The 57,671-nt window shown below is 59.6% G+C and carries 33 protein-coding genes (1 of these 33 cut by a window edge); 13 read left to right on the plus strand and 20 right to left on the minus strand.

Annotated elements, in window-relative coordinates:
* Positions 1-39: 39 nt before the first annotated feature.
* From Pan189_RS01335 to lysA, 4 genes are all read left to right on the plus strand, one after another.
* Positions 40-14,901: a cadherin-like domain-containing protein gene (locus Pan189_RS01335; RefSeq protein ID WP_145362174.1), complete on the plus strand. Its 14,862-nt coding sequence runs from the start codon at positions 40-42 to the stop codon at positions 14,899-14,901.
* Positions 14,898-17,312 (plus strand): diguanylate cyclase, encoded by a 2,415-nt coding sequence (locus tag Pan189_RS01340; protein ID WP_145362175.1) that lies wholly within the window; start codon positions 14,898-14,900, stop codon positions 17,310-17,312. Before Pan189_RS01335 ends, Pan189_RS01340 begins: the two co-directional genes overlap by 4 nt.
* A 259-nt stretch (positions 17,313-17,571) precedes the next feature.
* Entirely contained in the window at positions 17,572-19,191 is a 1,620-nt protein-coding gene (locus Pan189_RS01345) for an acyl-CoA ligase (AMP-forming), exosortase A system-associated (protein WP_145362176.1), read from the plus strand.
* Positions 19,191-20,549, plus strand: coding sequence for a diaminopimelate decarboxylase (gene lysA, locus Pan189_RS01350; protein ID WP_145362177.1), 1,359 nt, complete (start codon positions 19,191-19,193; stop codon positions 20,547-20,549). The genes Pan189_RS01345 and lysA overlap by 1 nt, the downstream gene beginning before the upstream one ends.
* Before the next feature lie 174 nt (positions 20,550-20,723).
* Here lysA and Pan189_RS01355 read toward each other — a convergent pair whose 3' ends face one another.
* From Pan189_RS01355 to Pan189_RS01365, 3 genes are all read right to left on the minus strand, one after another.
* Positions 20,724-21,683, minus strand: coding sequence for a GNAT family N-acetyltransferase (locus Pan189_RS01355; RefSeq protein ID WP_145362178.1), 960 nt, complete (start codon positions 21,681-21,683; stop codon positions 20,724-20,726).
* A gap of 58 nt (positions 21,684-21,741) precedes the next feature.
* Positions 21,742-22,002 (minus strand): acyl carrier protein, encoded by a 261-nt coding sequence (locus Pan189_RS01360; protein ID WP_310820922.1) that lies wholly within the window; start codon positions 22,000-22,002, stop codon positions 21,742-21,744.
* A 238-nt stretch (positions 22,003-22,240) separates the two neighbouring features.
* Entirely contained in the window at positions 22,241-23,647 is a 1,407-nt protein-coding gene (locus Pan189_RS01365) for a sulfatase family protein (RefSeq protein WP_310820923.1), read from the minus strand.
* Positions 23,648-23,843: 196 nt separating this feature from the next.
* Here Pan189_RS01365 and Pan189_RS01370 point away from each other — a divergent pair, with 196 nt between their 5' ends.
* The gene (locus Pan189_RS01370; protein WP_145362180.1) at positions 23,844-24,206 is read left to right on the plus strand and encodes a hypothetical protein; all 363 of its coding nucleotides are present in this window, start codon (positions 23,844-23,846) and stop codon (positions 24,204-24,206) included.
* Between the two features lie 143 nt (positions 24,207-24,349).
* Here Pan189_RS01370 and odhB read toward each other — a convergent pair whose 3' ends face one another.
* From odhB to gad, 5 genes are all read right to left on the minus strand, one after another.
* Positions 24,350-25,630, minus strand: a complete 1,281-nt coding sequence (gene odhB, locus Pan189_RS01375; RefSeq protein WP_145362181.1) for a 2-oxoglutarate dehydrogenase complex dihydrolipoyllysine-residue succinyltransferase — start codon at positions 25,628-25,630, stop codon at positions 24,350-24,352.
* Positions 25,631-25,744: 114 nt separating this feature from the next.
* A complete protein-coding gene (locus Pan189_RS01380; protein WP_145362182.1) occupies positions 25,745-27,565 on the minus strand; it encodes a TolC family protein in 1,821 nt (606 codons plus the stop codon).
* A gap of 177 nt (positions 27,566-27,742) precedes the next feature.
* The gene (locus tag Pan189_RS01385) at positions 27,743-29,227 is read right to left on the minus strand and encodes an HlyD family secretion protein (RefSeq protein ID WP_310820924.1); all 1,485 of its coding nucleotides are present in this window, start codon (positions 29,225-29,227) and stop codon (positions 27,743-27,745) included.
* Positions 29,193-31,388 carry a peptidase domain-containing ABC transporter gene (locus tag Pan189_RS01390; RefSeq protein WP_145362183.1) on the minus strand — a complete coding sequence of 732 codons (2,196 nt, stop codon included), beginning with the start codon at positions 31,386-31,388 and terminating at the stop codon, positions 29,193-29,195. The genes Pan189_RS01385 and Pan189_RS01390 overlap by 35 nt, the downstream gene beginning before the upstream one ends.
* 437 nt (positions 31,389-31,825) lie before the next feature.
* Positions 31,826-33,217: a glutamate decarboxylase gene (gene gad, locus Pan189_RS01395; protein ID WP_145362184.1), complete on the minus strand. Its 1,392-nt coding sequence runs from the start codon at positions 33,215-33,217 to the stop codon at positions 31,826-31,828.
* Between the two features lie 477 nt (positions 33,218-33,694).
* Here gad and Pan189_RS01400 point away from each other — a divergent pair, with 477 nt between their 5' ends.
* Positions 33,695-34,375, plus strand: coding sequence for a hypothetical protein (locus Pan189_RS01400; protein ID WP_145362185.1), 681 nt, complete (start codon positions 33,695-33,697; stop codon positions 34,373-34,375).
* Between the two features lie 18 nt (positions 34,376-34,393).
* Here the strand turns inward: Pan189_RS01400 and Pan189_RS01405 are convergent, their stop codons facing one another.
* The 7 genes from Pan189_RS01405 to Pan189_RS01435 all read right to left on the minus strand — a co-directional run bounded on the left by Pan189_RS01405 (position 34,394) and on the right by Pan189_RS01435 (position 43,176).
* The gene (locus Pan189_RS01405; protein ID WP_310820925.1) at positions 34,394-35,197 is read right to left on the minus strand and encodes an H-X9-DG-CTERM domain-containing protein; all 804 of its coding nucleotides are present in this window, start codon (positions 35,195-35,197) and stop codon (positions 34,394-34,396) included.
* A gap of 243 nt (positions 35,198-35,440) precedes the next feature.
* Positions 35,441-36,433: a DUF1559 family PulG-like putative transporter gene (locus tag Pan189_RS01410; RefSeq protein WP_310820926.1), complete on the minus strand. Its 993-nt coding sequence runs from the start codon at positions 36,431-36,433 to the stop codon at positions 35,441-35,443.
* A 62-nt stretch (positions 36,434-36,495) separates the two neighbouring features.
* Positions 36,496-37,110: a hypothetical protein gene (locus Pan189_RS01415; RefSeq protein ID WP_310820927.1), complete on the minus strand. Its 615-nt coding sequence runs from the start codon at positions 37,108-37,110 to the stop codon at positions 36,496-36,498.
* Between the two features lie 102 nt (positions 37,111-37,212).
* Entirely contained in the window at positions 37,213-38,313 is a 1,101-nt protein-coding gene (locus tag Pan189_RS01420) for an LOG family protein (RefSeq protein WP_310820928.1), read from the minus strand.
* Between the two features lie 98 nt (positions 38,314-38,411).
* Positions 38,412-38,777 carry an STAS domain-containing protein gene (locus tag Pan189_RS01425; RefSeq protein ID WP_145362189.1) on the minus strand — a complete coding sequence of 122 codons (366 nt, stop codon included), beginning with the start codon at positions 38,775-38,777 and terminating at the stop codon, positions 38,412-38,414.
* Positions 38,778-39,051: 274 nt separating this feature from the next.
* The gene (locus tag Pan189_RS01430) at positions 39,052-41,673 is read right to left on the minus strand and encodes a HEAT repeat domain-containing protein (protein ID WP_145362190.1); all 2,622 of its coding nucleotides are present in this window, start codon (positions 41,671-41,673) and stop codon (positions 39,052-39,054) included.
* 165 nt (positions 41,674-41,838) lie between these two features.
* Positions 41,839-43,176 (minus strand): hypothetical protein, encoded by a 1,338-nt coding sequence (locus Pan189_RS01435; protein ID WP_145362191.1) that lies wholly within the window; start codon positions 43,174-43,176, stop codon positions 41,839-41,841.
* A gap of 433 nt (positions 43,177-43,609) precedes the next feature.
* Between Pan189_RS01435 and Pan189_RS01440 the strand changes: the two genes are divergently transcribed.
* The 3 genes from Pan189_RS01440 to Pan189_RS01450 all read left to right on the plus strand — a co-directional run bounded on the left by Pan189_RS01440 (position 43,610) and on the right by Pan189_RS01450 (position 46,205).
* Complete coding sequence (locus tag Pan189_RS01440) at positions 43,610-44,626, plus strand: histone deacetylase family protein (RefSeq protein ID WP_310820929.1); 1,017 nt, start codon at positions 43,610-43,612, stop codon at positions 44,624-44,626.
* Between the two features lie 128 nt (positions 44,627-44,754).
* Positions 44,755-45,885, plus strand: coding sequence for a DUF1559 domain-containing protein (locus Pan189_RS01445; protein ID WP_310820930.1), 1,131 nt, complete (start codon positions 44,755-44,757; stop codon positions 45,883-45,885).
* Positions 45,885-46,205: a hypothetical protein gene (locus tag Pan189_RS01450; protein ID WP_145362193.1), complete on the plus strand. Its 321-nt coding sequence runs from the start codon at positions 45,885-45,887 to the stop codon at positions 46,203-46,205. The genes Pan189_RS01445 and Pan189_RS01450 overlap by 1 nt, the downstream gene beginning before the upstream one ends.
* Positions 46,206-46,344: 139 nt before the next feature.
* Here the strand turns inward: Pan189_RS01450 and Pan189_RS01455 are convergent, their stop codons facing one another.
* Positions 46,345-47,718: a trypsin-like peptidase domain-containing protein gene (locus Pan189_RS01455; RefSeq protein ID WP_145362194.1), complete on the minus strand. Its 1,374-nt coding sequence runs from the start codon at positions 47,716-47,718 to the stop codon at positions 46,345-46,347.
* Between the two features lie 245 nt (positions 47,719-47,963).
* On the opposite strand from Pan189_RS01455, the gene Pan189_RS01460 reads away from it, so the two are divergent.
* From Pan189_RS01460 to Pan189_RS01470, 3 genes are all read left to right on the plus strand, one after another.
* On the plus strand, positions 47,964-48,269 hold the full coding sequence (locus Pan189_RS01460; protein WP_145362195.1) for a tetratricopeptide repeat protein: 306 nt from the start codon (positions 47,964-47,966) through the stop codon (positions 48,267-48,269).
* 93 nt (positions 48,270-48,362) lie between these two features.
* Positions 48,363-49,466 carry an acyl-CoA dehydrogenase family protein gene (locus tag Pan189_RS01465; RefSeq protein ID WP_145362196.1) on the plus strand — a complete coding sequence of 368 codons (1,104 nt, stop codon included), beginning with the start codon at positions 48,363-48,365 and terminating at the stop codon, positions 49,464-49,466.
* A 197-nt stretch (positions 49,467-49,663) separates the two neighbouring features.
* Positions 49,664-50,359, plus strand: a complete 696-nt coding sequence (locus Pan189_RS01470) for a hypothetical protein (protein WP_145362197.1) — start codon at positions 49,664-49,666, stop codon at positions 50,357-50,359.
* A gap of 317 nt (positions 50,360-50,676) precedes the next feature.
* Here Pan189_RS01470 and Pan189_RS01475 read toward each other — a convergent pair whose 3' ends face one another.
* Both Pan189_RS01475 and Pan189_RS01480 read right to left on the minus strand, forming a co-directional pair.
* Entirely contained in the window at positions 50,677-52,098 is a 1,422-nt protein-coding gene (locus Pan189_RS01475; protein WP_145362198.1) for an ammonium transporter, read from the minus strand.
* Positions 52,099-52,620: 522 nt separating this feature from the next.
* Complete coding sequence (locus tag Pan189_RS01480) at positions 52,621-53,898, minus strand: outer membrane beta-barrel protein (RefSeq protein ID WP_145362199.1); 1,278 nt, start codon at positions 53,896-53,898, stop codon at positions 52,621-52,623.
* Between the two features lie 649 nt (positions 53,899-54,547).
* On the opposite strand from Pan189_RS01480, the gene Pan189_RS01485 reads away from it, so the two are divergent.
* On the plus strand, positions 54,548-55,174 hold the full coding sequence (locus Pan189_RS01485) for a 3-keto-disaccharide hydrolase (RefSeq protein ID WP_310820931.1): 627 nt from the start codon (positions 54,548-54,550) through the stop codon (positions 55,172-55,174).
* Here the strand turns inward: Pan189_RS01485 and mdoH are convergent.
* Together mdoH and Pan189_RS01495 are read right to left on the minus strand one after the other, a co-directional pair.
* Positions 55,149-57,281: a glucans biosynthesis glucosyltransferase MdoH gene (gene mdoH / locus Pan189_RS01490; RefSeq protein ID WP_145362201.1), complete on the minus strand. Its 2,133-nt coding sequence runs from the start codon at positions 57,279-57,281 to the stop codon at positions 55,149-55,151. The two genes, Pan189_RS01485 and mdoH, sit on opposite strands and share 26 nt — an antisense overlap.
* Positions 57,282-57,410: 129 nt before the next feature.
* Positions 57,411-57,671, minus strand: partial view of a hypothetical protein gene (locus tag Pan189_RS01495; RefSeq protein WP_145362202.1) — the 3' portion only. The gene runs 339 nt beyond the window's last position; only the last 261 of its 600 coding nucleotides appear in the window; the start codon falls outside the window, past its right edge; its stop codon occupies positions 57,411-57,413.

A 57,671-nucleotide genomic window follows, 5' to 3' on the forward strand; every position in this document is an offset into this window, starting at 1 on the left:
AAGCTCGCCCGCCAAAATGCGGGCACCAAGACGGTCGTGATGGGCTGCTACGCGACCCGCGATCCTGAAGCCGTCGCACAGCTCCCCGGCGTGTTCGAGGTCGTCACCGACAAGCGCGAACTGCCCGACGTCTTCGAACGCCTCGGTATCGGCGACCTGCTCGCCACCTATGCCGAAGGTTCCAACAACGAAGTTCGCTATCGCACTTGGACTTCCGGAGGCGGATGGTCATCCGAGTCACTCGGCCCCAATCCGGGCAGCATGAGTTCGATGACCCTCAGCAGCGATCCGGGTGGCGATCAATTAATGCTCGCCGTCTTGGAGGACAACGGTGATGTCCACTTCGTCGAGTGGGACGGCGGCGCCTGGGGCGACCGAGAGGAATTAGAATCGAACGCCACATCGACTCAATTGCAGCCCTACCTGTTCGTCTATGACCAAGGGGTCGAATTAGACACTGCCGGCAGCAGTTTCTGGTTCTCAACCGATGGAGACGAGAACAATCCCGGTACGGACGGCGTCAATTCAATTTCCAAGGGCGGCGTGCTGCGGTTCGGTGATCCAGATTTAAATCTTGAACCGAATGGCGGCACCACCGACGGCACCTTCTCCCACGTCTTCGATCTTGACGACTTCGCCGACGATGGCGATGCCAATATTAACGGTCTGCACTACGTCTCACGCGATATCACGATCGGCAGCGGCGGCAACACTTTTGATTTGCAGACCGGAGATATCCTCTTTAGTACGAAGGATGACGAAGACGTCACGGGTAACAACACCCTGGCGTTTACGAAAGACGAAATCATCCTCTTCCGGCCTGATACGGTCGGCGACTTTGGCAGCGGTACTTTTACCCTTTTGGTTGACGACCTTTCATTAATTACGGGTGAAAACGAAACCCGCGGCCTCTCGCTTGTCGAGACGGACACGGTCGTCGGTGATGCGACGTTGACAGCCGGAAGCTTCCTGGTCAGCACGAACGGCGGAGCGGCCGAGAAGGATGTCCGGCTCTTAACGCTGACCGGTGTCGGCGCGGGTTCGACCAGCGGGTCGATCGACACCTTAATTGAGGGTGACGATATCGACCAGGGTGAAAAAATTTATGGTATTGAGTTGATCGAGTCCGGTATAACACTGGGTGGGACGACGCTTTCGGGCGGTCAGATTCTTTTGACGATTGAGAAAAGCGATAGCAGTGTTGGCGATAATGCGATTTTAGTTGGTGACCATGATGTGTTCGCCCTCACTGTCTCGAATACAACTCTCGTTTCCGGTGTCGGAAATACCGCTGCTGATGCAACCTTAATTGTTGACGGCGACGACGTCGGTCTCGACAGCGGTTCCGAGAAGTTAGATGCGTTGGCGTTGGTCAGCACAAACCAGCCGCCCGTCATCGATCTACCCGGAGGTTCGCTCGCCTTCTCAGAGGGCGACGGTCCAAGCATTATTGACGCCACTGCCACACTCTCCGACCCGGACAGTGTCGACTTCGACACCGGGACACTCACTGTCGATTTCGCAGCCAATGGCACCTCGAATGATCGGCTTTCGATTAATAATGAGGGCACGGGATTCGGGCAGATCGGCGTCAGTGGCAGCGATGTGACCTATAGTGGCACGGTGATCGGTACGTTTGCCGGCGGGACCGATGGGTCGACGCCGCTGGTGATCACGCTTGATTCCGACGCGGATCAGGCAGCCGCTCAGGCACTCGTCCGCAATATTACTTTCGACAACGTTTCGAACACTCCCGACACGACAGCACGCACCGTTCGCTTCCTGATGGCCGATGGCGACGGCGCGGTCAGCCAGGCAGTCACCACAACGATTAACGTAACACCGGTCAACGATGCCCCGGTAAACACCGTCCCCGGGACGCAGACGGTTTCCGAAGAATTTACCACGATCATCAGTGGCATCTCGGTCAGCGATGTCGATGCCGGTGGCGGGACATTGACGACGCGTCTTCAAGTCAGCAGCGGCGTATTGAACGTCACGTTTTCCGGTTCAGCCACGATCTCTGCGGGAGCCGTTGGCACCGATGACCTGACGATTTCCGGCAGCCTAGCCGATCTTAATAACACGCTGTCAACTCTGACTTACACAGGGAACACGGAAGTTACCGGCACCGCGGCTGACACTTTAACGGTCACCACCAACGACGGCGGCAACACCGGCTCGGGCGGTGCTCAAATCGATGTCGATACCGTCCAGATCGATATTACCGCAGTCAACGACCCGCCGGTACTAACGATGCCGGGCACTCAGACGGTCAATGAAGAGACGTCGACGGCCATCAACGGCATCTCGGTCAGCGATGCCGACGCCGGCAGCTCCGACATCACTGCCCGGCTGCAGGTCAGCAGCGGCGTCTTGAACGTCACCCTTTCCGGCGGGACGACGATCGACTCTGGCGCCGACGGCACCGACGACGTCACGCTTCGCGGCAGCGTCACCGACATCAATGCCACCCTTGCATCGCTGACCTATACCGGCGGCACCGACGTGACGGGCACCGCGGCCGACACGCTGACCGTTACCGTCAACGATCAGGGCAACACCGGCTCGGGCGGTGCGCAGCTGGACATCGAAACCGTTCAGATCGATATCACCGCTAAGAGCTCGGATATCACGACCGGGCTCGTCGGGCATTACGAGTTCGATGAGGGCAGCGGCTCGAACGCCAGCGATTCGACGGGCAATCAGGACGGCACACTGTCGACGAACGATGCGCCTCAGTGGGAAGGGAGTGAAGCCGTCGGAACCGAAGCGATCGAATTCGACGGCGACAGCACGAACCAGAACTCCTATGTCGAAATCGCCGACAACGCCGCCCAGGATTTCGGCAGCGGAGAGTTCAGTGTCGCCTTCTGGTATCAGGCCGATGCGAACCCGACCGAGATCGGGCACGTCATCGGTGATTTCTACACGAGTGGCGATTCCGGATTCGCCGTCTGGGCCTACACCAGCGGCAGTTTTCAGGTGATCGTTTCGGACGGCAGTGCCTTCGCGGGCCCCCTGGATGGTGAGTTCGATGGCGAATGGCACCACGTCGCGATCGTCCAGACCGCCAGCGAAATCGTGGCCTATCACGACGGCGTCGAGCAGAACCGCTGGAACCACTCTCCGGTCGCGGTCGATTCGAGCAACGACCTGCGGATCGGTGCCGTCAGCGAGACCGAACGGGACTTCGACGGCGCCGTCGACGACGTCCGGCTCTACAACCGCGTCCTGTGGGCCGAGGACGTCCAAGAGCTCTACCTGATGAACCCGTCCGAGACGACGGTCACGAACACGAACGATTCCGGGGCCGGGTCGCTGCGGCAGGCGATAATCAACGCGAACGCAAATCCCGGCGCGGACGTGATCGACTTTCACATCCCTGGGAGTGGCTCGCATGTGATCTACCTCGATTCGGCGCTGCCGTTGATTACCGATGAGGTCACGATCGACGCCACGACGGAAGCCGATTTCCTCCCCGGCGGCGTCATCGTCACGATCGACGGAACCTCGGCCGGGGGCTCCGCGGATGGCCTTAACTTCAATACGGGCAGCGACGGAAGCGCGCTCTACGGGCTCGGCATTCAGAATTTCGACAACCCCGCGGTCCGCGTCGCGGACACCTCCGACATCACGATCGGCGGCGTCGACGCCGGCAACCAGATCATCAATAACGAGGACTGGGGCATCCTGATCGCCTGGGGGGCCAGCGACGTCGATGTCATCGGCAATGCCATCGGCACCGATTTCTCAGGCACCGCCGTCCTCGGCAACGGCGAAGGCATCACCGTCGGCAACGCGAATGACATCACGGTCGGCGGGCTCAACGTCGGCGAAGGCAACTTCATCGCTCACAACGCAGACGCCGGCATCGACATCCTCAGCAGTGCCGGCAACGACATTACGATCCTCGGCAACGCGATCTGGGGCAACGCCAACCTCGGGATCGACATCGGCTCGGACGGGGTCAGCTCCAACGATTCCGGAGACGGCGACGGCGGGCCGAACGGTACCCAAAACTTCCCCGTCCTATCGGCAGCGGTGACCAATGACGGTTCCACGATCGAAATCTCCGGTTCGCTGAACTCGAACGCTTCGACCGACTACCGCATCGAATTCTTCGCCAGCGCCGCCGGCGACGGGACGGGCCACGGCGAAGGGCGGACCTACCTCGGCTATACCGACGTGAGCACGGACGGCTCCGGGGACGCGACCTTCAACGTCGGCCTCTCCGCAGACGTCAGCCCGGGCGAGGTGATCACCGCCACCGCGACCGTCGACAACGGCAGCGGCGATTACGGCGACACCTCCGAGTTCGCCTCCAACGTCACGGCCACGATCGCGGGCGTGATCACCGTCACCACCACCAGCGATGTATCGGACGGCGATACATCCAGTATCGCGGCGCTCCTCGGCAACCGCGGGGCCGACGGCCTGATCTCCCTCCGCGAGGCGATTCTCGCGGCTAACAGCACGACCAACGGAGCCACGCCGGACGAGATTCGCTTCGATATCGCCGGGAGCGGGCCGCACACCATCGCGATCGACAACGCCTCGGTCCTTCCCGTCATCACGGACGAGGTGATCATCGACGGTTGGTCCGAGCCCGACTTCGCCGGAACCCCCGTGATCGAGCTCGACGGCTCCGCGACGACGGGCGGCATTATCGGACTCCGCGTCGACGGAGCGGACTCGGTGATCCGCGGACTCGTGATTCACAGCTTCGCCTACACCGGGGTCCGCGTCGACGCCTCGGGGACCACGTGGCATGGTAACTTCATCGGGACCGACGTGACCGGCACGCTCGATCGCGGCAACGGTTATGAAGGGATGGAAGTCACCGCCGCCGCCGACAACACTCAGATCGGCGGGACCGGGGCCAATGAAGGCAACATCATCTCCGGGAACAGCTACACCGGGCTGAGCATCGCCGCGGACAACGTCGTCGTCGAAGGCAACCGCATCGGCGTGAATCTGGCCGGCGATGCTGTCATCAGCAACGACTACAAGGGCATCGACGTCTACGGGAACAGCGTCACGATCGGCGGTGCCGTCGCGGCCGCCGCGAACGTCATCGGTGGCAGCAACCAGAACGCCATCTCACTGGGCGGCGGCAGCGGCCACGTCGTCCAGGGGAACTTCATCGGCACCGATCCGACCGGCACGATCAATCTCGGAAACAACGGGCACGGGATCGGGGTCTCCAACAACACCACCGCGACTTTGATCGGGGGCACCGGGGCGGGCGAGGGCAACACGATCGCGTTCAACGACGACGACGGCATCTATGTCACGAGCAATTTGACGAGCGGCGTCTCGATCCTCGGTAACGCGATCTACGGCAACAACGAACTCGCGATCGACCTGTTTGCGAATGGCGTCAATCCGAACGACCTCGGCGACGGCGACACCGGCCCGAACGGACTGCAGAACTACCCCGTCCTCGCGACCGCGATGACCGATGGGGGATCGACCGTCGACCTCACGGGGTCCCTCAATTCCACCGCCTCGACCGATTTCCGCATCGAGTTCTTCGCCAGCGCCGCCGGCGACGGATCCGGTCACGGCGAGGCCGAACGCTACCTCGGCTTCGTCAACGTAACGACCGATGCTTCCGGGAACGCCAGCTTCAACACCAGCCTGGCGGCATCGGTCGCTGTGGGAGAAGTCCTCACCGCGTCCGCGACCGTCGACCTCGGCAGCGGCAACTACGGCGACACTTCTGAACTCGCCGCCAACGTCACCGCGACCTCGTCGTCCAACGTCGCCCCGACGATCACCGACCTCGCCGGCGACACGCTCAACTTCGCCGAAGATGACGGGCCCTCGCCCGTCGATCAGGGCGGTGATGCCCAGATCACCGACGCCGACTCTTCCGACTTCGGTGGCGGACAATTGAGCGTCAGCATCGTTGCCGGGGCCGTCCCGGGCGAGGACGAACTCGGCATCCTCGATCTGGGGATGGGCGCCGGTCAGGTCGGTGTCTCGGGGTCTAATGTCTACTACGGCGGCACGCTCGTGGGCACGCTCGCCGGCGGGACGGGCGGCACGCCCCTGACGGTCGCCTTCAACAGCATGGCGAGCCCCGCGGCCGCGACCGCCATCCTGCAGAACGTCACCTACAACAATAATGACTCCGCGACGCCCACATCGGGGGCCCGCACCCTGCGGTTCGTCGTCGAAGATGGGGACGGAGGGACCAGCGCCGACTACGACGCCACCGTCAACGTCGCCGCCCACAACGATGCGCCCGTCCTCACGGTCCCGGGCACTCAGAGCGTCGCGGAAGAAACGGCCGCGGGCATCACCGGGATCTCGGTCAGCGATGTCGACGCCAGCGGCGGCCAGATCACGACGCGGCTGCAAGTCGGCTCGGGCGTCCTTAACGTCACGACGTGGGGTGGCGCAACGATTAGCGCCGGTTCGAACGGCACGAATGACCTGACGATCCTCGGAACCATCGCGGACGTGAATCAGACACTGGCCTCGCTCAGCTACACGGGCGGGACCGATGTGACCGGAACCGACGCCGACACGCTGACGGTGACCGTGGACGATCAAGGAAACTTCGGGGCGGGCGGGGCACGGCAGGATGTCGAAACCGTTCAGATCGACATCGTCAATGTGAACGACGCTCCGTCCGGGAGCGATAGCACAGTCACGACCGATGAGGAGACCGACTACGTCTTCTCCGCCAGTGACTTCGGGTTCAGTGACACCGATGGGGATGCGTTGGCCGGTGTTGTCATCAGCACGCTGCCCGCGAACGGGACACTCTATCTGGATGCCGACGCAGACGGGCAGGTCGACGCCGGGGAAGCGGTCGTGGCCACGGATGAGGTCTCGGTCGCCGATCTCACTGCCGGGCAACTGAAGTTCAAGCCGGCCGCCAATGGCAACGGCGTCGGCTATGACGCCTTTACATTTCGAGTCCGGGACGACGGTGGAACGGCTGGTGGGGGGGTCGATATCGCCCCGAGTGCCGCAACGATGACCATCGACGTCAACCCGATCGACGACCCGCCGAACCTGGCGTTCGGTGAAGGGAACAAGACCTACGCCGAAAATGCCGCCCCCACGATCCTCGACGGTTCCCTCACGGTCGCCGATCCCGATGGCCTCGACTTCGACGGCGGAAGACTGGTCGTCTCCGTGAGCTCCGGCGGCTCCGGCGACGACCGCATCGGAATGGTCGCCGGAGGATCGGTCACGATCAATTCGGGCCTTCGAGAGATCTACCACGGTGGAACGCTGGTCGGCACCTGGACCGGCAGCGGTGCCCCGTTTGAGGTAACCTTCAATGCGAACGCGGACGTCGGCATTGTGCAGGACGTCGCCCGCCAAGTCGGTTTCTGGAACAACTCTGACGATCCGTCGACGGCTGTTCGCAACGTGCAGTTCCGCGTCTTCGATGCGGAAGGCAATTCCAGCAACGTCGTGTCGAAGACAGTCTCGGTCGCCGCGAGCAATGACGCTCCAGAGGTCGACCTGGACGCCAATGACAGCAACTCACCCGGACTCGACTACGCGGCCGACTTTACGCATGGGGCCGGGCCGGTCGCGATCACGGATGTCGACGCACTGATCGACGACGTCGACGGGGTGATCCAAACGCTGACCGTGGAAATCTCTAACCTCCAGGACGGCGTCGACGAAGTGCTCGGCTGGACGCTGCCGGGAACGATCTCGTCGTCCTACCAAGCCTCCCTTGGCCGAGTCGTCTTCACCAACGGAGGTTCGGCGACGAACGCCGACTTCGAGGACTTGCTCCGCTCATTGAGCTACGACAACGCCGCGTCGTTGCCGGACGTGACCGCGCGAACGATTACGATCGTTGCCAATGACGGAGTTGCGGATAGTCTCACGGCGACCGCCACCGTCACCTTCGCCGGCGACGCCACGCCACCGTCGGTGGTCGCGAACGGGGGACAGACCGTCACGGAAGGCCAAACTGTCGGCATCGGCTCAGCGGACCTGGAGTACGCCGATACGCAAGGTCCCGCGGCGACCCGCTATTCCGTCACGAGCACGCCGGCCGACGGACGGCTCGAATTCACGGACAACCCGGGCGTTGCGGTGACGTCATTCACCCAAGCCGATATCAATTCCGCCCGCTTGCAGTACGTGCATGACGGGAGCGAGTTCACGTCAGATAGCTTCGCGTTCCAGGTCGACGACGGCCTCGGGAACGTGACTGCTATCCAGGCCTTCAATCTGGTGGTCTCTCCCGTGAACGATGCTCCGGTACTAACGATGTCGGGCACTCAGACGGTCAACGAAGAGATGCCGACGAGTCTGAGCGGGATTTCGGTCAGCGATGCCGACGCCGGCGGCTCCGACATCACCGCCCGATTGCAGGTCAGCAGCGGCGTCTTGAACGTCACCCTCGCTGGCGGGACGACGATCGACTCTGGCGCCGACGGCACCGACGACGTCACGCTTCGCGGCAGTGTCACCGACATCAACGCCACCCTTGCATCGCTGACCTACACCGGCGGCACCGACGTGACGGGCACCGCGGCCGACACGCTGACCGTTACCGTCAACGATCAGGGCAACACCGGCTCGGGCGGGGCACAGTCCGATGTTGACACCGTGCAAATTGACATTACAGCGGTCAATGACGCCCCTGTTAATACCGTGCCGGGCACGCAGTCCGTAGTCGAAGAGACAACCACGGCGATCAGCGGTATCTCCGTTAACGACGTTGATGCGGGGGGCGGATCTGCGAGCACGCGACTTCAAGTCGTCGACGGTGTGTTAAGCGTCACGCTGTCGGGATCAGCGACGATCTCGGCGGGTGGCAATGGATCAAATGATCTTACGATCACGGGCAATCTGACCGACCTTAACTCGACCCTGGCGACTCTGACTTACACCGGCAATACCGATGTCACGGGCACCGCCGCCGATACCTTAACCGTCACCACTAACGACGGCGGCAATACCGGCTCGGGCGGGGCTCAAAGTGACATTGACACCGTGCAGATCGACATCACGGCCGTCAACGACGCTCCGGTTAATGCAGTGCCCGGGACTCAGATCGTCGACGAGGAAACGACGACCGCCATCAGCGGCATCTCGGTCAGCGATGTCGATGCGGGGACCGGGACGGTCTCGACGCGTCTTCAAGTCGGCAGCGGCGTATTAAACGTATCGCTCTCGGGTGGGGCGACGATCTCATCCGGCAGCAATGGTTCGGGCGACCTCACAATCTCCGGCAACCTGACGGACCTTAATGCGGTCCTCGCCAGCTTAACCTATACAGGCAACGCCGATGTCACCGGTACCGCCGCCGATACCTTAACAGTCACCACGAACGACGGCGGCAATACGGGCTCGGGCGGGGCGCTAAGTGACGTCGATGCCGTGCAAATTAATATCAGTGCCGTCAACGATACGCCGGTAAATACGGTGCCGGGGACTCAGACGGTTGTCGAAGAAGCGACAACCCCAATTAGCGGCATCTCGATCGCCGACGTCGATGCCGGTAGCGGCACCCTCATGACGCGTCTTCAAGTCGGCAACGGCATCCTCAACGTAACACTTTCCGGCTCGGCGACAATCACGGCCGGGGCTGATGGGACGGGTGACCTCACCATTTCAGGCAGCTTGACCGATCTTAATAATACCCTCTCCAGCCTGACCTATACCGGAAACGCCGATATCGTCGGCACCGCCGCCGATACGCTCACCGTCACCACGAACGATGGCGGCAACACCGGCTCCGGCGGTGCTCAGTCGGATGTCGACGCGGTCCAAATTAATATCACCGCGGTGAACGACGCTCCGGTGAATACGGTGCCGGGAACGCAGGCCGTTGCCGAAGAGACGGCAACATCGATCAGCGGCATTTCGGTGGCCGATGTCGACGCTGCTTCCGGCACCCTCACGACTCAACTCCAAGTCAGCAACGGCACGTTAAACGTGTCCCTCTCGGGTTCAGCCACGATTTCTGCCGGCAGCAACGGCTCGAATGACCTGACGATTTCCGGCAGTCTAGCCGACCTAAACGCCACGCTCGCCAGTCTCATTTATACCGGCAACGTTGATGTCGTCGGAACAGCGGCGGACACGCTCACGGTGACCACCAATGACGGGGGCAACTCGGGCAGCGGTGGCGCACTCTCCGATGTCGACACCGTGCAAATCGATGTGACCACGGTCAATGATGCCCCGGTCAACACGGTGCCCGGCACACAATCGGTCGCCGAAGAAACGACAACGGCCATCAGCGGAATTTCCGTTAGTGATGTCGACGCCGGAGGGGGCGCTTTATCAACAAGACTTCAAGTCGGCAGCGGTATCTTAAACATTACGCTCTCGGGCGGAGCTACGATCTCGTCCGGCAGCAACGGTTCGAACGATCTGACGATCTCCGGCAACCTGACCGATCTTAATAATACGCTCGCCAGCCTGACCTACACGGGAAATACCGACGTCACCGGCACGGCTGCCGATACGCTGACCGTCACGACCAATGACGGAGGCAACACCGGCTCAGGCGGTGCTCAAAGCGATGTCGATAGCGTCCAGATTAATATTAATGCGATAAATGATGCCCCGGTGAACACAGTTCCGGGCACGCAGGCTGTCGCAGAAGAGACCACAACGACGATCAGCGGAATTTCCGTTAGTGACGTCGATGCGGGAGGCGGGACCCTTAACACACGATTGCAGGTCTCAAATGGTATCTTAAACGTCACGCTCTCTGGCTCAGCGACGATAACGGCAGGGGCTGATGGAACGGGTGATCTGACCATTGCGGGGAACCTGGCCGACCTGAACGCAACCTTGGGGAGTCTGACCTACACCGGCGATATCAATGTCGTGGGAGCAGCGGCTGATTCCCTGACCGTCACTACGACCGACGGGGGAAATACAGGAACGGGCGGCGTACTCAGTGACGCCGACACAGTCCAGATCGATATTACCGCTGTGAACGATGCGCCCGACAACACGGTGCCGGGCACGCAGACGATTGCGGAAGAGACATCGACCGCGATCAGCGGTATTTCCGTCACCGACGTGGATGCGGGCAGCGGCTCTTTGACAACTCGTCTTCAGGTTTCCAGCGGCGTCCTAAATATAACGCTCTCGGGTTCAGCCACGATCTCTGCGGGAGCCAATGGCAGCGGCGACTTGACGATCTCCGGCAGCCTTGCCGATCTCAACGCGACATTGGCGAGCTTGACTTACACCGGCAACACCGATGTCACCGGCACGGCGGCCGATACACTGACCGTTACCACAAATGACGGCGGCAACACCGGCTCGGGAGTCGCTCAGTCCGACGTCGATGCGGTTCAGATTGACATCACGGCCGTGAACGATGCTCCGGTGAACACCGTACCGGGGACGCAGACCGTTACGGAGGAGACAAGCACGGCGATCAGCGGTATCTCTGTCAACGATATTGATGCAGGTAGTGGGACATTAACGACGCGTCTTCAAGTCAGTAATGGCGTCTTAAACGTCACACTCTCAGGTTCCGCGACGATCTCAGCGGGATCCGATGGAAGTGGTGATCTGACGATCTCCGGCGGCTTGGTTGACCTTAATAATACATTGGCGACGCTGACTTACACCGGCAACACCGATGTGGTGGGCACCGCGGCAGACACGCTGACCGTGACCACGAACGACGGCGGCAACACGGGCTCGGGCGGTGCCTTAAGCGACGTCGACACGGTCCAGGTCGATATCACGGCGATTAATGACGCACCAGTGAATACCGTGCCGGGCACACAAACGGTTGCCGAAGAAACGGCAACGGCCATCAGCGGCATCTCGGTCAGCGACGTCGATGCCGGGAGCGGGGCGTTAACGACACGCCTTCAAGTCAGCAGCGGCGTCTTAAACGTGACGCTGTCGGGATCAGCCACGATCTCCGCGGGAGCCGATGGGACCGGTGACCTCACGATATCAGGCAGCTTGGCCGATCTTAATAACACGCTGGCAGCGCTCACATACACCGGCAGCACCGATGTCTATGGGACCGCGGCAGACACGCTGACCATGACCACCAACGATGGCGGCAACACCGGCTCGGGTGGTGCTCAGTCCGATGTCGATACGGTTCAGATCGATATTACGGCGGTGAACGATACGCCGGTCGTCTCCGGGCCGGGTGGCGCATTAAACGCTACCGAGCAGGTCGGGCGGAGCATTCACGGGACTGGCTTTGGCGTTAGCGATGTTGATGCGGCCTCCGGCACGGCGACGGCAACCTTTACGGTCGGTGAAGGCATTTTCTCGATCACCGCGGGAGACTCCGGTGTTTCCGTCGGCGGTGACAACGGGACGGGGACGGTGACTTTCACCGGATCGGTCGCGCAATTAGATGCCCTCTTAACGGGGGCCTCAACCGGTACGATTACCTACACAAACACCAGCGACACGCCGAGCGCCTCCACAACACTTGTCCTAACCGTAAATGACGGCGGCAACACCGGAGCCGATCCCGGCCTAACCGCCGATGCGGCGAGTGAAGAAGATTCCGCAAGCGTCACCTTGAATATCACTGCCGTCAATGACAATCCGATGAATGCCGGTTCTCTTCCGGCAAGCATTGCGGTGACCGAAGATATCTCCAGCGATGTGGACCTATCGCTGATCGACCTATCGGATGTCGATGCCGCCGGTGGCAGTCTCACGTTGACGCTCGGCACATCAACGGGCGGGTTGCTCTCAGCAACTTCGGCTGGCGGCGTTCTTGTTGGTGGAAGCGGGAGTGATTCGCTGACCCTCACCGGAACGCAAGCAAATCTTAATAGCTTTCTAAATGTCGCAAGCAACGTGCGATACCTGCACGGCACGCCCGGCACCAACGGGGTTAATGCGGACACGATTGAAGTCGAGGTGTCCGATAACGGCAATACGGGCGGCGGCGGGGGAGGCACTCTGCTGTTCGGCACCGTTAATGTCAATATCGGTGCTGTGAATGATGCCCCGGTCAACACAATTCCCGGAACTCAGGTCGTCGGAGAGGAGACTCCGACGGCGATCAGCGGCGTTTCCGTTGCGGACGTCGACGCCGGAAGCGGGGCCCTATCAACAAGGCTTCAAGTCAGCAGCGGCGTCTTAAACATCTCACTCTCAGGAAGCGCCACGATCTCGTCCGGCAGCAATGGTTCGAGTGATTTGACGGTCTCCGGAAATCTCACGGATATTAACAATACTCTTTCAAGCCTTACTTATACAGGAAATGCCGACATCACTGGAGCCGCCGCCGATATGCTTACCGTTTCAACCAACGACGGGGGTAACACTGGTAGCGGCGGAGTTATGAGTGACGTCGATTCCGTGCAAATCAACATCACACCCGTCAATGACACGCCGGTCGTGACGGGCCCCGGAAGTGCTCTGAATGCGATCGAACAGGTGGGGCTGTCGCTCGAAGGCAAAGGCTTCGGCGTCAGCGACGTCGACGCTGCTTCCGGTGAGGCGATCGCAACATTCGCCGTGGGTGAAGGGGTAATCTCAATTGAAACGGGCAACTCCGGTGTCGCGGTCATCGGGGGCAACGGGACCGGATCGGTGCTGTTCTCCGGCACGGTTTCGCAATTAAATGCGTTATTGACCGGCGGAACGACGGGCACGATCATCTATACAAACCCGAGCGATACGCCGGGCATTTCGACAACGGTGACTCTAACGGTTAATGATCGCGGCAATACAGGCAGCGACCCCGGACTCACGGGCGGCGCTTCCAGCGAACAGGACTCTGCTTCGGCCGAAATCAATATTACAGCCGTCAATGACGAACCGACGATCACCGGGCCTCTTAGCGTCAGTGTCGGCGAGAGCGAAGCGTTCATGTTCTCGAAGGCACAAGGGAATCAGATCGTCATTTTCGATCCTGATGTTGGAGCGGGAACCCTTAGCGTTACGCTAAGAGCGGTAGATGGGACGCTCACACTGGCAAGCACCTCCGGTCTAACTCTCTTCATCGGTGATGGGGCACAGGATTCGATGATTCGGATGACCGGATCGCTGGCCGCAATCAACAATGCCTTGAACGGGTTGACTTATTATCCATCGAACCTCCTCGGGGGGAGTGACCTTCTCACGATTTCAGTGAGCGATGGTGCGGGAGAAGGGCCGGCAATCAATTCGGCTCAGCTTTCTATTGAAGTTCAAATTCCGAATACGACTGATCCGCTTCTATTTGAAGAGCGTACTCCCGTCGAACTTGAAGACGAGAATATCGCGGAGGATGAAGAAGAACTCGACTTTGAAGCGGTGCCGCAGACTTCGGACGCAAATCAGGACAGCTTAAGTGCGCTGGAAGACCGAGTGCGGGCACGCAATGAGGTCGAGAAGCGGTTCGAAGACCAACGCCGGGACGAACCGAACAATACCCGAGTTCGTGGTCCGGTCTTCACCGAAGTTGAAGTCAATTTGACGTTGGAAGACGGGGTGGCTCCCGAGAAGTTCGATCGCTCTCAAGACGAAGTCCTCAACGAGATCGGTCAGGCTATTCAGCAGCGTCAGACCGCCGAGTTAGACCTCGAAAGCGATCTTCGCGAGTTAGGCCAACAATTGGATCACGTCCATGAGAACCTGCTCACCGAAATTACGTTTCAGTCTCTCATTGTCGGCTCCGTGACGACGGCCAGCATCAGTCTGACCGTCGGTTATGCGATCTGGGCGACCCGGGCCGGAGTTCTCTTCGCGTCGATGCTTTCATCCCTTCCGGCGTGGCAGTCATTTGATCCGTTGCCGGTCCTCGGCGGCGCCGCTGATCCTGGCCGCCGAGAAGGTTCTGAATCTTTGTTGAACATGGTGAATTCTGGTACTTCGGCTCCGCGAGAGATAAAGGCTGACCTGACACCTCCGAATGCTGATCGGGCCGGAAACAGTCCGACCGGACCAGTGACGGGAGGCAACGGATGAAACGCAGTTCAGCAACAATTCGAATTTGCCTCGGCTTAACCGCCATGACAGTGAGCATCGTGATGCTGGCTGTTATCATCGGGCTGGTTCCTGACGGCACGCAGGAGATTTTGCATCGGCGAGCTACTCTCTGCGAGACCATTGCCATTAAGAGCACAATTCTTGTCCGGCACGATGATACGGAAGGCATTAAGGCTGGATTAAAAGCGATTCTCGCCCGCAACCCCGATATGCTGTCGGCCGGTATTCGTCATGCGGACGGGACCCTGCTGGTCGAAGCGGGGCCGCACTCCGCTTACTGGATGGATGCCAAAGCAGATCCGACATCGGGCACCCACATGTCGGTGCCGATTCACTCGGGAGGAGCAGAGTGGGGTGATCTCGAAGCCCGATTCGCCCCCGTCACGAAATCAGGAGGAATCCTCGGCCACGGAGGACGACTCGGTCTGTTCGTTGGTGCGTTGTGCTTTGTGGCGAACTTCTTTTACTTGCGACGCGTGCTGAAACACCTCGACCCGTCAAGGGCAGTCCCTGACCGGGTTCGAGATGCGTTAAATACATTGGCTGAAGGCGTCGTTGTTATCGATTCTGAAGAACGTATCATGTTGGCGAATGAATCATTCAGTCGGGCGTTCGGACTCGGCATTGACAATCTCGTGGGCTGCACGTTGTCAATGCTTTCTTGGACGAAAAAAAACGACCGCCAACCTTTGACGAAATCACCCTGGAGTGATTCCCTTAAGAACGGTACGAAGACCACCGGAGATGTTCTGGAGATGACTTCTCAGGAGGGAGAGGTCCGTACCCTCTTGGTAAATTGCGCGCCGATCTTTAGTGGCAATGGAACAACTCAAGGGGTCTTGGCAAGTTTTGACGACATTACGCCCCTTGAAAAGAAGAAGGCGGAGCTTCGTCAAATGCTCCTGCTTCTGCAGAAATCCAGCGATGAGATTAAGGTGCAGAATGAAGAGTTGGAACGGCTGGCCAATGTCGATCCGTTGACATCATGCCTTAACAGGCGATCTTTCTTTGAGCGATTCGCGAAGCTGTGGAAAATAGCAGAAACGTCCGACGGCTGCATCGCCTGCATTATGCTCGATATCGATCACTTTAAATCGGTGAACGATAACCACGGTCATGCCGTGGGCGACGAGGTCATTAAATCACTCGCAGGGATCGTACATTCAACGATTGGAAAGCACGATCTCGCCTGTCGTTACGGCGGTGAGGAATTCTGTATTGTGATGCCGAATGCGGGAACGGCGGCGGCTGCTGATCTGGCGGAGCGAATCCGCTTTCAGGTGGAGAACACGTCAGTCGAAGGATTAACGATCACATCCAGTTTCGGCGTCGCCTCGCTGGAAATGTCGGTTCCCGATCCCGAGGCACTGGTCGACCTGGCTGATCAAGCTCTATATGCCGCAAAGAAGAGCGGGCGGAATCGAGTTGTCACCGCAGACAATATTGCGACGGTTTCCGTTCAAAGTGAAGATGCTGATCCGCGGTCGGAGGCTGGCGATCAAGCCTCCGCGTCCATTCCATTCGATGCCGTGACCGCGCTATTCTCCGCCCTTGCCTATCGTGATCACGGCACCGCCGAACACAGCCGACGAGTTGCCGATCTCGCTGTCGCTTTAAGTGACGGCCTGATGTCAAGCCGCGAGCGTTATATCCTTGAAGTGGCTGCACTTCTGCATGATATCGGAAAGATCGGGGTTCCCGACGCGATTCTGTTGAAGCCGGGGCCGCTCACGTCTGACGAATGGGAATTAATGCGTGCCCACGATCGGATTGGAACGCAAATTATCGCCACTTCGTTCAAATGTGAGCCGCTCAAAGAGATCGTTCGCACGCACCACGCGTTTTATGGAGATGTCGATCGACAGCCCGGGCTTCCGGTTGGAACAGACATCCCGCTTGGAGCGAGGATCCTTACAATCTGTGATTCCTATGATGCGATCGTTTCCGACCGTGTCTATCGCAAGGCACGCAGCCGCGAAGAGGCGTTTCAAGAGCTTCGGCGTTGTGCCGGGTCTCAATTTGACCCTGTGCTTGTGGAGCGCTTAATTGAAGTGCTGACAGCGGCGTCACCGTCCGGAGAATGTGACGCGCGCACGGCAGCTTCCAGCGAAGCGATTGGCATGGCCAGGCAGGTGGCTCCGTTAATGACCGCCGTGAAAGACAGCGATCTGGAAGGAGTAAGAACGTTTGCCGAGCAGGTCGGATCGTTCGCCAATAAAGAGGGCATGACTGCACTGGCAGATCGAGCGGTGAAGTTGGAGGCGAGCCTCGGGGCCGACTCAGACCTTCTTGAGATGCTCGGCACCGCTCACGAACTTCTGGACCTGTGTAAGACAACCCAACGCAATTGTCTCGACGCGACACGTGAAACGGCGGATGTCGTAGAGTAAGCCGAGAAATTGGTTCCTTAGGAGCAGTTGCCTTAGCCTCGGCGTCATGTTTGTTGGGCGTGTCGTCCGTCCTATCAACGGGAGAACCGTTGTAATTGATACTCTCGCGCCTCCGGCGCTCGCTGCGGCGGAAACGTCTCCGACAGGCCTGTCGATTTCTGTCAACATCCACGCCGTCAGCTATTAATTAACTACAGAACTTCAATTGTCGTCTTTAGGCGACAATTTCCAGCCGGTTTAGACCTCCGCGGAGCAACCTATGGATTTCCTCGTCCATCACATGCTGCGGGCAAGCGCTGCGCGTCACGCGGAGAAGGAAGCGCTGGTCCACGAGTCGCAGCGGCTCTCGTTTGCCGAGTTGAAGACGCGTGTGGACCGCCTTGCCTCATTGCTCGCGGCTGCGTCGCTTCAACCGGGCGATCGAGTCGCGATCGCCTTAGAGCCGTCGGTCGAACAGGTTGTCGCTATTTTTGCGGTTTCTCAGGCACAAGGGGTCTTCGTTCCGATTCACCACAGCCTGAAGGCGGAACAGGTTTCCCATATCATTAATGACTGCGGTGCAACGGCACTCATCACATGTGCAGAGCGCCTTGTCGACCTTGAAGACGTCATCCGCGATGCTTCGTCCTTAAAGTTTGTGGTGAGCGACGATCCGGTTGCGGCTACCGATCTGCCGTGCCCGGTCGTTGATGGTTCGGCGAGTCAGGCATGCTCTGCTCTTGACGTCCCAACGGACCGGGTTAATGAGCGAGACTTGGCAGCCATTCTTTATACTTCCGGATCGACCGGCAAACCCAAGGGGGTCATGCTGAGTCACGCCAACGTCATGGCCGGTGCGAGCATTGTCTCAGAATACCTTTCCATCGAGGCACAAGATCGAATCCTCGCAGTCCTGCCGTTCAGCTTTGATGCCGGACTCAATCAATTGACGACTGCCGTTCAGCAAGGCGCGACGCTCGTATTAAAGTCGTTCCGATTTGCACGCGAGATTGTCAAGACGCTCGAGAGCGAGCAGATCACCGGACTAGCGGGAGTGCCGCCCGTTTGGAATCTGTTAGTTCAACGAAGTTCGCGGCTCGCCGAGACGAGCCTGCCGCGGCTTCGCTATATCACGAATACCGGCGGAGCTCTTTCGCAAACCACTTTGGCTGAACTGCGTCAATCGCTTCCTGACTTGGACATCTTTTTAATGTACGGTCTGACGGAAGCCTTTCGATCCACCTATTTGCCTCCTTCAGAGCTCGACCGGCGTCCCTCTTCAATGGGGCGTGCGATCCCGAACACAACGATCTATGTCCTTCGAGACGACGGTCGCGAGTGCGGTCCCGGCGAGACCGGGGAACTGGTCCATCACGGTCCCACCGTTTCACTCGGCTATTGGGGCCATCCCGAATTGACGGCCCAAGTTCTTCGCCCGCACCCCTTTGCACACCCCGGAATGAGTGACGGAACGAAGGTCTGCTATTCGGGGGACCTTGTGAAGAAAGACGAAGAGGGATTTCTTTACTTTGTCAGCCGACGTGACAATCAAATTAAGACCTCTGGCTTCCGTGTCAGTCCCAGTGAGGTTGAGGAAGCGATCTTTCAATCGGGGTTCGTGACGGAAGCTGCCGTCGTGGGACTTCCGGACGAGATGCTCGGGCAACGGATTGCGGCCTTCGTCGTTCTTAACGGTCAAGACGGATCGGCTGCCGATCAGATTAGATCTTTCTGCGCAGACCGCCTACCCCGGCACATGGTGCCCGCCTCCGTTGAGGTGATGCCGTCGTTACCAAAAACAGCGTCCGGCAAAATTAATTATCCCGCCATCCGGCAAATCGGTCTTGGTTCTGAGGCGACTGATCTTGACCGTTCCAAAAACGCGAAGGCAGGTGTGTGATGAGTTCGATCGCCGAAACGGAATCAGCCGCGACGACATTGCAACCTTCCTTATCTCGAAGATTGATCGCTCGCCACTTCGGTAGTTCTGACGATGCGTTATGCTTGGGCGGTGTGTCCGTTGATAAACTTGCGTCGAAGTACGGCACGCCGCTATTCATCTATGACGAATCGGTGATGCTCGAAGCGCTGCAATCGTTAAGGGCGGCGACGGGCGATTCCGTTGATATCTATTACTCAATGAAAGCGAATCCCACGCAGCGGATTCTTAAGCTTTACTGTTCGCATGGGTGCGGCATTGAGATTGCTTCGATCGGAGAACTGGAACAGGCTTTGGCTGCCGGTGTTGATCCGAAGCGAATTCTGTTCGCAGGGCCCGGCAAGCAGTCGCATGAGCTTCGTCGAGCGGCCGAAGTCGGGATTGGGGAAATTCATCTCGAATCACTTCGGGAGGCGGAAGAACTTAATCGCCTTGCGGCTGAGCAAAATCGGACGATTCGAGTCTCATTAAGGATTAATCCCACCGAGTCGGTGCAAGGCGGAGCCATGCGGATGGGCGGGAAGCCGTCTCCGTTCGGGATTCCGGAGGAGGAGTTGGAGGCAGCGGTGCTGCGGATCGAAGCGCTTCCTCACCTGCTGCTGGACGGACTTCACCTCTTTACAGGAACGCAAATTCTGCAGGCTGAGATACTGCTCAAGCAGTACGCTCGGGCTATTGAACTCGCCGGTCGGATTGTTGAACTGACCGGCCGCGCCTTGGGATCGATCGATTTTGGTGGGGGCCTTGGCATTCCCTATTTCGAGCACGAAGGACATCTCGATCTCGAAGTCTTAAGGGAGGGCTTTAAAGACGTTGCTTCGCAGTTGGCCGATCATCCCCTGCTCTACCGGACGCGGATGATTATCGAGCCCGGTCGATTTCTGGTCGGCCCGGCCGGCATCTATTTAAGTCGCGTCATCGATGTAAAGATCTCACGGGGCAAAGAGTTCGTGATTACCGACGGCGGAATGCATCACCACTTAGCCGCGTCCGGCAATCTGGGTCAAACCATTAAGCGTAATTATCCCATCGTGCTCGCGAATCGACTCGGTGAAGCCGAGTCGCAGCGGTACGATGTCGTCGGGCCGCTATGTACTCCGCTCGATACGCTCGGGCGAAATGTCGCACTTCCTGGTGTCCAGCCCGGAGATTTGATTGCGGTTCTGCAATCGGGGGCTTACGGGCGGTCTTCAAGCCCGATGCAGTTTTTAAGTCACCCGTCGCCTGCTGAGGCCTTGGTGTCAGACGGGACAAGTTCGCTAATTCGACATGCTGGCGGTTGGCAGGATCTGATCGGAGAGCAGGTAGTCGATCGCTAGAAGCGATTTCAATACCAGCCGGAGGCGGAAGCCGATGGTTGATCAACCAGCGATTGTCCCGACGGCTTGCGCCTCGGGCTTGTATGCCGGGCGATTCGAAATCGCTTCCAGGGCAGATTCCTGTGATCCGTGGCGGCTTTCGGATGCGCAACGCCCGTTTTGAAAGCCCGCTCGTTATGCGGGCTGGCCCACCGGTCGGGCAGTCTGCGATGTTTTGGTCGGAAGGAAACGTCGCCCGATCTTCAATAACTCGTGCTTCATTGTCGGAAGCGTTGTCAGCTTCAAGAAGACAATGTCTGAATAAAGATTGTCGATCTGTCCGGGAGACAGGTTGTCGGATTTATAGAGCCCGGCCACAGGCGCCCAGAAGTCGAACCCGCTGCGGAAATTGTGCGCTTCCGCGAGCCTCGTATCGACGGCTACGAAGCGCACACCGTGTCGCCGGATGAGATGCCGGCGAACCTCGGTTTCCCTGGCTTTAAACACGTCCCAGTTGCTGCAATGGTGAATATGGCAGTACGTGACGCGATGGCGAACGACCTGCGTATAGAGGAGGTAGCAATCGATGCCGGAATCGCTGAATAGAAGGTGTTCGCAGTTGTAAGGTTGGTGATCCGTTAATATGCGTCGGTCCATCTCATTAACACGGCCCGCAATCGCATCGGGATCGTGGAGGAAATCTGTCGGACCGATTTTTGATTGATGCCAGAACGAATTGAGTGCGGGGAGTATTCGAAGCTGCGTGCTGATTTCTTCAAACCCGAGGCGTTTCGAGATCGCCCGCACTTTGTCGCAAGGCGTGAAATGCGTGATGGTATAGCCCTGCATCGAGAGCACCGGCCGCAACAGCGACAGGCTGCGACCGCGATAGTCTTCTCGCACCCACCAAGTGTGGAGATTGCAGAACTTGTGGGTGACGCCGTCGATTTCGCGGTCGATAAAGACCATTCCGATCATGCCAACGACGTCGTCCCCCTCCAGCATGGCGTAGCCGCAATGGCCTTCTTCGGTTGGCCAGGCATAGTCAAAGATGTTTCGCCAATCGCGTTCCGTGGAGAGCGGGTCGTCCGATGCGAGAAACGAGCGATAGAGGTTCGGAAAAATATCGGCTGTAATTTTTCTAATGACGGGCATTGCTATGAGTGCTGTAAGGAGGCCGCGAAAATGAAATTCGGGGGCAATCCGGCCTCAATTAGACTCGCTTGGAAATCACGAACTCGACGAGCTTGTCGATCGATTCGAAATTGTCGGAGACGAGGTCCTCATCGTCCAAAATGAGGTCGAATTCGGTCTCGATATAGGCGACGACATCAAGCGTGCCGAGGGAATCGATCAGCCCGTTTTGCAGTAACGATGCATCGTCGGACAACTGCTGCTGCCGCGCGAGCGGAAACTGCTCGTAGACAAAGGCGCGGATCGATTCGCGAACGGTCAGGTCGTCGATGGTTTGCATTGGCCCATTCCGGATATTTCGAGTGAATGACGGGCACGCCGACATGCAGCCGCAAGCCGCCCGTTCTTCGAAACCCTACCGCACGGTTTCCAATGGTGCGGGACGTCTTGCCGCACATCGACCGATTGGGCTTTCGCGGCTACCGAAATCAAGGAATGACACGAGATGTTGCGTTTTCGAAACTTGCGGCCTGAGCCGTGTTCCCTTGATCGCAACAGCGATCAGAGACGCATCGTCGCTATTCCTGCCAGTCTTTCGGCCAGCGCGGGGCGTACCAGTCTTCGATGCGCTCGCGGAGGGCTGCGGCCTTCTCCGGGTGATCGCCAATGAGGTTGGTCGTTTCGTCGGGGTCTTCGGCGAGGTTGTAGAGTTCGGTCTCGCCGGTGAGGGTGGTGCCGGAGGCGGTTTGCTTGTCCCCGGTCGACACGGAGTCTTCGGTCGCGGGGATGATCAGTTTCCAATCGCCCATCCGGCACCATCGGGTGAGCAGGCCCTGCGTCGGGTCTCGGAGCGATCTGAGATCGTGGGTGTAGACGGCTCCGAAGACGGCATCGCGATCGGTCTTGCCCTTATCGTCAATAATCTCGAGCAGGTTTTCGCCCGACATCTCTTCGGGGACGCCAAGGCCGGCGGCGTTCAGCGCGGTGACCGGCAGATCGAGTGAGCTGATCAGGCTGTCGTAGCGGGCCGGCGCGACGTGGCCGGGCCATTTGACCATGATCGGTGTGCGGAGCCCGGCATCGTAGGGGCTGCGTTTCGACTTGGGGGCGAAGTGGTGCCGCCAGTTGGCCGTTTTTTTGTCGGGGGTGGGTTGAATCCAGCCGTTGTCGCAAACGTAAAGAACGATGGTGTTATCGGTCAGGCCGCGTTCATCGAGGGCATCGAGGACTTGGCCGCAAGATTCATCGAACCACTCGCACATCGCGTAGTACTTCGCGACGCCGAGTTCACGGCCGGGCGTCCGATACTTCCTGAGAAGTCGCCCCGGCGGATTGTGAGGCGTGTGGGGAAGAAAGGGCGCATACCAAAGGAAGAACGGTTCACCGGCGGTTTCGTCGAGGAAGTTTTCAATCGGCTCAATGCCCTCGCGGCCAATCTTGAGGCCCTGATCGCCGTGCCGGCCGCCACGCTCGGGATCGCCTTGCGTCATGCCGTGGGTGAAGCCGCCTTCGGAGTGATGACCTTCCCACCACTTTCCCGACTGATGGCAGACATAGCCGGCGTCGGAGAGTAGCTCCGGCAGGCGGGGGCAGTGGCGGACGAAGTCAACCATTTCACCCCGCGAAGTGCCCTTGGGCGGGTCGTTGCCGGTGACGCCGTGCTGGTGCGGGTACTGACCGGTGATCAGCGTGGCGAGGCTCGGTCGGCAGAGACTCGTGGGGACGTACCCGTTCGGGAAGACGGCCGATTCCGAAGCGAGTCGATCGAGCCGAGGAGTTTGGATGACGGTGTGGCCCATGAAGCCGTAGTCGGTCCAGGCTTGGTCATCGGAGAGGATCAAAAGGATGTTGGGCTTTTCTGCCCGCGATTCAGCCCGTGCTTCGCCTGACCCAACGGCGAAGGTTACGCCGAGTGTGAGAATAACGGTCAGGCAGGCTGGGGTATTTCGGAACATGGCGATCGGCAGAGCTTTGAGGAATTTCATCGTGGTCTCAGCAGACCGTTGACACTGGTTGAGCGGCAACCTCTAATAAGGGCCCCGACAGGTGCAGCGATTTTGATGTGACGCTCGCACCGAACACAAGCGACCCCGGAGACTGGTCGGACAAACCTTCTGTCCGCCTCCCCTCCTTGCCGCGGGTCCCCAACTCGTTACAAGCACGGAAACTGGAGAATTTGGGATGAACACGCTGCGTAACATTCTGGCCGGGGGCGTCGCGCTCGCCGCTCTCGTCCTTCTGGCTGCCCCGCAGGCGGAAGCCCGCCCGCAGTACATGAAGCAATTTCCGAAGCAATACCCGGCTCTGCAAGCCGAAGCCAAGATGAACAAGTGCGGCGTTTGCCACTACGGCAAGTCGAAGAAAAATCTGGACGACTACGGCTCGGCCCTGAAGGGGAAGCTGGGCAAAAAGAACGAGAAAGATGTCGAGAAGATCACCGAAGCTCTCGAAGCGATCGAGTCGATGGACAGCTCGGTTGAAGGCAAGACCTTCGGTGACCTGATCGAAGAAGGCAAGCTGCCGGGAACCGATCCGGAAGAGTAAGGCGACTTTCCTGCCGACTCTCGCCGTCACTTTCAGAACTGACTCACAGAGCGGGCACCCAGGCGGTGTCCGCTCTGTTTATTGATAGGCCGTTCGTTGCGCCCCGGTCCCGAAATCGCGAGAGCCGAGAGCTGACAGCTCTCTCACGCTTCAATCAGCATCCGCGTGGGATGCTCGATCGTCTCTTTGATGCGTTTCAGGAAGGTTACCGCTTCCCGGCCGTCGACGACGCGGTGATCGTAAGTCAGCGCGATATACATCATCGGTCGGGCGACGACCTGCCCGTCGACGACCACCGGCCGCTCGACGATGTTGTGCATCCCCAAGACGCCCGATTGGGGCGGATTGACGATCGGCGTCGACAGCAAAGAGCCGTAGATGCCACCGTTCGTGATGGTGAAGGTGCCGCCGGACAGCTCTTCGAGATCGATTTTGTTCTCTTTGGCGCGTCGGCCGAAATCGGAAATTTTCATTTCGATTTCGGCGAAGCCCATCTGTTCGGCATTTCTCAGGACCGGCACGACCAATCCCTTTCCGCCGCCGACCGCGATTCCGATGTCGCAGTAATTCTGATAAACGAGTTCGTTGCCGTCGATCTGAGCACCAACCTGGGGGATCTCACGCAATGCGTCGACGGCTGCTTTCACGAAGAACGACATGAAGCCGAGCTTCACGCCATATCGATTGACGAAGTCGTCCTGAAACTGCTTCCGCAGCGACATCACGAGGGACATGTCGATTTCGTTGAATGTCGTCAGTAATGCCGCGTTCGTTTGGGCTTCGACCAATCGCTCCGCGATTCGGCGGCGGATCGGACTGATTGCTTTTCGACGCTCGGTGCGTTCGCCCGTCGGCTTCGACAACGCGGCGGACGACTGGGCTTGATCCGATTTCGTCGAAGACGGCAGGGTCGGAGTGGTCGACCGCGACGGTGCGTCGGATGTCCGCGCCGGACCCCGTCCGTGTCGCAGCACGTCTTCTTTCAAGAGGCGTCCGCCCGGCCCGGTTGCGGGGACTTCCTCCGCCGACAGGCCGCGCTCGGCGAGTTCGCGCTTCGCCCCCGGCATGACGATCCGTTCTGATTCGCGGGGCGGCGTCGATGCGCCGCTGCCTTTTGAATCGGACGAGGAAGCGGCTTGCGGTGCCGGATCGGACGAACCGCCGCTGTCTGATTCGGCCGGCGCTTCGGCTTCTTCGATCAGCGCGATCACCTCGTCGATCTCGGCCATCTCCCCGGCCTGCTTCAGAAGTTTGACCACATTCCCGCTGATTGGCGAAGGCACCTCGACCGTCGCTTTGTCGGTCTCAAGCTCGGCGACATCGTCATCAACTTCGACGTAGTCCCCCTCGCCGACGTGCCAAGCGCTGATTTGGACTTCCGTAATCGACTCCCCGACTTGCGGGATCTTCACTTCGACGGGCATCACTGACTTTCGGATTTTGCGGACAGAACGCGAAGACCCCCCGATTGTGCCCGAACCGCCCGCGCAACTCCACCGCAGCGGGTGAAGGGCAACCACGTTTTGCAGGTGGTGGGCTTACGGATGGTCGGCGGCGAGGGCGGCTCTGAGATCGGCCGCGGCGAGATAGTAGAGCAGCAACGCATCGACGGCTTTTTCGGCGATTTCGAAGGCGTACTGCTCGCGGAGCGTCACTTTCAACAGGTCGGACAGGCCGAGTTCAAAATTGCGGCGCTCGATTTGGGCGAGCCGTTCCGCGTATTCGACCGCGTCCTGCGCCTGCTCGACCTGTTCGTAGGCCGAGATCAGTCCCGCGTAAGCCGCCCGCACATCGGCGACGACTTTATCGGCGACAAGCTGCTGTTTCGCGGAGAGCTGCGCCATCTTACCTTCGATGGCCGCCATCTTTCCGCGAGCCTTACGGCGCTGCAGCGGCAGATCGAAAAACAGGCCGGCTTCAAGTTCAAAATCTCCCTTGTCATCGATCGACCGGGACGCCTGCAGTCCGACATCCTGCGAACCGACAACCATCGTATCGAGATTCGGCTGGAAATCGTTTTGAGCCTGAGCCATGTCGACATTTAACTGCCGACGGGTCAGCCGCAATATTTCCAGTTCCGGACGTTGCCGCAGCGCGACCTCCTGATCGAGGATCACGTTCTCAGCATCGATCGGCTTCGGCTCGGGAAAGATTGGCGCCGCTTCCGGGCCAAGGACGATCGGCATGCCGATTTCGTCTCTTAAAAAGATCGACAGCTTCACAGCGGCTTGTTGAAGTTTCCGTTCGGCATCGGCCCGCTTGACCTCGCGCTCGGAAACAAGTCTTAAATTGTCAATTAATACAGGGGGGTCGAGTAGGCCTTCTTCAACCTGTCGGCGAAGTTGATCGGTCCGGTCGTCCGCCAACTTAAGGACGTTGACCGCGATTTTATACTTCTCTCCGGTGGCGACCCAGTACCAATATGCGTACGAGGCTTCCTGTACGGACCCGACTAGCTCGGCGTGAATTTCGGGCTCCACGATGAGTTGATCGTATTGCGTTCGCCACAGTTCGGCTCTGCGATCGTCGATCTCTCTGTTTCTTAACAGCGGGGCGGCCAGGCCGGCTTTGAATTCACCGCCGTCGTCTGTCTGTCGCTCTTTATACCAAGGCTGGAAGAACCCTCGTCCGGTTCGATAGCCGGCGAACGCCTCGCCCCCCGTGAAGAGCGGTTGGACCAAACCGATATGCTGCCGGTAGTTTTTATAAAAGCCGAGCGGCATGTTCTCGCTCGCCGCTTTAAGTTTTAGATCGAACTCGCCGGCCGCGGCCAGGTTTGCTCCCGCCGCCACGTTCCGGCCAAACCGGGCCGCCCGTATCATCGGGTACGTGTGATAAACCGAAGCCACGACCTCTTCCAGGTTCAGTGTCGACTCCGATTGCTCTCCGTAAAATTGATCGAGCGCAGCGCCGTCGGTCTTGCCGTCCGATGTATCCGATTGATCCGCGTCGTCTTGCGTTGCAGGATCGCGATCCGAATCATTTTCGGGACTCGGACTCGGCAGCGGCGGAACAGGTTGCAGGGTGAATTGAGCCTGCCGAATTTCTTCACCCGATTCCGATTCGTCCGATTTTTTCATCGCACGGTCGACGATGGCGTCGACATTAAAATCTGATCGCGCCGCCGAATCGGCGGTCTCCGCCGAAGTGATGGTCCTTGAAGCGACTGTCTCAGAAACGCCCGTATTCGAAGCGCCGGTCTTCGAAGCGCCCGTCTTCGAAGCGTCCGGCTCCAAAGCAACTACCGTGGGAGCTTCGGTGACGCGCTGAGACGTTTCGACGCAATGCGATTGCGTCCAGGCACATCCTCCGGCCGAAAGGAGTACCGCGATCGCGCAAAGTCCTTTCATTCGGAACATCCACGATCTCACAGGTTTCAGGCGGGAAGTCGTACGGCGGCGTCTGTATCAATATTGTCGACGCTCCAGCTTGTACGACTCAAACCGCCTTTCACCGGTAGGGGCTTCCCCGCGGACGTGTATCTGTCGGAGCGTATTGCCGACGCGATGCGTAAAGTCTTCCCAAAGTCCGCTTGGCTATTTGGGGATTTTGGGAGGCTTGCTCGGTTTTTCGGTCTTCATGTCCGCGTCATACACGGGCGGGAATCCGTTGAGGCGGCGCCAGACTTCGAACCACAGCGGAACACGGTCGAGTAGCACCCAGGCATTCGCTCGTACGCCCTGCCGCAGGAACCGCTCGTCCGGCCACGGTACATCATCCGGATCGGGTAGGATCAACACGCGGAACTGCCCCCGACCGTTGTCGACGGCGTCGATCGAGATCACTTCGCCGCCGAAGGTTCCAACTGCAACGGAGGGCCAACCAGAGAACTGAACGGCGGGCCAACCTTCGAATTGCAGCCGCGCGTGTCGCCCCGGTTCAACGAGCGGAGCGTCGTTGCCGTCGAGCCAGATTTGGACGGCCCGGTCGGTCGTCTCCGGCACGATGGTGCAGATGGGATCGCCTTGTTTCAGTACGGCGGTCCCCATATTCGGGATGATCTTCACCACAAATCCGTCGAACGGGGCTAACACTTTTCCGTTATCTTGACGCGACACGTCGGTCTGCATCTTAAGAAGCTCTTGCTCCGCCTTATTGACTTCCTGCTCCGCTTTGGCGACGGCGCCCTCCGCTTTGGAGACATCACCCTTGGCTTTTCGCAGTGTCGCGGTTGCGTAGTCGATATCAACTTGGGCTTTTTCAATCTTCGCCGTCCGTTCCCGTTGCTTGCCGATCAATTCCGACTCGGCGGCCCCCACGTAGTTTTCGGCCCGGCTGACTTTGGCCTTGGCTTCACCGACTTTTCGTTTCACCTCTTCGTACTTCAGCACCGAAACGTTGCCCTCTTCCTTAAGGGTCTTGATCCGATCGAGCTGGGCTTCTAATTGCGGGATCGCCGCCTTGTATTCGGCGAGCTGCTGCTCTTCGGCAGACACTTTGCGCTGCGCCATAATGACGTAGGCGTCTTGGGCGGCGATCGTTTGCTCTTTGACGGAGCGATAGGCTCGAATCTGAGCGTCACTCGATTCCACCACCGTCTTCGCGGCTTCGAGCGCGGCCGTGTTGGCCCGCAATTGTGTCTTCGCCGATTCAAGCGAGAGCTTGCTCTGATCAAGCTGGCTCTGCAGCCGATCGGCATACGACTCGTCGAGATCGCGGATTTCGGCGATCAACTGCCCCTTCTTCACTCTCGCATTTTCAAAGATTCCCTCACCTAACCGGGCGATCCGGCCTTTGATTGGCGACTGAATGACCTGCTGACGTTGCCCCGGGGCATAGGCGAAGACGTTGCCGCTGCCATAGACCGATTGCTGCCACGGTGCGACGGCCATGCAAATGATGGCGGCGCTCAACAGAGCGAACAGAACCTTGGCGATCCGGCGAATTCTTGCCGAGGTTTTCGTCAGGCGGAGCGAAGGCATGAGCGCATCGCTATAGGCGACCGGAAGGAGCATCCCGGACCGCGGGGGCGCTTCCCCGTTCACTTCAGTTTCGGTCGAAGGAATTGTGGTCGTGGCCATCGTGTTGTTCCAACTGGAAACGTGATTCGGCTTCGCCGATGGTCAGGCGTCGGGTGCCCTGTGCGGCGATCTGTTCGCGACCGGTCACAACGATCGCCGTCCAAGGATGGTCAGAGTCGAGGATTGCTCCGATGGCCGATTCGATACCGGCGTCGGAGAGCGCGTCCAGAGTTCTGTCGATCAATAATAGGCGCGGATGCCCCGCAATGGCACGGGCCAGCGCGATTAGCGTGACCTGCCGGTTACTCAAAGGAGCGCCTTCTTCGTGCAAATCGGTCTTTAGTCCGTCCGGCAGGCTCAGTACCTCATCGAGCATTCCGACGGCGTGCAAGGCTGCTTTGACGTCGCCGACCGAGACATCAGGTCGACCGATCCGGACATTTTCTTCGATGGAGCCGTGGAAGATTTCTGGTTTGCGGACCAGTGCCACGCTGCGGCGCAGAACGTCGGGTCGAATGTCGCGCGGGTCCATGCCGTCGATCGAGACGTGCCCCTTCGAGGGCGTCCTCATGCCGTAGATCAGGTCGAGCAGGATGCTGTGGCCATGGGCATCCGCCCCTTCGATCATCAGTCGCTCCCCGGCTTCAATCGCCTGCGAGAACGAAGTCAGCCCCGTTTTCGTATGTGAATCGGTGCAAGTGACCCCGTGAAACTCGATTTCAGCCGCCAATTCCGAAGGCATGCTCTGAGCACCGTCGAGCCGTTCCATCGGCAGGTCGAACAGCACGCCGAGCTTATCGACCGAGGCGAGCAGGTCGTAATAGCTCTCCATATGTTTGCCGAGCTTGGCGAACGCGCCCACGATCACCGTCACGATCAATTCGGCGGCGACCAATTGCCCGAGCGTCAATTGGCCGGTCATGACCAACCACCCTCCCAGGCCGAGCAGCACGGTACTTGCGACGGCCTGCATCCCGAGTGCGAACAGAATCTGCCGCATCAGCACGCGAAAGTGCTTCTTCCGGGCCGTCAGGTATTTGTTGACGAGCTGGTCGGCTCGATCGAGCGCGAAGTCGGCGGCGCCGGCGTATCGAAATGAGACCCCGCAACCGGCCAACTCTTCCAGCCATGCGGCGGTCTTATATTTCGTCTTCGACTCGGCAATGCTGCTTTGAACCGCGCCGCGGCCCAAGACGAAAATAACAAAGGCGATCAACGCCAACAGCATGACGTCGAAGCCCAGCAGCCACGGGTGGTAAAATGCCAGGACCGACATCCCGATCAGCGCTCCAAAGACGAGCGAGATGCCGTCGAGCAGCAGACTCGCCGCGACCTTCTGCACGGTCACGATATCGAAGAACCGGTTGACCAGTTCTTTGGTGACGGCTCCGTTGTTTTCTTCGAAATCCGTGCGGGGCAGCCGAAATGCGAAATCGGCTGTAACCCGCGCGAACAACCGCCGCTGAATCACTTCCACCACAAAGGTCTGCAGGGCGCGCAGGGCCGCAGAAAACGCCAAAAAGGCGAACAGCATCAACGAGAGGATCACGATCGGCTGGACCAACCGACCGAACGCGACCGTGCTCACGAGCGTCTCGACCGCCAGCGGTGTCGCCAAAGCCAGCAGGCCCGTCATCGCGGCAAAGACCGCGATGATCGCGATGTCCGAGGCCTCCGGCGACAGGATTGCCCACAAACGTCCGAACGGCGTTCGGGCTCTTGAAGGGTCCGCAAAAGGGTTCGACATGTGTGGGTGGCTGACCAGACAGCAGCGAACCTCGGCCGTCGCAGCACTTCTCAACTGAGACTTCAAGACCGACGGGCTGGCCTTCGACTCTTCGTGCCCCTCACTGATGTCGACAAGCACGAACTTCGACTTCTTCATGCCTTTGATGAGAGTCCACTGCCCGTGCGGCCCGGTCGGTACGATCAGATTCCCGCCCTTCGCCGCAATGTCTTTCATCTCAGCGAACGTGCAATCGACGATCTGACATCGAAAGCCCAGGCTGCGGCCGGCTTCGACAATCGCCTGAAACGTGTCTGAATCACTCTGCGTTCCCCACCGCTCGATCGCTTCTTTGACCGCCAGCCGCGTCTTTGAACGGTCGAGTGCCTCGTGCTGTTCGAGCGCGAGATCGTCAAACAAGCCGGCAATTTCTTCCGAACCGAGCGACTTGCTGCCGTTGATCGGCCCCGAGGAGAATCGAGAATTGCTGCTCATGTCGACCGGGATCGGTTAGGGGTCTGTCTCCGACACGATAAGGAGGGAGGTTGCCGTGCCGGCAAGTGCGGATCGTGGCCGTGGAACTACCGATTTCTACACGGAGCGCGCGTCAAAGAAATCGGCAGAGGGTGATTGGGCTCCCAAGGAGTCAATTCGGAGGGCGATAATTTCAAGTTCGGCATCGCCGTTTCACGGCCCTCACCATAATGGGGAAATTTACCAATACCTCAATCGATCGACGACCTGCGAAGCATAATATGCGAACTGCGTGTCGTCAATCCTCTGTCGTATAAGCATCGTCACACCTGGCAGTTCACTTCAGGGCAATCGACCCAGCGATCGGTTTGCACACGCGGGAGTACTTCGTATTCGCAGTGCCTGTCGGCGGCAAAGATTATGGCGACGCGTGAGCGGACTTCCTTCAAGCAAGTCGCCTAGCAGTTCTTATGAACTTTTCCCTGCCGATCCTGATACGGCGAACGGTACCCCGGCTGGCTTTCAAAATGAGCGACGGCGGACTTCAAATCGGCTAGCAGCATGTCGGCGAGGTCGCGACTGAAACCTTCGCGAACGCAAATCCGCAGCACGGCCAGGTCGTCCACCTTCGGCGGCATCGTGTAGGCCGGGACCTGCCAGCCGTGCTCGCGCAATTTGTCCGACAGGTCGAACACCGTATAGGTCTGCGAGTTCTTCAGCATAAAGGCGAACACCGGAATTGTGTCGCCACGGCTAAGCAATTCGAACGGCCCCAGTTTTTCAATTTCGCCGGACAGATAGACCGCCGTCTCCCGCATCGACTCCATGATCTTCGTGTAACCGTCCCGGCCGAGTCGCAGGAAGTTGTAGTATTGGCCGATGACCTGATTGCCCGGGCGGGAAAAGTTCAGCGTGAATGTGGGCATGTCGCCGCCGAGATAATTCACGTGAAAGATCAGGTCTTCCGGCAACTCTTCCTTCGAGCGCCACACCACCCAGCCGACGCCCGGGTAAACGAGACCGTATTTGTGGCCGGAGACGTTGATGGACTTCACCAGCGGCAGTCGGAAGTCCCACATCAGGTCCGGCTGCAGAAACGGCGCGACGAAACCACCGCTGGCCGCATCGACGTGCATCGGGATTTCCAAACCGGTCTTCGCATGATGTTCGACGAGCGCCGCGTGAATGTCTTCGATCGGCTCGAACGCGCCGGTGTAGGTCACACCGAGGATCGCGACGACGCAAATCGTGTTTTCATCGATCGCGTCAAGGACCGCTTCCGGCGTGATCTCATATTGTCCCGGCTCCATCTCGATGTAGCGCGGCTCGACCTCCCAGTAGCGGGCGAACTTCTCCCACACGACCTGCACGTTGTTGCCCATCACGATATTGGGGCGGTCGGTCGGTTTCCCCGCCGCCGCTTGCCGCTCGCGCCACCTCCACTTGAAGGCCATCCCGGCGAGCATCACGGCTTCGGACGACCCGATCGCCGAAGCACCGACGCCGGTGGTCGGGGCATGAAACAGCCGTGACACGATATTGACGCAGCGTTCTTCGATCTTCGCCGTGAACGGATATTCGTCCTTGTCGATCATGTTCTTATCGAACGTTTCGGCCATCAGCTTTTCGGCCTGCGGCTCCATCCAGGTCGTCACGAACGTCGCCAGGTTGAGCCGCGCATTGCCGTCGAGCATCAGCTCATCGTGAATCAGATCGTAGGCGGTCTCGGGATCAAGCTCCCCTTGCGGCAGTTCATATTTGGGGATCGCCGAGTCCATCGCCCGCCGACCGTAAACGGGGGTCAGCTCCGTATCTCCGGCCGCGTCGTTTGCTTTGTTTTCGTGCAGCATTGTCGACAAACCCGATCGTGATCTCCGCGTGATTCCGTCGCGATTGTTGCGCGGAACACGGCGGGAATACCAGCGCCGCCGGGTCGAATGGGATTCGCCGGTCAACGTCGTCACGCGCGGTCGTCACACGCGACAATGACGCTTGCCGCCGGATGATCGCAGTTGTGTCGTTGTCGTTGCGTTGCCAGAGGTTGAGAGGACGGAATTAAGAAAGAAAAATCGGACGCGCCCGACAGTTTGCCGCGGCAACATCCGCCGCATGAGCGGAGCCCGAAGGCCCCACCCACCGGCGGGGTGAAAAGAGGCGGTGCACCAAATCCTCTACCACAACCAGGGTGGTTGCGCTCCTCATCAGGCCGGACCTGCCAAATACGAAGCCGCCGCGCTCGTGGAGCGGTGCGTTGCAACGCCCGGACGATCGCGAATGATAAATCGCGATGAACGACCGCAACGAGTCAGCAACGTGAGCGAGCCGGCATGAATTACGATGTCAGCCTTTGGTATTCCGATCGACTACTCACCGCGGCTGAGGCCGAAGACGTCTTCGGGCGACTCATCGAGGGCGACCCGACCGCTGCGCCAGGGTTTCCCGGCGTAGCGGCATTCTTTCGCGAACTCACCTCCCGCTACCCGCCGCTGGAAGACTGCCCCGCCGAGGCGATCGGCGACTACCCCTGGGCCGCCGGGCCGACGGCGAATGCCCGCCTCGTTTCGGTCTCGATCCGATTCGCCCACCTCGAAGAGATCTACCCGGCCTTGATTGAATTGGCCGCGAAGCACGACCTCGTCATGTTCGATCCGCAAATTCCCGATGTGATCGACCCGCCGCGATTGGCTGCGATGCCGCGATCACGACTCATCATTAATGATGAGCGGGCCATTAGTAATGCGACCGATGAGCAAATCGCCGAGGCACTCGGCTCGATGAAGAACGATCCCGACTCATTCGTGATCTACGAACTCCGCGACGGAACCTATTTTCAAGCCGCCATCGTCAAGTCGAATCAATACGTCGTCGAATACCAGGTCGACAACCTCGACAATCACTTCCAAGCCTTCACAACCGACCTCGCGACCCTCACGACCGCGTTCCAGGAATACGCACGCGATGACCCCGCATGGCGGGAACGTTACGATTGGCAGAAGCTGGAATTGTGAAAGGGCCGCTTGGTCACTTTAGGGTTGCCACCTTTTACCAAAGACCGACAGTTGCCGAAGTACGTCCGGATCGATGTCCTCACTAATAAAGCGGACCGAGCCGTCGGTCATTAGGAATTGACAACCGGGCGAGCTGTCAAAATCCTGCCAGGGGCTGCCGAAGCCCCATGTGTGACTATTAATGCCGAGCAGCGGGTCGCGAAAGTTTCGCTGGGAGTGCCACGGCTGAAAGTTCGACCGAACCTCGCCGACCAGCAACTTATTCGCACTGCGAGCATCTTCTGGCCGGAGCGAAACGGAGCGATCAGCTCCCATGAAGTGGGCATTCGCGGCAAAGTGCATCACAGACGGCTCGGCGGCACCCGTGGGTTCGTAATTGTCGATGCGATAAACCGGCAGCGATTGTTCCTGGAATTTGTCGCTCAACTTATGAAAGTTATCCCGGCGCGTCGCGTTTAATAAGTCTTCACTGATTTGCCGCGCGCGTCTAGAAACCGGGGGGGCGGCCAAATCGTGGAGAACGTGCACCGTCCACGGTCGCGGATCGCGGGCCTGTGAGTCGAAGACGCCCCCGGGCGGCAATTGGCGGTTGCTTCGAGTAATCGCTTTCCCGATGGCCGTTAATTTGTCTTGCGAGTACATCCGCTGTCGATATAGCTCAAAACGATTCTCCAGGGAGTCTTCGGAGGAAAATGCGAGCAGCGCAGTGCGTTCGGCAATTCCCGTTACCGCCCAGCCCGCAATCAAAAAACAGACCGCACCCCCGAGAACAGGAACGAATAACGTTCGCAACCGGCCATCTTTTGCAACCCGCAATCGCATTATTATCGCGACCACTAAGGAAAATAAGATTGGAGGAATTAATGCAAAGACAGTTGATCCAAGCTCGATACTTTTCGTTCCGCCTGAAAGCTCGCGACGTAAATGCGACACCCAGCCGAACGGCAGGTAATAACATAACTCGACGAGAAACTTCAGGCCCGCACAATTAAGAACGAAAAGTAATCCCGTAAACGCGACGAGACTAAGAACGATGCGGCGAAGAGACATGAAACCGGGCCTCATTTAATAATCGCCGACTTCTTCGCCGTCGTTCGGGAGAGCCAGCCGCCGGAGGACTTCCGGGTCGATGTCCTCGTTAATTTCCCGCGCCGAACCGTCGGCCATGGCGAATTGGCAGATGTCTCGCTCCCACGGCCCGTCAAAACCCCACGGATGCGTGCCGAGACCGAGTGTCGGATCGCGAAAATTATGGGGTGACGCCCATGGTTGCAGATTCTGCGTGACTTCCCCGATGAGCAACGTGTTACTTGTGCCATCGGTGATTTCTTGAAGTCTTAATTGCCGGTCGGCCCCCATCACGCGCGCGTTGGCCGCGTAATGGCTGAAGTAGTCTGCGACGTCAGCCGGGCCGAATGTCAGTGGAGTTCGATATGTCCCTATCGATTCTTGCAGAAGTCTTCGATTTTCGCCGGAGTCCCAGTCTTTCGAGAGGTCCAGTTGGTCATAGAGAATCGGCTCATCAATATACGGAAGAATCAGTGTCGCCCAACCGTGTCGCCCACGTCCGTCGGAGTGATAAAGTCCGCCCGGCGGAAGCTGTTGATCGTGCGTGTCGGCGTAATTATAGATTCCTAGCACGATGTTCTTTAGGTTGTTTTTTGATTGGGATATGTATGAGCTTTCACGGATTGAGTTGTAACCGAGCAGCGGCTCCGGTGCTGATATCAGCCAGCCGGTTTGATGCACCACGCCCGTCGCCGCGGTCCCGGAGGCGAACATGATTACGACCAGACCGACAACGGCGAGAGATCGGCCGAGCGGCCAAGCCGTACGCCGCCGCCCGTTCTGATCAGGCGTTGCTTTGGAAAGCCAACGTGCTGTGAGATGCACACCGACCACGATCCCGGCCAAGGCGATGACAGCGATGATTCCGCCAACGAGGTCGAAGTCGACTTCAGGAAGCGTCCTGCGAAGAAAGAGAATCCAGCCGAACGACAAAATTAAGGCCATCTGAAGCGGGAATGCAAATCCGGCGCAGGCGAGCAGGCCGAGCACAATTAGACCGACCGCGATCCACCACCTATGTCGCGGGCGAATTTGCGGGGCTTCTGCGTCGGTCACGGCGAAGTCCCCTTGAAGATCGGCTCGTCGCTGACCTCTCGAATGTTCCCGTCGACGGAAATTCCGAACCTTTCGTCATAGATTTCCGGTTCGACAACCAAGAGCCGCGTCGGCTCATCGGCGGCGAGTTCCGCGCCAATCACAATCAGCCGGCTCAACCCCGCCCCCGGCATCGTCCAGTCGACATCGTCCATGGCGTCGATGTCTTCATCGGTCGGCAGCCGGCCGTCGTTGGTCGCGGCGAATTCGCGGACGGCGGAGCGCACGCGATGCAGCGCATCGCGACGTTCCTGAGCGAACGGCGTTTTCATAGCCTCCGCTTCATCGGGCGTCGCCAGCTTGTGCGTCCAGCCGTCACGCTTCCAGGCACCGGGGGTCATTAATTCCCGCGCTCCGCTGATCATTGTCAGCACGAGTAGAAACAGCATGCCCCAAATTGTCGTGAGGCCGACGGCTTTGAAATAACTCAGCCGCGGCAGCGTCGGGATTTCTTTTCGGAAGCCGTTCCAGATCGCCATCACCACGCCCGCGCAGGCGAGAAAGACCACGAGAAAGAACGAAATCGCTTCAAGTCGCAGCCGCGCGATTTCGGTGAACGTGATCGACGGCATCCCCGCGAATATCGGGGCCAAAGACGGATACTCGACAATCATGATTCACAGCCGATGGAAGCAACTGTTCGCGGTGACGTGCCGCTCGATTGAAGTGAATAATTATACCGTCAACTCGGGCGCACAGGCACCTAATTCCTCGTTGAGCACATCGACCATTTGCCGGAGGCGTCCGATGTATTTGCGATTGAAGCGGAACTGCAGCCGGGGGAGATCGGCAAGGTGAGCATCATCGGCTTCGAGCGGGTGCGTCCCGACTTTTTCAATCCGGCCACGTTCGACGATGTCGGCGAATTCGACATTAAGACGTTCCACCAACTCGTCAGACGGCTCGAGATGCAGTCTTAAGACTAATTTTCCCTTCACGTACCTCATGCTGTTGTAGACGCAGTAGAAGCTCAGGATTTCGCCGCAGGCTTCGTCAATATCGTCGGTGACTTTAAACAGGTCCATGTCTTCCGGCGAAATCATGCCGGTGTTTAAGAGCTCCTCTTCGATGAACTTCTTCCAGTTCTTCCAGTACGAGCCGCCCGGCTCATCGATTAAGACCAGCGGCATCAGGTCGCGCTTGCCGGTTTGCACCAACGTTAAGACTTCGAACGCTTCGTCGAGGGTTCCGAACCCGCCGGGAAAGAGCGCGGCGGCGTGTACCTCTTTGACGAACAGCAATTTTCGCGTGAAGAAATATTTCAGGTGGACCAGCTTGTCATCGTTGCGCAGCACCTGATTGGCTTCCTGCTCGAAGGGCAACAGGATGTTGACGCCCATCGACATCCCGCGACCCGCCCCCACGTTGGCGGCCTCCATCACACCGGGCCCGGCCCCCGTCAGCACCATCCAGCCGAGGCCACCCATCTTTTGGCCGAACTCAACGACGTGCTCATACAGCGGAGTATCTTCGGGCGTCCGGGCGGAGCCGAAGACCGTCACTTTGCGGCGCCGGCGATAAGGCGTAAAGACCTTAAACGCGTATCGCAGCTCGCGCATCGCCCGGCTGAGGATCTTCAGGTCGCCACGTGTTGCTCCGTCGCGGTCGAGTTTATCGGCCGTCTCTTTGAGCTCTTCGACCAATCCGTCGCGCTCGTCGAGCACTTCGGCGTGCTCGGTCGGCATCACGTCCGTTTCAGAGACGTCGGGACGCGAAGTCGACTGAGAGGTCCGTTTTGGATCGCTGCCGGGCTGCTTGGATTTGTCGACGGCCATGTCGATGGAGAGGTTCGAGTTGAGCGTTGAGAGGTTTCCTAAGCGAGACTCTCGCCACTCATCTCTCAACTCTCAACCCTGCGCCCAAAACAGGGTGCTCAACCTCCGACGGCTTCGAGGGCTTCTTCGCGGGTGTCGTAGATCGCCCAAATCGTGTCCAGGGCGGTGACGTGCAGCAGTTCGCGGGCTTTGGGCGTCGCTCCACACAGCACCATTTCGCCGCCTTTGCTGCGGACGAATTTGTGGCAGCGGATCATCAGCGCGAGGAACACGCTGCCGAAGTAGTCGATCTCGCTCAAATCGAACACGACCATCGGCACCGCGTGATCGGCGAGCGGCTCCATCACGACGTCGGCGGCCTGTTCGATCAAATCCCACCGCATCGATTCGACGTCGCCGGTCGGAATGATGACCACGGCGTTACCGTGCCATTCGAGGCGAAAGTCTTCCTGACCGTCCGGCATAAGGCGATCCTGTCTGCTGAAGCCCGACTGACATTGCTGTTGGCGATGCTGTCGGCTTTTCACTGAGGCGACATCCGGCCCTGGCTCTCTTCCGCTGCCGACGCCGCCCGGTTTTATTCGATGACCAAACAGTGTAGCCGGTTGCCACGCAATTCGTAGTCTGCGGGGAATCGAAGCGTCGGCATTGAGCGGCCGAACGGCGATTCCTCTGAGACGCCCGAGCAACAACGTCGAGCGTCCTGCCCCGCGAGTCGCTCGATGGTGGCGGCCTTCTCTAGGCTCGCGACTGCAACCAGTCCGACCATGCGGCCTGGCGTTCGTGATCGCTGCGGGCGGCCCGCGCGGCGGTCGGGTGTTCCGCTTTCGGTACGAGCGATTCGACGGTATCGAGCAGATGGCTCAACACCTGGCGGTCGCGTTCGGTCCAGCAAATTCGGATCAGTTCCGGAACAACGCCAACTGATTCGGCTTCCGCAATCACCGAAATGGCTTCGATGCGTGCCGTACTCGTTCCGGTCCGCGCAGCCCGCAGCAGCCCGGCTGTGCCCCGCGGGTCGTCGAACCGCGCGAGCGCGGCAGCGGCTTGAAGTCGGACCTGGCTGTCGGGATCGGAGAGCAGATCGACGCAACCGGCCGCCCCGGCCGTGCCTTCGATCAAGATCGGATTTCCGCACATGCCGGACGCGCGGGCCGCCGAGCTTCGGACGGTTGCATCCGAATCCGCCAGCAACGGCATCAGCCATCGTGCGAAATGAGGGCGGCGATGGCGGACGGCATAGTCGCAGCTCATCCGTCGGACATCGTGCCAGCGATGCCCGGCTGCAATCAGCACAATCTGTTCGGCCTCGGGGGACGCCTCCTGTGAGATCGCCAGCATCGCTGCGCGCCAAACTTCGGCATCCGGTTCGGACTGCAGATGCTCAGAGAGTAGTCCCGCGGCGGTCGGCGTGAGTGATCTCCCGGCGGCCGATCGCGCGAGACGAATCATGGCCGCTCGGCGGATTAGAACGTCCGAAGAACCCAATGCTTGCAACGCAGCGTAGACCGGATCGACTTCGGCAAGAATCTCAATTGCGTCGGTCCGGTTGATGTCCGAGTCGCCGGTCGTGAGGAGGTGCTCGACCGCCACTGTCGCGGTCGGACCGATGGCGAGCAGATCCTGCCTCGCCGTTCGCTTCGCGACCAGATCGCCGTCAAGATCACAAGCAATGCGGGCGAGCTGCAACGCCGCCGGATCGACATCGGGTCTGTTCGCCGCTGATGCGTTCGGCCTCGAAAGGACTGCTAATTCGAAGGCCGAGGTGACCCACCCGTGTGACCTCGCGAGTCGTTCGACCGCCTCTTCCCGCTCTTCGAGCGTGCCTTCGAGCGGAAAGCCATCGCGGCAGCCCGTTTTTTCGCGGAGCGTCGCCAGGCACTGCCGACGTGTTTTGAGCAGCGGTGAGGAGAGTCCTCGAAGGAGCACCGGGACGGCGGCCTCGGCGGGCCACTCCGAGAGTGCATGGGCCGTCGCCGACTGCACGCGGTGATCCCGATCGAGGATCAATTCGGTCGCCAGCCGAGCCGCGACGGGATCATCAGAGAGCGTACTCAGAGCTTCAGCGACCGAACGTCGGATTCGCATTTTCGAAGAGCCGGCAAATGGGACCAATTCGGTGGCGCCGAAATGGGCCAGCGCTCTCACCGCTGCGTCTTGCTGCGGCTCGGTGTCATCGCCCGCGAGCGAATTCAACCGCCGACGCGCTTGTGGTGTGTTGAGCTTCGCCAGCAGTCCGATCGCTCGCGATCGAACTTCGTGGGTCCGGTCGCGCAACTGGCCGTTTAGAATGTCAGCCGTCTCGGGCGACCCGGCGGCTACGGCCCATTCCGCCAGCAACATGCGGACCTTCGGATCGGGGTCGAAGCGGGCGTGCTCCAACCCGACCGGCCAATCATGAGGTTCAAAGATGTCTGCACTCGGTTGATCGGTCTGCGAGCGACGGGCCCGCGTGCGGACCGCATCGATCCAACAGGCTTCCACCGCAGCGCGGCGAAGCTCGACGGCGACCTCTTCGGCCTCGAGCGTCAGGAATTGATCGATGGCGCGGATGCGTTCGGGTCGAATCTCGTGACTCAGCATTCGCAGTAACGCGGCCCGCACCTCTGCAGGCAATGAATCGTCGGTTAGCGCCCGAGCCGCCGGTTGCAGAGTTTGACGCGGTGAACCCGACGCGGCGAGCAGCACGCACCACGACTCAGCCGCCGCGGCCCGCAGCGGAATTTGATCCAGCGAGTCATCAGGATTATTGAAAGGCGGCCTCGGACTGAGGTCTTCGGGCGGGCCGGGGAGTATTCCTTTTGAGTCGATCGGCTGGGCCTCGAACACAATTCGTTTAAGTGCGGCCACCAGTTCTTCCGTACGATCTCCATCAAACGTCGGGTCCGATTTCGAATCTGATTCCAGAGCCGAAAATCGGCGGGCCAGTCGCACCGCCGCGGCTGCTTGAGCCGGTCCTGAGTGCGATGCCAGTGAGAACAGATCGTGATCCGACGGACGCGCGACACCCGCGCCGCGTGGCGATGGGTCGCTCACGATCCACACATAGTTGGGGCCGTCGTCGATCGGGGGGTGATCCAGGAGCGATCGGTTTCGCCACTCTGACTTCGAGATTGCGTCGACGAGTTCGGAATCAACGGCTTCGAGCGAGTCTGAATGATCGCCCGGCTTGGCCGTCGATTCGGCCTGTTCTGTCGTTGGGTCGTCCTGCTCTGGCAACGTTTCAGCCGGGCGGAATGCCTGATGGAACGACTTCGGCGGAAACGTTGTCACGTTCTGACAGCCGGCACAGACGGATAGCAGCGCAGGCAATATTGCCGCGAGCAGACGCGATACTAAATTCTTCGCAGGATCACGCACGGAGTAACCGTGTCGGCCAATGGCAGTGGGAAGGGAGACTTGCAGACAGGTCGAAACCGTCCGATGTAAGGACGCTGTCGTCACGCCGAAAGGCGATAGGAATGAGTGGAGAGGGGGTCGGTAACAGAATCGGCCGCCGACGCCAAGTCGAACTTCGGACGCGACTTACGGCTGCGAGGTGACCGGATTGCCTGATCCGCCGAGCACATCTTCGTTTACGGCATCCACAAGATTTTGCGGGAGCCGTTGGCCATTGTTTCCATCCGTCAGAACAAAGACAAAGACGGGTTCGAATACTTTGCCGAGCGTCGCGATCGCGGCATCACGCGAAGCGAGCAGCGAATCAACCGGCAGGTCGTCGGACTCGATTTCATCGACCGCGTGGAACACTTGGTCCATCTTGACGATCAGCGGCTTCCAGAGGGGATTGTTCGGATTCGCCTGATAAGCGTTCACGAGTTCTTTCATTAAATCATGAATCAGGCGAGCGATGGCCTGCGGGTCGGCCTCCGCGGGGAGCGGGATGCGCGTCAGGGCTTTGGCCGCCTCGGTGCGAACCGCGAAGTATCGTTTATTGTCGCCCACGACCTTGACCAATGCGTCATGCACGACCGGTTTGCGATCGCGGTTGTACTTCAGGTCGAGCGAAGCGAGGGCATCCGCCAATACCATCTGATACCAGAAGTAAGTGTTCGGCTTGGCCAGTTCTGCCGTAAGTGCATCAGCCGCCGCAAGTTTTTCGGCGGCCGGTAACGTGGCCGCGTGGGTGAAGAGCCGATCGATCATTCGCGTCGCCACGACTTTGACGGGTTCAAGCTGCTTTGGGTCCTCAATCACGTCGATCAGCGGTAGCGCCGCCTTCGAGTACGTGATCGGCGGGGTGACCGGTAGGCCGGTCCCGGGCCTCTTGAGGTCCATCTGGCCGAGCGTCAGCGCCGCTTGCAGCCTGACGGCCATAGAATTGTCCATGACAGCGGCGAGTTCGGGGATGAGCAGATCGAACAAACCCTGGCGAAATTTCTGTTGGCCTGGTCCTGCGGGTAAGGTCGACCCGGCCCGCTTGAGTTCGTTTCTGAGGTCGTCGGCCTGATCGCGAATCTCTTCGGGCTCTTTCTGGGCCGTGAGTGAGGCGGCCCGCCAGATCGCCCACAGCTTGAGTATCTCGCGATCTGCCGCGTTGTTGAGATTCGTATTGTTGATCTTGAGGCTGTAGCCCTTGCGTCGCAGCCACTTGTACATCTGGTCGACCTGTTCGACCGGAGTTTTGCCCCGCAATTGGTCGGCCAGGTCGTTGGGCAGTTCTTCTCTGCGGGAGAGATCGATCGGTTTGTACAAGCCGATCGCTTCGGGGGCCGGTTTTTCAGGGCGGAATTTGGGATTGTTCTGCAACGACTGCTGCGCAGCAGCGGACCCGACCAGACAGGCCGAAAAGAGGATTCCCGACAGAATCGTCCGAAGTTGTGGACGATACCTGCAGGTTTGCTGCAGTCGCTGAAAAATCACCGGGTGCACGTCCTGAGAAATTGATCCGAGACCGGCAACGCAGCCGAACGACCGCCCCCCGACGCCCGATTCGCCCCGCGACTAAAATGCAACAGCGACATCACCGCCCAAATCCGCCAGAGTCATTACGAATTTCAACGCAACGCCCCAACATTCGAACGGCGGCGCAGAACCACTTGGTGTTAGGACACAAGATGTATGATGGATGAGGCTATCGTCGAGTAAAACAGGCTGTCAACCGACGACTTTCGCTTGCCCGGCCAGATCACCGAACCCGATGGGGGGCGGTCCGATCAAAAGAGTCGTGCCAGTTCCTTCGGCAATGCCGCCAGTGACCCGCCGACTTACGGCGACGACCGGCGAGCAATCGCGACCAATATCGACTTGAACCAATCACATTGTCACTAATTTCAATCTGATCAGTGAGCACCCGATGCCGCAGTCGATGAGGCAGCCCCCGCCCGCCCGCCGCCGCATCGCCTACTTCGGCGGGGACGATTTCCGCCGACATCGCACCGAACCTCACGTCGAACAGCCTGACCGTATCGCCGCGATCGAACAGGCGATCGCAGCGGCCGGATTGATCCGGACGCCAAGCGACGAGACACGCTCCGTCAGCGATCCGGCGACTGACATCACGCTCGTCCCAGAGCCCCTTCGCCACGCGACGGTCGACGAACTCAGCGCCGTGCACGATCGAGATTACGTTGAAGCCATCCGGACGGTCGCAGCCGAAGGCGGGGGCCGGCTCGATCCCGACACCGTCATGAGCGGCGATTCGTTCGACGTGGCCTGTCTCGCCGCCGGTTCCGCCATCGCCGCGGTCGATTGTGTCCTTGATGGCCCGATGCGCCGCGCCGCTTGCGCCGTCCGGCCCCCCGGGCATCACGCCAGGCCTGCGGCTGCAATGGGTTTCTGCCTGTTCAACACGGCCGCCGTCGCCGCGCGGCATGCGGTTCGAACCCGAGGCTGCCAACGAGTGCTGATCGTCGATTGGGATGTCCATCACGGCAACGGGACGCAAGAGATTTTCTATGCAGACCCCGGCGTCGTGTTCACCTCGCTGCACCGCTCGCCGTTCTATCCCGGTACCGGAGACTTCGACGAAACAGGCACCGGCCGCGGATTGGGGACCACACTAAACGTTCCGCTCCCCTTCGGCATCTCGCGGGAGAGATATCGGTCCGAGTTTGAGCAGGTCATCGAAAGAGCGATCGACGCGGGCCAACCCGATCTCATTTTGATCAGCGCGGGCTTCGATGCGCACCGGGACGATCCGATCGGTTCGCTCGGCCTGACGACAGAGGACTTCGCGGAACTGACTAGAATCGTTGCCGATGCAGCCGGCGGGCATTGCAACGGACGCATCGTCAGTCTGCTCGAAGGCGGCTATCACTTGCAGCGGCTTGGCGAGAGTTACATCGCGCATCTCCGCGCTCTCGTGGGCTGAGCCGAAGGCATTCGCTTGGCTGAAACGAATCGCCTCAAAATGAGGCGATTTTCTGTTGACCTTTGCCGTAGTTGAGGGTAAACCAAACAAAGGTTTTGATCCATCAAAACGTATTAAAGGGGTCTCCCGTGCGTCGGGCATTCACACTGATCGAGCTTCTGGTTGTGATCGCAATCATTGCGATTCTGATCGCCCTTCTACTGCCCGCCGTGCAGCAGGCTCGCGAAGCCGCGCGGCGAAGCCAGTGCAAGAATAATCTGAAGCAATTGGGGCTCGCCCTACACAATTACCACGGGGCGCACTCCGTATTCCCCTCCGGCTACGTGACTTGGGACGATTACGCGTCAATCGGCGGCGGGTCGGCTCCGGGCTTCCTCGCCGGCGACACCTCGACCTTCAACACCGGCCCCGGATGGGGTTGGGGGGCGATGCTGCTTCCCTACCTCGAGCAATCGACGGTCACGGCCAATCTCGACTTCGATCGGAACATGTGGGATCCGGCGAACGCCGCTGCAATCCGAACGCGGCTCCCCGTGTTCCTTTGCCCCAGTTCCTCCGGCGGCGATGCGTCCTTCCGGATCGAAGAGCTTCGGGCTTCCGAAGGCGATCCGCGGGTCGACCTGTCGATCGGTGGATCGACCATCGAAGTCGGTCGCAGCCATTACGTCGCCAGTCACGGTCAGGAATCATGTTGGGGCGGCTGCGGAGCCGCGGCTTCCACGAATGTTTTCAGGCCGGGGGCGATCGCCTTTGACCCCGGTGCCTCACTCAATCCCGGCGATCCTGGGGCGCGGGTCGAGTCGATCAATTCGGCGGGCGACGTCTCACGCGTCGCCGACGGCCCGTTTTATCGGAACTCCAAAACGCGGATGCGAGATGTGACCGACGGCACGTCAAACACCATTTTCCTCGGCGAGCACTCATCAAAGCTCAGTGACAAGACGTGGGTCGGCGTGCCGCCGGGCGCCGGGACGACGCCCTTCGTCGATGCCACGGAAAACGATTCCGACGGAGCCGCAACATTGGTCCTCGTGCACGCCGGTCCTTCCGGGGCTGAGGTCGACTCCTTCGGCAATCCGATCATTCACCCGATTAATTTCCCGACGCTACATGTCGGTCAGATGTTTTCCGAACATACCGGTGGCGGCCAAGTCTGCATGGGTGACGGATCGGTGCAGTTCATCAGCGAGAATATTAGCCTGCGATTGTTTGCCGAATTATCGAGCATCGGCGAAGGCGAGGTCGGAGGCGTCTTTTAATGACAAACGGTCACCCTCGCTCGGCGGCTTTCCTCTGCGCCGCCGTGTTCGCAACGTCGGCGATTGCCGGCTGCGGCTATCCCGAATTCGGTCCCCGGGCTTATGAGATCGCGCGGGGACTGCACACGATTTGTGACCTCAAGGCGGAGAACCAACTCGAGACCGTACAGGGCACCATTGAGTCCGACTTGAACGAAGGCTCGATTACAAAGAGGGAAGCCGCTTGGCTGAATTCGATCGTTGAGACGGCAGAGGCGGGCGACTGGCAAGCCGCGATGGCGGAGTCTCGAAGAATGCTCGACGCGCAGAACGAGCTTTGATCGCAACCGATGATGCCCGCCCGGTACCGGGATCACACGCGACGGCTCGTTGCATCCGGCGTGCTTTGGAGCATCGACCATAAAAGAGAAACCCGGCTTCTCGCCGGGTTTCTCCGTTTAATTCCACACACTCAGCGGATCAGTTCGCCGAAGCGACCTTATCTTCTCCGCGATTGAGCTTGAGGTGGCCGTACAGCGTTTCGCGGCCACGGACGATGTAGAATTTCAAGGGATTGAAATTCGTAATCCGCGGGTGGGTTAGCACGTAGGACACGTTTTCGGCGTTGATCGTCTCCCACACGTGCAGTCCGACGAGGACGTCGCCCGGTCGAATGCCGTTCTTCGCGGCGGGGCTGCCCGCACGGACTTCGGCGACTTTCAACCCGCCGCGGTAACGGGTCCCGGTGACGACCTCGGGGTCGACCGAAGCCAGTTTCAGTCCGAGTACCGACCAGCTTCGGCCGTCTTTGTCGGCAGCAGTCTTTTCGACGACCGCGGTGGCGAGTTGACCCGCGTAGCTGCGACGCCTCAGGGCGAGTTTGAGGCGTTCGTCTTTGCCGTCGCGTTCGACCAGAATTTCGATCGGCTCGACATCGTCGCGTCCGATCAGTGCTCTTTCAAAGTCGACGCCGTCGACCACAGTGACTTCGCCGGCCCGCTTGACGATATCGCCCTTCTTAAAACCGGCTTTGGCCGCCGGTGAACCCGGCTCGGGGCGTGTCACGATCAGCTTGCGGTCGCCGCCACGTTTGTAGTCTTTGGCGAGCAGTCCGTGCATCGTGCCTTCGAGTCGTTCGGTGCTCATCAAATCTCGGATCACCATGCGGGCGTCGTCGATCGGAATCGCGAAGCCGATCCGCTGAGCCCCGGCCCTGATGGCGACGTTGATACCCACGACCTCACCGGCGAGGTTGAGCAGCGGGCCGCCGCTGTTACCGGGGTTGATGCTGGCGTCGGTCTGGATCAGGTTGCGGTACGACTGGGTCTCATTGACCTCGACGTCGCGATGCAACTGGCTGACAATGCCGGCCGTCACGGTGTGTTCGTAGCCGAAGGCATTTCCGACGGCAATCACCGTTTCGCCGAGCATGATGTCGCTGCTGGTGCCCATTGGCATCACCGGCAGCGGCGTCTTCGACTCGATTTTGATGATCGCCAGATCGTGCTCGGCATCGACCGAGACGGTGGTGGCGTCAAAGGTGCTGGCGTCTTCGAGCGTCGCCGTCAGCACGTCGACACCGCTGACGACGTGATGATTCGTCACGATATAGCCACGGGGATCGATGATGATCCCGGTGCCCATGCCGTTGACCTTCCGCCCTTTGCGGGGGGCGAACACCGAGCCGTCGTCGTAGGTCGTCTTTTCACTATGAATGTTGACGACCGCCGACTTGACGCGCTTCACAGCGCGAACGAGCGGGGTTTCGCGAGGGTCATCGGCCCGGACATCACCGCATTGCACTGCGGCTGCGACGAGGGCGACGAGGAATAGTTTGTAGATAGGTTGCGTCATGCGTTGGAAGCTTCCGGATAAGACTCGATCCGTCCTCACGGAATGGCACACTCCCTGCTGCCGAACGGAGAGCGATCCTTCACTTCTCCACAAAGGCTAGCATCGGCCCTTCGTCAATCGGCCCTTGAAAAGGTCGAGGCCTGCACGCATAAATTGCCCAGCCTGTGATCGGTCGCCCTGAAGGCGGGTTATTCCCGGTTTCTGACGGGCGGACCGATCAATTCTTCGAGACCCAAGGGACTACCATGTCACGCCGCGTTCAACTGGAACAGATGATTGCCGAAGACCCGACCGATCCGTTTGCGAAGTATGCGTATGCCAAGGAATGCGAGTCGGAAGGAGACCTGCCCGCGGCCCTGGCGGGCTTTGACCGTGTCATCAAGGAGCACCCCGATTACGTCCCGGCCTACTTCCAAAAAGGGCAGGCCTTGGCCGGCGACGGGGAAGTCGATGACGCCGCCGAAATACTTCGCGCCGGTATCGAAGTCGCCCGCCGCACCGGCGATGCCCACGCGCTCGGCGAAATGACCGAGTTCCTCGAATCGCTCTGAACTGGCTAGCCGCGACCGACAGGGAGCGCGCCCCCCCCGTCGCAATCACTCCCTACAATTTCGACGCCCGAAGAACTCGAATGCGAGGCCGTCATGCCTGTCGATCCAGAAGTCCCCGAACTCTTTCGTAACGCGGCCGGTTTTGACCGCCTCATCAGCGCGATGCGTCGCCAGAGCTCGCAGGGAGAATCGGGGGAGCCGAACGTCACAGCCCAGCTTGCGCTGATGCACGAATACGCCGTCACCGGCTGGGGCATCCCGAGCGAGTACGGCGGAAGCGGAATCGAAGGTGCCGAGATCATTGGCGGTTATCGCCAGCTCGCCTCGGCGTGCCTGACGTCAACGTTCGTCTTCACACAGCGGCAAGCGGCGATCAGCCGGATTGCTGCCAGCGAGAACGCCGACCTGAAAGCTGGCATCCTGCCAAGACTGGCGGCGAACGATGTTTTCGCGACGGTCGGAATATCTCACCTCACGACTTCGCGGCAGCATCTCAAGCAGCCGGCGGTTGAGGCGGTCGAGGACGGCGAGGGCTATCGCCTCGGCGGCACCCTGCCCTGGGTGACCGCGGCGGCCCATGCCGACGTGATCCTGTGCGGCGGCACGCTTGCGGACGGACGACAGCTACTAACACTGGTTGACACATCGGACGCCGGCGTGTCGCTCAAAGAACCGCCGCCGATGCTCGCGCTGAATGAGTCGAAGACCGGTGCGGTCGAACTCGACAACGTCGTCACTCCGCGAGATCACTTGGTCGCAGGCCCCATTGAAGCCGTCATGAAATCGGTCGGCTCCGGCGGGACCGGGTCGCTAACGACCTCTGCCCTCGCGCTCGGTGCGGCGGCCGGTTCCATCGACTTTTTGGAAGCAGAGGCGGCCAAGCGGAACGATCTGCACGAAGTCCTCAGGCCCCTGCGAAAGGAGTTGTCGCAGCGTGATGCCGAGCTAGAGGCGCTCGCGACCGGCATAACGGAATTCGAGGGACGCGAACTCTCGTCCGAATCGATTCGCAAACAGGCGAACTCGCTCGCACTGCGGTCCTCACAGGCATTGCTGGCGGCCTCGAAAGGGGCGGGCTTTGTGAAAGGCCATCCGGCTGAGCGCGCGGTCCGCGAGGCGATGTTCTTTCTCGTCTGGTCCTGCCCGCAGCCGGTCGTCACGGCCAACTTACGAGAATTCGCCTGCGCCATCGGGTGAATCCCCCCCCAAGCCCACGGGTCACACCCCGTGGGTCCGCGAAGATTGCGCTAATAACCTTCGCTGATGTACGAATAGCCCAACGAACCGCCGCGAAACGGCGTTCCTATCAAGGGAGATGTTCTCCCGCGGGCCATGTTCATTCTGCCGTCGCCGAGTCATTCGCCCGGCGCGGTCGTTTCATCAGGAGGGGTAATATGTTGTTGAAGCAGAGCATGGCGGCGCTTCCCGCGCTCGCCTTCGGAATCGCGGCGTCTTCATTGACGGCTACGATCGGATTGGCCGACACGATTCGACTGGAGAACGGCGACACGCTGTCAGGCCACGTCAAGTCGCTGGATGACCAGAACCTAGTCCTCGCGAGTGATGTGCTCGGCGACGTGACGCTCAAACGCACCAAGGTGGCGGAGATTTATCTCGGCGACAATAGACCGCAGGAACCCGTCGCGACGGTCGTTCCCGCTCCGCCGAAGCAAGATGCGACCGCCAACAAAGCTGGTGGAGTCGCTGGCGCTCTCGGATTGGGCCAAGGCACGTTGCCCGCGCAGCAGAATCTGAACGACATTCTGGGGCAGCTACAAAGCGGCGGTGTCTCGGCTGACACAATGGAGGGACTGCAACAGCAGTTCCCGCTGCTCGCCGATCCGAAAGTCAGTTCGATGTTTCGCGATCGCGTCGGCGGATTGATGTCGGGCCGGCTCGACGTGCAGGACATTCGCAAGGATGCCGTTCAAGCCCTCGACATGATCGAAGAACTCGAAGCGGACCTCGGTCCGCAGGCTGCCCAGGCCCTGCAAGGCTATAAGGGCATCCTGCAGAACTTCGTCCAACGCTCGGCTCCGGTAGAACCAATCAAGCCCGAAGACGAGTCTAAAAACGACGAGACCGAGTAACGTCATCGTTTATGAGTCTCTAGCAATAAAGAAGCAGCCATGACGCCCCAGCGTCATGGCTGCTTCTCGCTTCTCGCTTCTCGCTTCTCGCTTCTCGCTTCTCGCTTCTCGCTTCTCTCTTCTCGCTTCTCGCTTCTCGCTTCTCGCTTCTCGCTTCTCGCTTCTCGCTTCTCGCTTCTCGCTTCTCGCTTCTCGCTTCTCGCTTCTCGCTTCTCGCTAAATAAAAAACCGAGCCGCGACTATCCGTTGTCGCGACTCGGTTTCGTTCGTGCTGCTCTAAGCCGACTTCCGTGCCGAGAGCAGTGTTCGTCGTTCGATCAGCTGGCGTAGGCGGTCATGCCGTGCTCGCTGATGTCGAGGCCCTTCTCTTCTTCTTCCGCGGTGACGCGGAGGAATCCGATGGCTTTCAAGATACTGAACAGGATCAGCATCGTGACGAAGGCCCAGCCGCAATAGGCAACGATACCGGTGAGCTGAGCGCCAATCGTTCCGACCCCTTCATCGTAGGTGGTCGGGAAGATGCCGATCGCGAGGCAACCCCAGATGCCGCACAGCCCGTGGACCGGCCACGCACCGACGGGATCGTCGATCTTCAGCTTGTCGAGCATCAGCACACCGGCGACAACCAGAGCACCAGCAACGGCTCCGATGATGATCGCAACGAGATTGCTCACGCCGTCACAGTTCGCCGTGACGCCAACCAGACCACCGAGGATACCGTTAAGAGCCATCGAGAGGTCCGGCTTGCCGAACAGTCCCCAGGCGATGAACGTCGAAACGACACCACCGGCTGCGGCTCCGAGGAGCGTATTGACGGCGACTAGCATGACAAGTTCCGTCGATGACTTGCCATACATGGCAAGGACCGAGCCGGGGTTAAAGCCGAACCAACCGATCAGCAGAATGAACACACCGAGAGTCGCCAGCGGAAGACTGTGACCCGGAATGGCGATCGGCTTGCCGTCGGCGCTGTAACGCCCGAGACGGGGGCCGAGCACAATCGCACCGGCCAAGCCGGCGAAGCCGCCGACCGCGTGAACGATGCAGGAACCGGCGAAGTCATAAAAGCCCATGGCATCGAGCCAGCCCAGGCCCCACTTCCAGCTACCGCTGATCGGATAGATCAGGCCGGTCAGCAAAGCACTGTAGATCAAGTACGAACCGAATTTCATCCGGCCGGCGACGGCACCGGAAACGATCGTGGCGGCTGTCGCGGCGAAAGCAACCTGGAACAGCCAGTCGACTGATCCGGTTGGGAGGTAGTCCGCAGCACCTTCGGTCGTAATCGACGTCGCGATGGAAGGCACGGCAATGTAGCCGTTCCAGTCTTCGCCCATCGTTCCCGGATACATCAGATTGTATCCAACGAAGAAGTACAGCAGCACGCCGACGCAGATGTCGAGGGCGTTCTTAAACAGAATGTTCACCGTGTGCTTGGCCGGGCTGAACCCGGCTTCGACCATCGCAAAGCCCGCCTGCATGAACAGGACCAGGACCGCACAGATAAACATCGTCAAGTTGTCGATCGCGTAGGCCGCGATCTCTTCGCCTTCAGGTATGAAGCCCTCTTCCTCTTCGGGTGCGGCCAAGGCCGACTCCACAGCCGAGCCAGCTTCTTCCACGGCTTCGGCGACCGAACCGGCCTCTTCTTCCTGTGCATAAGCCGGGTGGGTCGCAAACCCGCCCACGATGACTAGTCCCACTAACAGCGGGACGAGCGCTGTCCAACGCAAACTCATTCCAGTTCCCCTCAAGTGTAAAGTTGTATTCCCAGTTGCCAGACTCATCAGTTCCCACTCTGCATTCGGAGAATGACGGACCGCCCCCGCATTGAGGCCCGCCGCAGCCGAGCGAATCCGCAAGGCGCAATACGCCTTGGGGGCCAGCCCGCACCGCAACCGGGGCGATCAAGCGAATCGGTGTTTCCAGTTCGCCCGAAAACGCAACTTGTGTGCCCGAATCGAAGGCAGCGTCGGCGAGGCAACGTTCGATTTTGCCTCGCATTTCGCAAAACGTTGTAAAATATGCACGAAATCGCCCTGCGAGTTTGCTGGTAATCTTTGAAATCGGCGAGTTGCGATCGACCGGGCGAAATGCGGCGACCAGCACTTTGTCGCTCTGCTGCCTACGTTGCGCGCGAAGGACTGCCAATCAATTAAGCAGGCGGCTCTTGATCGGTGCTTCGAGGCAGCGCATAAAAAAACCGCCGCCCGACAACGCCGGGCGGCGGGAATCATTTCTCGGTTGTCAGTCAGCTTGACCTAGAAGGTCAGGATGACGTCGGTACCGAAGATGAAGCTGTCGAAATCGCCGCCGAGGAAGGCTTCTGCTTCGTTGATGTCAGAAGCGTTCTGGTAGCGAATTTCCGGACGAACAACCACGTTAGCCTGCGGGCGAATGTTCGCACCGAAGGTGTAGTTGTAGGCATCGAAGGCGCCACCATTGTCGGTGTGCCACCACTCTGCACGACCACCGACTGCCAGGCAGTCATTGATCGTGTAGAAGAGATACTGGTTGACGCCGTATTCTTCGCCGTCGTCGCCGTCAAGAGAGACGAAGTCCGACTGGAAGACGTAGTTCAGGTTATCAGTCAGAGCAACGTCGGCCACGATGCTGTGGTTGTAACCCGCACCCCGGAAGCCGCTGTCGCCAGCGAACAGGATGTAGGTGACCGTAGCGTCGTCGGTGACCGAAACGCTGGCTCCACCGAGGAAGCCGTTACCGTCGTCGAACTGGTCGAAACCGGTGTCCCAACCCAGGACCCAACCACCGTACAGTTCCACGTCATCCATGCCGCTGTACGTACCGAGGACACCCGTGTGGGTGAAAGGCTCGCTGTTGTACTGCGTGAAGGCGTGGCTGTAGAAGAAGTTGTCCGGGGCGGTCACGACTTCGTAACCGACGAGGGTGTAGAAGTGACCGCCGATGACCGAGAAGTCACCGTAAGCCGCTTCGGCGTAGAGCTGCGGGAAGGCCCAGCCGTAGGCTTCGCCGAACTGCAGGCTCGCCGTGTTGTCGAAGACGCCCGGGTTGTTACCGAAGGCCTGGGTGTCCGGGGCATCGGTACCGTAAACGATGTCGGCACGACCACCGATATCGAGTCCGCAAGAACCATCAGCCACTCGTTCGACGACGAGGTAAGACTGGTTGTTCTGGAAGCGATCCGTGTAATCGTTGAAGTTACCCGTGCTGTTGCTCGTGTAACCCCACTGAGTCCAGCCGTAGACCTGGAACGGAGCCTGGTCCGGGCAGTCGCAGAGCGCGTCCATCAGGGTGTAGGGCTCGCCGAGGTCGCACCAATCGCAATCCCCGCACTCAGCGCCACATCCGATGTCTTCGCAACAGAGGTCTTCGCTGCAGAGCGAGTCTTCGCAGACCGACTCACAGCAAATGTCTTCGCCGCAGCCTTTATCGCAGGCGCCGAAGATGTCCATCAAGCCGGCATTGGCCGAACCAGCGAAAGCCAGTCCAAGACCGCCGACGCAGAGCATCCGAATGCCGGTGCCCCAAATCGTGCTTTTCCGTAGCATCGTCCGCATTGTTAACTCCTGAACAACGCACCAATTGGTTGGGTGTCCTTACCGCCATTCGTGCGAGCACACGTCCGGCGGTCCCCCCGCGTCCTCTGCGGTTACAGCTCCGACTAGCGGCGACTGCTGGGGTAACTGCAGACCGCAACGCAGGGTGAAAGGCTGCACAAAGCGGTCTACCTCGAAGGATCGGACGACAGCGCTACCCGTTATCACCGAACCGACCGTTGCAAACATCTTCTGCCTAACAGACAGACCTCACCTGACCAGATAGGTCGCCGCAAATTGCCCAGAGTCTCAACCACGGCGTCTGATTAGCCAAAAACGTAGGGTTTTGACCTGTAGATTGGTCAAATCAATTGTCGGAAATACCCATCCCAGCCGTCCGCGGCGCGCGAATTCCGTTTGCGATTGCGACTTTCAGCTCGGATTTCAGCCTGCGATCCCGCGAAAAAACTGAAAAATTTCCCGACATTCGTCCTCGATCAGGGCTCCGCTTCGCGAGGGAAGGTCGTCTCAGCGGGAATCAAGTATCGATCTGCCGGTGCTCAAGGCTTCAGGAACGCTTTACAGCCGTCGATCTCGGCGGGCAAACTGGATGACCCGGCGTGGACGAGCTGTCGACGCCTGTTCTTGCACTGAAGCGATGAGGGTTCCGATGCGCCGCGCGATGCCACTATTCGCTGTCGTTCTCATGACAGCCGCCGTTCCTTCGTTGGCCGACGAAGGTTTCCGAGAACTATTCAACGGCGAAGACCTCGAAGGCTGGTCTAACCCTTACGAGCATGGCGAGGCATGGGTGGAAGACGGTGTGATCGCGCTGCGAGCCGCGAAGAAGTTCTTCCTGATCACTGACGAACGCTTTAGCGATTTCGAACTCCACGCCGAAATCCTGCTGCCGGAGAATGGCAAGAGCAATTCGGGCATCATGTTCCGCGCCCAGAAGAAGCCGGGGAAGGTTTACGGCTATCAGGCGGAATGCGATCCGAAGCCCCGAGCGTGGACCGGCGGCTTCTACGATGAGGGACGTCGGGGCTGGATTTATCCCGACAAGAAGAAAAATCCGGGCAAGAAACTGGTTCAGGCTCCGCTCGGCGAGTGGATCAAATACAAGATTGTTGCCGAGGGAGATCACCTGCAGATCTTCATCAATGGAGAACAAACGTCAGACGTGCGGGACGCGATGGACTCCGAAGGGCACATCGGACTGCAGCACCACGGCGAAACCGGCCAGGTCTACCGATTCCGCAACATTCGCATTAAAGAGCTGTCAAAGGAGCAGTAGCGGGCTGCTCTGATTCGACCGATGACGGCTGGCGGCTCATCTCCGCGATCTGCTTCTGCGCGAAGTGCTTTCGCCATGAGCTGTCGGCCCAATGGGCGATGTGAAGTTCTCTGAGTAAGTCGACGTCACAGATAATGTCGCGCCGGTCGACAGGATCGAGACTCTCCGGCCCGACCTCCATCGCGCGTGCCCTTAATTCCTCGCGACGATCGGAGGAGACTGTCATCCCTCCGCGAGTCGCTTCGAGGACGCTGCAGTGCAGCCGGTGGAAGTTCGGGTCGGTCAACAGCAGTCGGAAAATCTCCGCCCGGTCGACGCCCCTTTGATTTTTGAGCGAATGCTCGATGCGAGCCTGCTGGTCTCGCAGGATCGCTTGCGGCTGCTGCTCTTCGGGAATCGTCAGTAAGCCTCGATTCCGAAGCCACACGCCGAATCCGACATGACTGACAATCATGGAAAGCGGAATCGATAGGGCGAGCGGACTGAGAACCGGCAGGGTCCAAAATAATGAGTTCGGGACAAACAGGGTGACGAACCAAAGCCCGGCGATCCCCAGCACGGTGTGCCAACGGTGCAGAAAGAACGCATCGCGAATCGACAAGCTGTGATCGCCGCGCTGTTGGGCGTTCCATTGGACGCGTTTGCCGAGCAGGGTGAGCGCCACGAACGAACTGTGAAACGCCATCATGATCGGAGCCACGAAGATCGAGTGGAGCGTCTCGATCATCACGCCCGCCCATAATCGGGTCGCCCCGCCGAACTGCTGCGCCCGACCCGAACGGATGACGTCCAGCCCACCCAGAAACTTCGGAACGATCAGCATCGCGAAGATCGACAGGAACAACAGCAAAGCTTGCACTGCCCCGGGGATGCCCAGCACCGGCGTCGACAATTCCTGACCGGCGTCCGTCGAAAGCCACACCGAAGCGGCCATCCCCGCAACTAAAAAGCAAAGCCACATCGGTGACGTCAGAAACGCGACCGCGCCCGAGAACAGATGCCATCGGCTGATCGGCGTCAACGGGCACCGCAGGAGGAAATTCAGGTGCTGCAGATTCCCCTGACACCACCGCTGGTCACGCTGAGCGTAGCTGAGCGTTGTGTTGGGAAGTTCTTCAAAGCTGTTGACGAGGTCGTCGGCGAGAACGACCTTCCACCCGGCCCGTCGTAACAGGGCCGCTTCGACAAAGTCGTGGCTGAGAATCTGACCGCCCAGCGGGGCTTCGCCCGGGAGTTCGGGCAGTCCGGCATGTTGAATGAAGGGCGCGATACGAATGATCGCGTTATGCCCCCAGTAGTTGCCGTCGTCGCCGCAGAAGAGTCGATATCCCCGCGTGAAGATCGGTCCGTAGACGGCCGCCGAAAACTGCTGAGCCCGCGCAAACAGCGAAGTCCCACCGATCGGTCGCGGCGGAGTTTGCAGCAGCCCGATCGTCGGATCATCCTCCATCCGGCCGACCATTTCGATCAAAGTCGACGCCGGCACGATGCTGTCGGCGTCGAGCACGATCATGTACCGATAACCGAGCCCCCAACGCTCGCAGAAGTCGTGCAGATTCCCGGCCTTGCGGGCAAAATTACGCGGGCGGTGGCGGTAAAAGACTTGGGATTGCTCCAGATCGTTTCCTCCGCTCAGGCGAGACCACGCGAGTTCTTCTTCGAGCCAGACATCGGGGTCGGTTGAATCGCTGAGGATAAAGAAGTCAAAGTTTGGTCCGGCACCCGCGTTGGCCAAGTCATCTTTCATTGCCTGCAGACCGGCAAGCACACGCGCCGAGTCTTCGTTATAAACGGGCATGATGATCGCCGTTCGCGCCAGCTTCGATGCGTCGCGCGAATGGTCGATAGGGGCCGCGTTATACTCGCCGTGGTGAACTTCACGATCGATGAATCCGACGATAGCCGTCGCAAAGCCGTACAGAACCCAACCCGTTAGTGCGGCGAACAACGCGGTGAGCAGAATGTCCGTTCCGCCGAGCCCGTCCGTCGCGACGACGTCAATGAACACGAAGGCGAACAGAATGGTTCCGATCACCGCCGTGCCGATGATCCAGTCGCGCGGCTGACTAACGATCGATCGGGTGAGTTTATTGAGAATTTGGTGCATGAAAGCCTTTGAGTCTTTATGCAGTCAGGGAGACGTTTCCAAATGCCGTCAATCAACCGACATCACCCGCTTGTTGGAGCGATTCGCTACGATTGTGTGATTTGGCGACGTTCTTAGGTGGCGAAGTTTTCAGATCCCAAACGCACGCTTGATCGATCGGAGTCGGGGCGTCCAAGCCGAGCGCGCCAGCCGCCAATAGGCTTTGCGAAGCAGGACCGGCGGGCGGTCGATCGGTTGCGGATGCATCTTTGTCGGCACTTCGACGGGAACGATATCTCGGGCGATCGTCTGCAGAATGCGATCGGCAGCATGGGTCGCCTGGGGCGAGCCTTCCCAGGCGCCGGGAAATTCGTCGAAGACTTTTCGCAGGATCATCGCGACGTCGGTCGG

Source organism: Stratiformator vulcanicus (assembly GCF_007744515.1).
GTDB lineage: Bacteria > Planctomycetota > Planctomycetia > Planctomycetales > Planctomycetaceae > Stratiformator > Stratiformator vulcanicus.

Coding starts and splice junctions, on each gene's coding strand:
- Pan189_RS01460 (WP_145362195.1), top strand. CDS start 47,964: ATGTCACGCCGCGTTCAACTGGAACAGATGATTGCCGAAGACCCGACC.
- Pan189_RS01385 (WP_310820924.1), bottom strand. CDS start 29,227: ATGGCCACGACCACAATTCCTTCGACCGAAACTGAAGTGAACGGGGAA.
- Pan189_RS01400 (WP_145362185.1), top strand. CDS start 33,695: ATGAATTACGATGTCAGCCTTTGGTATTCCGATCGACTACTCACCGCG.
- Pan189_RS01420 (WP_310820928.1), bottom strand. CDS start 38,313: ATGGCCGTCGACAAATCCAAGCAGCCCGGCAGCGATCCAAAACGGACC.
- gad (WP_145362184.1), bottom strand. CDS start 33,217: ATGCTGCACGAAAACAAAGCAAACGACGCGGCCGGAGATACGGAGCTG.
- Pan189_RS01335 (WP_145362174.1), top strand. CDS start 40: ATGGGCTGCTACGCGACCCGCGATCCTGAAGCCGTCGCACAGCTCCCC.
- Pan189_RS01380 (WP_145362182.1), bottom strand. CDS start 27,565: ATGTTCCGAATGAAAGGACTTTGCGCGATCGCGGTACTCCTTTCGGCC.
- Pan189_RS01470 (WP_145362197.1), top strand. CDS start 49,664: ATGTTGTTGAAGCAGAGCATGGCGGCGCTTCCCGCGCTCGCCTTCGGA.
- Pan189_RS01475 (WP_145362198.1), bottom strand. CDS start 52,098: ATGAGTTTGCGTTGGACAGCGCTCGTCCCGCTGTTAGTGGGACTAGTC.
- Pan189_RS01480 (WP_145362199.1), bottom strand. CDS start 53,898: ATGCGGACGATGCTACGGAAAAGCACGATTTGGGGCACCGGCATTCGG.
- Pan189_RS01415 (WP_310820927.1), bottom strand. CDS start 37,110: ATGCCGTCGATCACGTTCACCGAAATCGCGCGGCTGCGACTTGAAGCG.
- Pan189_RS01365 (WP_310820923.1), bottom strand. CDS start 23,647: ATGAAATTCCTCAAAGCTCTGCCGATCGCCATGTTCCGAAATACCCCA.
- mdoH (WP_145362201.1), bottom strand. CDS start 57,281: ATGCACCAAATTCTCAATAAACTCACCCGATCGATCGTTAGTCAGCCG.
- lysA (WP_145362177.1), top strand. CDS start 19,191: ATGAGTTCGATCGCCGAAACGGAATCAGCCGCGACGACATTGCAACCT.
- Pan189_RS01450 (WP_145362193.1), top strand. CDS start 45,885: ATGACAAACGGTCACCCTCGCTCGGCGGCTTTCCTCTGCGCCGCCGTG.
- Pan189_RS01465 (WP_145362196.1), top strand. CDS start 48,363: ATGCCTGTCGATCCAGAAGTCCCCGAACTCTTTCGTAACGCGGCCGGT.
- Pan189_RS01425 (WP_145362189.1), bottom strand. CDS start 38,777: ATGCCGGACGGTCAGGAAGACTTTCGCCTCGAATGGCACGGTAACGCC.
- Pan189_RS01370 (WP_145362180.1), top strand. CDS start 23,844: ATGAACACGCTGCGTAACATTCTGGCCGGGGGCGTCGCGCTCGCCGCT.
- Pan189_RS01440 (WP_310820929.1), top strand. CDS start 43,610: ATGCCGCAGTCGATGAGGCAGCCCCCGCCCGCCCGCCGCCGCATCGCC.
- Pan189_RS01485 (WP_310820931.1), top strand. CDS start 54,548: ATGCGCCGCGCGATGCCACTATTCGCTGTCGTTCTCATGACAGCCGCC.
- Pan189_RS01345 (WP_145362176.1), top strand. CDS start 17,572: ATGGATTTCCTCGTCCATCACATGCTGCGGGCAAGCGCTGCGCGTCAC.
- Pan189_RS01405 (WP_310820925.1), bottom strand. CDS start 35,197: ATGCGATTGCGGGTTGCAAAAGATGGCCGGTTGCGAACGTTATTCGTT.
- Pan189_RS01340 (WP_145362175.1), top strand. CDS start 14,898: ATGAAACGCAGTTCAGCAACAATTCGAATTTGCCTCGGCTTAACCGCC.
- Pan189_RS01355 (WP_145362178.1), bottom strand. CDS start 21,683: ATGCCCGTCATTAGAAAAATTACAGCCGATATTTTTCCGAACCTCTAT.
- Pan189_RS01390 (WP_145362183.1), bottom strand. CDS start 31,388: ATGAGCAGCAATTCTCGATTCTCCTCGGGGCCGATCAACGGCAGCAAG.
- Pan189_RS01455 (WP_145362194.1), bottom strand. CDS start 47,718: ATGACGCAACCTATCTACAAACTATTCCTCGTCGCCCTCGTCGCAGCC.
- odhB (WP_145362181.1), bottom strand. CDS start 25,630: ATGCCCGTCGAAGTGAAGATCCCGCAAGTCGGGGAGTCGATTACGGAA.
- Pan189_RS01360 (WP_310820922.1), bottom strand. CDS start 22,002: ATGCAAACCATCGACGACCTGACCGTTCGCGAATCGATCCGCGCCTTT.